Source organism: Pedobacter sp. AC212, from assembly GCF_979258625.1.
On record NZ_OZ409870.1, the window covers coordinates 4,671,390 to 4,729,060 of the forward strand.

Here is a 57,671-nt window from a genome sequence, read left to right on the forward strand (position 1 = left end):
AGGTAATTATTCCAATTGCAATGGTTATCGCCTTCGGCTATTTCATCAGAAGAAAAAAACTAGGCTGGACGATTTTCGGCGTGATGACCATCGGGTTATTTATGCTGATGATTCCAACCCTAAGCTCGGAACTCGGTGGAAACCCAGCGCTAACCAAAATGGGAATTGCACAAACTACAGGCGCAATGGAGGGCAAAGAAGTTCGTTTCGGACCTGCCGCAACTGCCTACTGGAGCACGTTAACTACCGTAATTTCTACAGGTTCGGTTAATGGAATGCATGATAGCACGATGCCGCTAACAGGTTTATGGCAATTGCTAGCCATGATGATTAACGGCTTGTATGGTGGTTGTGGCGTTGGCTTGCTAAACTACTCTATCTATTTAATAATCGCAGTTTTTATTTCAGGATTAATGGTGGGCAGAACGCCGGAATTTTTAGGTCACAAGGTGGAAGCAAGAGAAATCAAAATTGCGGCGATCATCACTTTATTAAGTCCGTTTTTGATCCTGGCTGGCACGGCGATTTCAAGTTACGTGTTTACCAATTATGCTGATGCAGGGTGGGCAACACAGCCGAAAAACTGGTTAAATAATCCAGGCTTCCATGGTTTCTCCGAAATGTTGTACGAGGTTACTTCCGCTAACGCAAACAATGGTTCTGGATTTGAAGGTTTAGGCGATAATAATGTATTCTGGAACCTGCTTACCGGAGTTATTATCTTTCTTGGTCGTTTCTTACCGATTATTGGTCCGGTTGCCATTGCAGGTTTGCTTGGCGCTAAAAAGTTCATTCCTGAATCTGCCGGAACATTAAAAACCGATACAAAAACTTTTGCCTTGATGACGTTCGCCGTGATTTTAGTGCTCAATGCATTGTCTTACTTTCCAGCCCTGGCCTTAGGACCTTTGGCAGAATATTTTTCAATGGTAGGGAAATAGGGAATGGAGAGGATGAGAATAGAAATAAGAGAATGGGAAATAGGCCAAGAGGAAATGGAGAAGAGAATGGAAATAGACATATTGTATATATCATGCATCCAATCGATTTCCTATTCCCTATTATCCATTCCCTACTACCTATTACTCATTCTCTATTCTCAAGCTCACAATTATCCTATCCTTTTCTTAACCATATTAATAAAGCCCAACAACAATTTAAAAATCAAATCTAACTGGATGGAAACTTTATCAAAATCATCAAGTGTAATAAATTCTAGTTCTCTGGATAAGAGTAGCAAAGTATCTAGTTCGCTTGCAGAACCGAGGGCAATGTACAGGAACTGCTGTAGCTCTTTATCCGACCTCCTGGCCGAGCCTTCTGCAATATTTACAGGTATAGAAGTACAAGCTCTGCGTATCTGTGAAGTCAGTCCGAACCTTTCATCCATTGGAAATTTCGAAGTAACTGAGTATAGAGTTTTAACCAAATCAAAACTTTGTTTCCATGCTTCTAAATTCTGGTGTGGTTTCATAAGTGAGGGCGTTAAATTATTTGAATATACAAATATCAAGTTTAAGGTTAACTTATTTTCAACCAATGATTTAAGATTCCCAATCAGTTTCCAATTCCCCATTACCAATTTTCAAATTAATTAAAAATCAAAATGAAACCCAATAATAAATTGTTCGAACCTGCTTTAGTGCAAACTGCATTGAAACAATCTTTCATCAAACTAGATCCCAGATTAATGGTTCGCAACCCAGTGATGTTTACCGTAGAGGTAGGCACACTCGTGATGGCATACGTTACGGTCTATTCTTTTAACCACAGCGGACAAGGCTCCTTTCTATATAATTTTTTCATCTTCCTGGTACTTCTATTAACCGTTTTGTTTGCCAACTTCGCAGAGGCGATTGCCGAAGCAAGAGGAAAAGCGCAGGCCGATAGCTTACGTAAAACACGCGAAGAAACGCCAGCAAAAGTTCTTTTAGCTAACGGAACGATTGAAATTCGTTCATCAAATCAATTAAAAAAAGGAGATGTTTTTGTTTGTGAAACGGGTGACACCATTCCAACCGATGGCGAAATTATAGAAGGCATTGCTACCATTGATGAGTCGGCCATTACCGGAGAATCTGCACCAGTAATTCGTGAATCGGGTGGTGATAAATCTTCAGTAACCGGCGGAACCAAAGTATTATCTGATGAAATAAAAGTTCAGGTAAGTACAGCTCCAGGCGAAAGTTTTTTAGATAAAATGATTGCTTTGGTTGAAGGTGCGTCCCGCCAGAAAACCCCAAATGAAATCGCCTTAACTATTTTATTAGCCAGTTTTACCCTGGTATTTATCATTGTTTGTGTAACGTTAAAACCATTTGCCGATTACGCCAATACACCGATTACCATTGCAGCTTTAATTTCACTTTTCGTTTGCTTAATTCCCACTACTATTGGCGGTCTATTATCAGCCATCGGCATTGCCGGAATGGACAGAGCTTTAAGAGCAAACGTGATTACCAAATCAGGTAAAGCGGTGGAAACGGCTGGCGATATTGATGTTTTATTATTGGATAAAACCGGAACGATCACCATCGGAAATCGCAAAGCAACCCACTTCTACCCTACTGCCGGCATAGTGATTAAAGATTTTACCGATGCCTGTGTTTTAAGTTCGCTTGCAGATGAGACTCCGGAAGGAAAATCAATTATTGAGTTGGCAAACGAGCAGGGCTTTAAAAATTCAGGCACACCAGCAGGTTCAACATTTATTAAGTTCACAGCCGAAACCCGCTCCAGCGGATTAGATACTGCCGACGGAAGAAGGATTAGAAAAGGTGCGTTCGATTCTATTAGAAATATTGTTGAAAAAGCAGGAAATATTTTTCCTTCGGATATTGCAGACCATGTGAAAAGCATCGCAACCAACGGCGGAACGCCATTAGTGGTTTCTGAAAATGAAAAAGCTTTAGGGGTAATCGAATTGCAGGATATCATTAAACCAGGCATTAGCGAACGGTTTGAGCGTTTACGCAAAATGGGTGTTAAAACAGTAATGGTAACGGGCGATAATCCCTTAACTGCTAAATACATTGCCGAAAAAGCCGGTGTAGATGACTTTATTGCTGAGGCAAAACCAGAGGATAAAATGAACTACATTAAAGACGAGCAGGCTTTAGGCAAACTTGTTGCGATGATGGGCGACGGCACAAACGATGCGCCTGCACTTGCCCAGGCAGATGTTGGTGTGGCCATGAACAGCGGAACACAAGCTGCTAAAGAAGCTGGCAACATGGTAGATTTGGATAATGATCCAACCAAATTAATTGAGATTGTAGAAATTGGAAAACAGCTATTAATTACCCGTGGCACGCTAACTACTTTCTCTATCGCAAATGATGTGGCCAAGTATTTCGCTATTGTTCCAGCCTTGTTTATTGCTTCAATTCCTGCCTTGCAAAGTTTAAATATTATGGGCTTGCACACACCAGAAAGTGCGATTATGTCGGCAGTGATTTTCAATGCGATAATCATTCCGATATTAATCCCACTGGCGCTTAAAGGCGTGGCTTACAAGCCAATTGGCGCTACAGCATTGCTCCGCAGAAACTTATTTATCTATGGCATCGGAGGTATTGTCGCTCCGTTTATCGGCATCAAATTAATTGATTTAGTAATTGGCTTATTTGTTTAAAAATAGGGAATAGAGAATTGGAAATAGAGAATAGATTCAGGAAATAATGGCAATTAGCCCATTTACTAATACCTATTTCCAAAAATCCATTCCGCTAAAAAATAAAATCTATTCCCTATTCACTATTACCCATTTCCCAATATCAACAACCACTTATTTCTCTTAAAATTTAAATAAAAATGAAAAAATACATCATACAGTCGCTACGCTTAACCTTAGTTTTAATCGTATTATTATGCATCATCTACCCCTTCAGCATTGCTATAGCTGGAAAACTTGCTGCAGGAAATGGCGGGGGCGAGAAAATTGTAAAAAATGGCAAAACAATCGGCTACGAATTATTGGGCCAATTTTTTACCAAACCCGAATATTTCTGGGGCAGACCATCTGCTGTTAAGTACAATGCTGCAGGCTCGGCCGGCTCAAACAAAGGACCATCTAATCCCGATTATTTAAAAGAAGTTCAATCCAGAATTGATACCCTTTTGAAATATAATCCTGGCTTACAAAAATCAAATATCCCTGCTGATATGGTTACGGCATCGGGCAGTGGTTTAGACCCAAACATCTCCGAGCAAGGTGCAGAAATTCAGATAGCAAGAGTAGCCAAAGCAAGAAATATCACTCAACAAAAGGTGAAGGAATTAGTGGCTATGAATACCCTAAAACCTTTATTTGGATTGTTCGGCCCATCATCAGTAAATGTTTTGAAACTGAATTTGGCATTGGATAACTTGTAATTCGACAAATCGTCATTGCAAGGCACGAAGCAATCCTACAACGAAAATTATCAAGCAGCAAGTGCATTAAGATTGCTTCGTACCTCGCAATGACGACCGCTTTAAAAAATCAGAATCTTAAACGGCGTCCGTCATTTCGACTGGAGCGCAGCGGAACGGAGAAATCTTTGAACCTTTCAACATATTATCCAAAGATTTCTCCACTACGGTCGAAATGACGGCCGATTAAAAAAACCTTGAAATCCACACAATAATAATGAAAAAATTAATCACCCTTATCACAACATTAACAGCATCCCTAACTGCTTTCGCACAAGATGAACCCAAAGTAAAATTCTCCGGTTACCTGGAAACTTACTATAGTTACGATTTTAACAAACCAGCCGACCATAGCAGACCTGCTTTCATTTACTCGCACAACCGGGCCAATGAAGTGAATTTAAACCTAGGTTTTATCAAAGCAGCTTACGAAAGTGGTTCGATCAGGGCGAATTTAGCGCTGATGGCTGGTACCTACACCAATGCGAATTTAGCCGCAGAGCCTGGCGTACTTAAAAATATTTTTGAAGCCAATGCCGGCGTAAAACTTTCCAAAACAGAAAATCTATGGATTGACGCAGGGATATTTTCCTCACACATCGGATTCGAAAGCGCCGTTTCGAAAGACTGTTGGGTTTTAACAAGAAATATTTCTTCAGAAAACACACCTTATTATGAATCTGGAGCTAAAATCACCTATGGAACAAAAGATGGGAAATTAACAGCGACCCTACTCTACCTCAACGGATGGCAAAGAATTACCCGCCAAAATGGAAACAATAAACCTGCAGGTGGTTTGCAGTTAACCTGGAAACCAACGCCAAAAATTACGGTTAATTATAGCAATTACCTCGGAACAGAAGGTGCAGATTCCGTTCGCGTAAACCGTTTCTACCACAATATTTATGGTATCTTCCAGCTCAGCGATAAATTCGGACTAACACTCGGTTTGGATTATGGTACTCAACAGCAATCAAAAGAAAATCACAGCAAAAATGAGGTGTTTTCTCCGGTAGCTATTGCGCAATACAAATTTGCAGAGAGATGGGAAGTAGCCGGTCGGTTTGAATATTACGAAGACAAAAACGGCATTTTCATATCTACGGGAACACCAAATGGATTTAAAACGAAAGGTTATTCTTTAAACGTAGATTATTCGCCAATTCCAAATGCGGTAGTCAGGTTGGAAGGTAAAACTTATGATAGCAATGACAAAATTTTTGCTAGAGAAAACAATTCCGTTAATGCCAATACAACATTAACAGCAAGTATTGCTGTTTCATTTTAAAATATTGCCACGGAAGCACGAAATCACAGAATATTTCGGCGCCAATCTAACGCCTCGACTGTGTATTTACAGACTGAAACGCTAACAAACAAGTAATGGTCTGTGTGGACACAGACCATGGGAAAAGTTAGAGTAGTGCTCATTAGTTGAAGATTCTTCGTTCCTCGGAATGACAAAAAGTAAAATATCAATGCAAGAAAAAGACGATTCCAACGCCTCGGTCTGTGTCTTCACAGACCGAAACGCTAACAAACAAGTAATAGTCTGTGGGGACACAGACCATGAAAAAGTGAAAATAGTGCTCATTAGTTGCAGATTCTTCGTTCCTCAATGACAAAAAACATAACATCAATGCAAGAAAAAGACGATTCGGTTAAACATTTTATCGAACTCATACAAAAATCGAGAAGGGGCAAACTTAAGATTTATATTGGGATGAGTGCTGGTGTGGGCAAAACCTATCGAATGCTGCAGGAAAGCCATGCGCTTTTAAGAAATGGCATCGATGTTTGCATTGGCTATGTGGAAACGCATAGGCGGGTAGAAACGGAAGCCTTGGTGAATGGTTTGCCCCTAATAGCCAGGAAGAAAATTTTTTACCGGGGAAAAGAAATTGAGGAGATGGATTTGCAGGGAATTTTGAATCGGCACCCTGAAATTGTTGTGGTTGATGAACTGGCGCACACCAATGCCGAAGGAAGTAAAAACGGCAAACGCTGGCAAGACGTTTTCGATTTGCTGGAAGCTGGTATCAGCGTGATTTCAGCGGTTAATATTCAGCATCTGGAGAGTATTAACGAAGAAATCGAACGCATCACGGGCATCAACGTAACGGAACGTATTCCCGATAAAATCCTGGAAATTGCTGATGAGATTGTGAATATTGACTTAACGGCTGATGAATTAGTTACGCGTTTAAAAGAAGGCAAAATTTACGACAAAAGTAAAATTGAACAGGCTTTGTCGAATTTTTTTCAATCAGATAAAATTTTGCAGTTGAGAGAGCTGGCCTTAAAGGAAGTAGTTCATCAGGTGGAGCGGAAAATTAAAACCGAAATACCAAAATCTGTTAAGTTGAGGTCGGAAAAGTTTTTAGCCTGCATCTCTTCTAATTCGGAAACTGCTGGTGTGGTTATTCGAAAAACAGCAAGGCTTGCCTCCTACTACCACTCTCCCTGGATGGTGCTTTACGTACAGAGTGATGCAGAAAGTTTCGATAAAATCAAGCTCGATAAACAACGTCATCTCATTAACCATTTTAAACTCGCTACAGAACTAGGGGCCGAAGTGGTGAAAACAAAAAGCAATCAAATTACCCAAACCATTATTAACATGGCGATAGAAAAAGAAATCACCACCATTTGTATTGGAAAGCCACATTTAAATATTTTCCAGGTAATCATGCGAACGGCAATTTTTAATCAGCTGTTGCGTAATTTAGCTGCCAAAGAAATTGATTTGGTTATACTTTCTTAAAAATTTAACCGCGAAGCACACAAAGAAAAGGCGCAAAGAACACAAAGACTAGGACAATTAACTTTGCGCTTCTTTGCGAAAAACTTGGCGAGCTTTGCGGTTAACAAATTAAACCACCATGAAAATTAAAACCAAGCTTCGTCTCGGATTCGGGTTCCTCTTTATAATTGTTTTATCCTTCGGATTAATTGCGTTATTTTTCTTAAACGAGCTTTCAGATAAATCAAAAGTGATCCTGAAAGACAATTACAAATCCTTAAAATATGTTGCTGCAATGCGAACTATTTTGGATGAAGGAGTATTTCCATTATCGACACGACAAGCGCAAATATTTGAAGATAACTTAAAAAACGAGGGCCAAAATATCACCGAGAATGGTGAAAAAGTCGCTTATCAAAACCTGGTTTTAGCTTACAAGAAATTGCAGCAACCTACCGGAAAAATCGATTTGAAAACCTTACGATCTGCACTGCAAAGTATCGAAGAAATAAATATGAAAGCCATCTACGATAAAAATGAACTGGCAAACAAAACGTCGGCCAACGCCAATTTGTATATTTCTATTGCAGCGGGTTTAAGTTTTTTAATTCTATTTACTTTCATTGTTAATTTCCCTGGCTTTGTAGCTAATCCGTTGGCAGAATTTAGCGATGCAATTAAACAAATCAGCAGGAAAAACTACAAGCAACGTTTGCATTTCAATAATCAAGACGAATTTACAGAACTTGCAGATGCGTTTAACGTCATGGTAAAGAAACTGAACGAGTGGGAAAATAGTAACCTCTCCAAAATAAAGTCAGAAAAATCGAGAATTGAAGCCATCATTGCACAAATGCAAGATGCCATTATTGGGTTAAATGAAAAAGGCGAAGTGTTGTTTCTAAATCATTTGGCAGCAAAGCTGATGAGTGTTGATGAGGAAAAAATTATTGGCCAGAACATCACCGAACTGGTTAAAAAAAATGAATTGCTCAAAAGAATTACCCAACCCGAAACGGAGGATAAAACCCTTAAAATATACGCCGATGAAAAGGAATCTTACTTCCTTTTGGAAAACCGCGAAATCGTGATCCCAAATTATGATGAGCAGGATGAAAAAGCGCTGACTGCATCGTCAAAATCTGCAGGAAGTGTTTACGTGTTAAAAAATATTACTCAATTTAAGGAACTTGATGAAGCCAAAACAAATTTCATTGCTACGGTTTCGCATGAGTTGAAAACTCCCCTGTCATCCATTAAAATGAGCTTGAAGCTCCTTAACGATCATCGGGTAGGTTCGGTAAACGAGGAACAAAATCAGCTACTCAACCACATTAAGGAAGATAGTGACCGGCTCCTAAAAATCACTGGTGAATTACTGGATTTATCGCAGGTAGAAACCGGAAATTTGAAGTTAACATTTGCCCTAACCGAGCCAAAGGAAATTGTAAATTATGCTTTAGATGCCGTAAAATTTCAGGCTGAACAGAAACTAATTCAACTCGAACTCAACTGCGCTGAAAATTTACCAAAGGTGAATGCCGATATTCAAAAAACAGCTTGGGTTTTGGTAAACTTTTTATCGAATGCCCTACGTTATAGTTCAGAAAAATCGAAGGTTGTGATTGATGTTTTTCATAGAGATAATTTCGTTCAATTTTCGGTAAAAGACTATGGAAAAGGAATCGAAGAGAAATATCAAAAACGATTATTCGACCGCTATTTCCAGGTACCTACTGATGGGCAAAACAAATCTGGTTCTGGATTGGGCTTAGCCATATCAAAAGATTTTATCGAAGCAGAAGACGGAAAAATATGGGTAGAAAGTGCGCTTGGAGAAGGAAGTAAGTTTAGTTTTGTGTTGCCAAGTGTAGCATCTATTTCTGCAAATAGTTAAGAAAAGAAACGTAAACAATAAGTGGAGCCGAAGGGATTCGAACAGTTGTCCATTGTTATTTGAACACTAAGTTGGCTAAACAATGTAAGGTTCCATTTCTTTATCAATGCTTTTTCTTAACTCCATTAATTTTATAGCGTAGCCATGCATGGCAATTTCCTTTTCAGTTTTCGGCTTAAAGGTAGGAATTTGTTGTGGCTGGCCCTCATCATTTACCGCTACAAAAACAATGATACAGTGTGTGTTTTTAACAAAATCGGCTTTACCCACAGGTTTTGAATAAGCATCTACAGCGATGTGCATACTGGTTTTACCCGTGTAAATAATCCTTGCTTCCATTTTCACCAAATGCCCGATATGTACGGGATGGAAAAATCGGATACCGCCTACGTAAACCGTTACGCAGTAAGATTCACTCCATTGCAAAGCACAGGCAAACGCAGCCTGGTCAATCCACTTCATCATCATACCCCCATGAACTTTGCCGCCATAATTTACATCAGATGGTTCGCTTAAAAATTGTAGTTCGATGTGGTTTTTGGTTCTGGCCATAATGGTGAGTTTGCGTAGATTAAGTTATCAACCGCAAAGTACAAAAAGTGAAAACGCAAAGAAAGAAATTTGGATTTTTTAAATGAAAACTTGAGCATTATTGTTCCGATGCATGCTATTGTGAGGATTAGTCTACTTCATATAAATCAATATAAATGACTTTAAGAAAGGTCGTCATTGCGAGGTACGAAGCAATCCTACAACGGTAGCTATTAAACTTTTCGCTTTAAGATTGCTTCGTACCTCGCAATGACGAAAAGCCTATCATAAATCACACAGAAAATCATAATCTGCGTAAATCATTTTAATTTGCTGGTGTATTTTTCAAAAAATACCATTAAAAAAGTCGTTCCAAATGGAACGACTTGAAATGAAATAAATCACTGAAAAACTTAACGTTCTTCATAGTTGAACTTACTTCGCCATGATGCTGATTGCATAACCACCACCCGGCGCACAATTCAACGTTAATTTCGTTTTATTAGTCATTTCCATTTTACGAATGGTATATGCTTTAGGATTAGTTTCGTAATGCGCATCCTTCGCATCGGCATAAATGGTTGCCGTATATTTTTTACCGGCATCTAAAAAGCTGAAATCTATTTTCGACGTACGGGCAATTTCATCATTGGTGCGACCCACAAACCAATTATTTTTGCCTTTGGCTTTGCGGGCGAAAGTAATGTAATCGCCAGGCTCAGCTTCTAAAACTTTGGTATCATCCCAATCAACCGCCACATCTTTAATAAATTGGAAAGCATCCATGTATTTATTATAAGTTTCAGGCAAATCGGCCGCCATTTGCAGCGGACTATACATGGTAACATAAAGTGCAAGCTGACGGGCAAGTGTGCTGTGAACAAATGAATTATTTTCTGGATTATAAGCACTCACCTTCGTTTCGAAAATGCCAGGTGTGTAATCCATCGGACCACCAATTAACCTCGTAAATGGCAAAATAGTCGTGTGGTCGGCATTGTTCCCACCAAATGCTTCATATTCTGTTCCTCTGGCGGATTCATTACCAATTAAATTAGGGTAAGTACGGGCCAAACCAGTCGGCCGAACCGCTTCATGTGCATTTACCATAATTTTATATTCAGCTGCTTTTTGGATGGCATACAAATAATGATTATTTAACCACTGTCCATAATGATGTTCGCCACGGGGAATCATATTACCCACATAACCACTCTTTACTGCATCGTACCCATTGGCTTTCATAAACCTATAAGCAGTATCAATGTGTCTTTCGTAATTACGAACAGAAGAAGAAGTTTCGTGGTGCATTATCATTTTGATGCCTTTGCTAGCTGCATAGCGATGCAATTCTTTCACATCAAAATCAGGATAAGGCGTTACGAAATCGAAAACATAATCTTTTGTTTTCCCAAACCAATCTTCCCATCCTTCGTTCCAGCCTTCAACCAATACCGCATCCAAGCCATTTTTAGCAGCGAAATCTATGTATTCTTTTACGTGAGCGGTGTTTGCTGCATGTTTACCATTTGGTTTTGTTTTAGCATAATCGGTTACACCCAACTGTACACTAGTTAAATTGTTATAAGCCCAGGTACTTTTTCCAGTGATCATTTCCCACCAAACGCCAACATATTTGGTAGGCTTAATCCATGAAACATCTTTAAATTTTGTAGGTTCGTTAAGGTTGTAGGTTAATTTCGATGTTAAAATATCAGCCGCTTTATCACTTACGATGATGGTTCTCCATGGTGATAAACACGGCGCTTGCATATAACCCTTATCCCCTACCGCATCTGGCGTTAACCAAGATTCCAAAACCATATTTTTATCATCGAGATTCAATGACATTAACGAATAGTTGATTAACGCTGCCTCGTGAATATTGATGTACAGACCGTCTTTGCTTTTCATCATTAAAGGCGTTTGTAAACCGGTTGGCGAAAAAGTAGTTTGAGATGCATTTGGTGTAACCGCAGCCTTCATTTTACTGCGAACTTCTGATAAATTTGAAGTTACCGTAATGTATTCTTGCGTATCATAATCACCCGGCAACCAAAATGCTTTGTGATCTCCTGCTAAGGCAAATTGCGTTTTTTCTTCTTTGATTACGAAATAATCAAGATTCTTTTGCTCCGGAAACTCGTATCTAAATCCTAAACCATCATTAAATAAGCGTAACCGGATGATGATGAAACGATTCGTTTCCTTCTGTGTTAAAGTTATAGCCAGTTCGTTGTAATGATTTACAATTTCTTTCACTTCTCCCCAAACCGGTTTCCAGGTTTCGTTGAAGGTATTGGTCTTAGAATCGGTAATGGTAAAACCATTTAAGAGTGATTTACCGTCTTTTAATTCTAAACCTAGTTTACTGGTTTTGATTACTTCTTTACCTTTATACTTTAAGCTATAGGTTGGTACGCCACCGTCAGTCAATAAAAAATTGGCTACTAAGTTTGCATCAGGCGATTTTAATTCCTGTCCGGAAACGTTCCCGGAAAAAAGAAAAATGCAAATGAATACCAGAAGTTTATAAAGGTTAAGGGATTTGTTGGTTAGATTTTTATTCACTTTATATAATTTAATTTTTGTAATTCTTTTATTTGGCATGGTCATTTCTACCTTTCGTAGAAATTTTTAAAGTTCTCTCCATTCCGCTGCGCTTCAGTCGAGATGAGGTGACGACCGACTTAGGACACATCGCTTAGCCATCTCTTCATGCTGAATTTATTTCAGCGATTTTCTCAACAAGTCGCCATTTTATTAAGGCCCTGAAATGAATTCAGGGTGACGACCGACTCAAGATAATTCGCTTGGACATCTCGTTTTGCTGAATCTACGTTAGTAATTCTCGTATTTATTTTACCGTCATTCTGAACGCAGTGAAGAATCCATAACCGAACAGCACTACATAAAATTAACCCACTAATTTTTGTAACTAAATTTTTTCGGGTTAGCATTCCAGACCATTAGATTCTTCACTGCGTTCAGAATGACAAACGTTTGAAACTAATCCAACAGCAATGTTTCATCGTCATCAGTTAAACTTAACTGAATACTATCGCTACCGGCGATTCCTTCAATTGAGCCACGAATGTGCGTTGCATTTAACAATACTTTTTCAAGTTGCTTTTCTCGTGCTTTCCACAAACGTTCCATGGCATCACGTTCCCTTTGGATGGATAGTTTCATACTCATAAAACCTTCACGAATAGCTTTCCATTGCTCTGAAAATTCAGCTCCGGTGAGGTAATCGTAAAGCATGTGCATTTTATCTCCACGATTTTCCTGCGATTTCATAGCGCTTGATAACCGCAAAATTCCATCACGCAGCACATAAGCCACTGCATTTACTTCTTCGAAAGAGCAAATCCAAACCCCGTCTTTTTGTCCAAAGCAATCCATACCTTTTGGGTAACACTGACTTACAATTACCGCCACATCAACGCCCATGCTTCGCATATCTTTCTTCAGCTTTTCAATCCAGTCGCCACCAAAATCTTTCGTACGCTTGCTCTCATAAATAATTTTTCCGCATTCCTGTCCGAAATTGTTGCGCACCACCTGCACACAATCGGCACCACGAACCCCCTTCCCTACTTCTTCAATCAAATCGAAGGGAAAATTACTCCGCAACAATTCCTCTAAAATCAGTTCTTGGACTTCGCCTTGCAGCTGCATGCTGCCCTGCTCGGCCTTACGCTTCATTTCTTCGGCCAGTTTTTTCTGATCATCGAGTTGTTTCTCCAGCTCTTTTAAGCGGAGCTGATGTTCGGTATCTTTAATGCTATTTTTTTCGGCTTCCTGTTTACGAATTTGCTCTACTAACTCATTGCGTTGCTCCTGCATTTTGCGTTGGAAAGCCAATTCCATCTCCTCTTCCTTAATTTTTAAGCTTTCCTCACGTTTCAAAAACTGAAGTTCCTTGTCCCGTGCCAGTCTTAATTTTTCGGCATTGTCCTTTGCAGAACCTTCCAGCATTTGAAGTTTGGTTTCATAATCTGAAGCAATACTTTTACGCAAATTCTCTTCTAAATCGCCCTTGAGTTTGTTTTTCTCTTCAACCAGCTTTGCATCAAAAGCCTTTTGCTGTAGTTGCTTTTCATTTTCTATTGTGGCAAGTTTACGTTGAAATTCTTCATCTTTTTGTTTGGTAAAAGTGACCATTTTCTCACGCAACTCTTTCTTATAATCTTCGGCCATTGCTTCTTCCATCGGAAAAACATGGGCACAGTTCGGACATTTAATTTCGGTGGCCATAAATAATTTTTCTACTTCATAAAAAACTGAAGCGCTACAAAGATATTAAGACTTTTTAGCATTGTGTGAAACGAGTTTTGCACCGTTACCGTTAAAGCACTTTAGAGCGTACTTCATGACCAACGGTCAATATTTTACTTACCGGGCACTTGGAGGCTATAACTTCAAGCCTTTGTTTCTGATCTTCTGTTAAATTGCCCGTACACGTAATTTCTTCTAAAAAAACATCTTCCGCATTTTCAATGCCCATATTAACTTCCACCTCAATTTTATCTACAGCCCAACCCTTTCTATCTACATACATGCGCAACGTTATGGCCACGCAAGATGCTAGCGAAGCCATTAGTAAACCTTTAGGAGCAAATCCTTTGTGTGTTCCGCCTAATTCTATCGGCTCATCTACGATCACTTCGTGAGATCCGTTTGTTACCGAACATGCATAATGCGCTTTGTTTATCGTTGCTTTTACCATTTAAAATGTATTTGATTTCAAATATTACGTTTTATTTTAAACATAGCGCTATAATTATTAGAAAATGAAGGGTAACCAACTTTTGGCGGTCTGTAGTCCTGCCATTTGCTTTACTTCGTTGTTAACCTCGAAAGGTTAACACTGCGTGCTCGCGTCTCTCAGGTTTATAAACGCTAGCCGGTACCATTAAAATAAACCTGTTCCTGCAATATTATTACGCTATCTCTAATAGGTGATGTAACAAAGGCTAGGTTTTTACCTAGCTGCACAGCTGTTGCCACTTAAACCCGATCTTAGCGAGATGCTCCCGATTTTTTATCGGAGCAGAAGCGAGAGCGGGATGGATGTAAACCAAATGCTGGTGTAATTGCTTTCCAAAACAAAAAATATGAAACATTATTAACTTAGCGTTTGTTGAATTTAAAAGCTCATAATTATGAAATACAGAAAGTTAATCGGAAAATATGTTGCCCACAAATCGACCAATAACGCTCAAGTTGCATTGGCATTGGTGGCTGGCTTAGCTGCAGGGGCAATAGTAAGTATTTTATTTGCACCAGATAGTGGTTCAGGAACAAGAGGTAAAATTGCCAGTGGCGCAAAAAATTTACGCTACGGATTTCAGGATAAATATAACTTGTTAAAGGAAAAGGTTTTTGGTGTAGAAGCAATAGAAAACGATATTGTTGAACATGAAGTGCCGCATTATAAACATACGGTAACCAAAAAACCGAAATCAGACATTAAGGAAATTCTAGAGCATGCGCATGATAATGGGCAGGTTCAGGATGGCCAGGGATAACGCACAATTAGCAAAATAACCTTAATTTTGAGAGGTTATTTTGCTTTATGATATTTATTCTTTCAAAATTATTACTTTTTCTTCTGCAACCCATTATTTGGGTTTTCGCCATATTATTATTTTCAATCTTTACGCGAAAAGAGCGGCGAAAGAAGATACTTTTTATACTGGCAGCCTTACTGTTTTTTGTTTTTTCGAACAGTTTTTTAATCGGAAAAATATACAACGTTTATGAACCCACTTATCCTAAATATCAGACATATGATATAGGGATATTACTAGGTGGTTTTTCTAAATCTACCCAACGTGGCGAACTTGCCGCAAATGAACGTGGAGATCGGCTTATTCAAACTATCTATTTATTTAAAACGGGTGTAATCAAAAAAATCCTGATTAGTGGTGGTTCCGGAAAACTGATTGGCAAAGAATCTATTGAAGCCGATTATGTAGCGAAGTATCTAAAACAGATTGGGATACCAGACTCATCCGTTTTGATTGAGAATAGAAGCAAGAATACGATTGAGAATGCAAAATATAGTGTCGAACTGATCAACAAAAATAAACGGGACGCAACCGTTTTGGTAATCACCAGTGCATGGCACATTCCGCGTTCAAAAATGATTTTTGACAAAGCTTTTAATAAGCAATTGGCTTATTACCCAACAGATTATATCGGCAAGGAAAAATATGATATATCTGACTATTACATGCCTAACGCAGATGCGCTAAGCTATTGGCAATTTATTTTGAAAGAATGGGTTGGATGTGTAGTAGACCGGCTAAGAAGTTAGGCTTGATATTAATATGATATGGATAACTTATCCTTTCAAAATACTGAAGTACCCAAAAAATAATTTAGATAGACAGGTTGCGAACTAAACAATGTAACTTGTATGCCCAAATTACCTTCAACCTTCAACCTTCAACCTTCAACCTTCAACCTTCAACCTTCAACCTTCAACCTTCAACCTTCAACCTTCAACCTTCAACCTTCAACCTTCAACCTTCAACCCTCAACCCTTAACTTTCAACTCTCAACCTTCAACCCTTAACTTTCAATCGCTTTTACAAGCATATCTTTTAACTCCAATAGGTTTTTTTGTGCCACTGAAGAGATAAAAATCGACGGTATCTCTGGCAAATCCTGTTTCATTTCAGCCATAAGTTCTTCATCCAACATATCAGATTTCGTAATGGCCAAAACGTGTGGTTTTTGCATTAATTCAGGATTATAAGATTGAAGCTCACTTTTTAAAATCTCGTATTCTTCTTTGATAGTTCTGCTGGTATCTGCAGGAACCATAAATAACAACACCGAATTACGTTCAATGTGACGCAAGAAACGATATCCTAAACCTTTACCTTTTGAGGCGCCTTCGATAATTCCCGGAATATCGGCCATGACGAAAGATTTGCCTCCGCGATAACTTACAATACCCAAATTAGGAACAATTGTGGTAAACGGATAATCTGCAATTTCTGGTTTAGCAGCCGAAACCACTGACAACAAGGTAGATTTTCCAGCGTTTGGAAACCCAACTAATCCTACATCTGCTAAAACTTTCAGTTCAAGGATATTCCAAACCTCTTTTCCTGGCTCGCCAGGTTGTGCAAAACGTGGAGTTTGCTGTACCGCGTTTTTGAAATGTGCATTTCCTAAACCGCCACGACCGCCAGCAGTTAAAATTTTAGTTTCCCCATCCTTAGTAATTTCAAAAAGAACCTCTCCGGTTTCAGCATCTTTAGCAATTGTTCCCAAAGGCACTTCGAGGATTTCATCCTGACCTTGCTTGCCGAATTTGTGTGAACTTCCGCCGGCACCACCATCCTGGGCAATGATATGCTTACGGTATTTGAGGTGTAATAATGTCCAGATATGAACGCTGCCTTTTACAATGATGTGGCCGCCACGACCACCATCACCGCCATCCGGTCCGCCCATAGAAGTCAAAATATCACGATGTAAATGTGCTGAACCAGCTCCTCCTTTACCAGAACGGCAGCAAATTTTTACATAATCTACGAAATTCGAACCCTGTGACATATTGATTTTAGATTTTAGATTGACGATTTTAGACTAAAAAAATCGATGAACTCTTGTTGTATTATTGTATTTAACGAATCTGATTTACAAAAATCGCTAAAAAACAAACATCCGCAAAAAACAACAACTGTTATTTTTGCGGATGTTAAAATTTATATTTTTATCCTTTAAAATTGATCAATTACTGCGCAAAGATCATTGTATACATTTTCAATTTCTCCAATGCCGTTTACTTTTTTCAACTTTCCTTGTTCTTCATAATAAGGCAAAACATGGATTGTTTTTTCAAAGTATTCTGAGATCCGTTTTTTTAACTTTTCCGCGTCATCATCCGGTCTGCCACTTGTTTTATGACGTTCAGCTATGCGTTTGGTAAGCTCCACCTGATCAACATCTAAAGCAATAACTCCAGCAATCTTGCTTCCTTTACGTTCTAAAAATAAATCGAGTTCTATTGCTTGAGGAACAGTACGAGGAAAACCATCAAATACGAAACCTTTTGCATCAGGATTTTTATCTACTTCTTCTTCAAGCATGGCAATTGTAATTGCATCAGGAACTAACTCTCCATCTGCTAACAATTGACTAACTTTTTTTCCTAATTCTGTTTCACCTTTAACGTGTGCTCTAAAAAGATCGCCTGTTGAAACATGTACCAACTGATATTTTGCAATCAGCTTTTCAGATTGGGTGCCTTTACCCGCCCCTGGAGGGCCAAAGAGAACTAAATTAAGCATTAACGTGGTTTAGGTTGTCTTTAAAATAAACAGTCTTGACAACAAGACATCAACTAATCATGAAAATCGCACAAAGCGCTGCCTTTCAAGGCTGCAAATATATCATTATTAATTTGGATGAGTTTTATAATTGAGAATTTATTTGAAAAACAAGGCAATTTGAAACCTATCTAAATTATTTTGCGAAGAATCTTATGATTTAGGGAATCTTTGCAGAATTTCTAGCAGATTTTTATGCAATTCTCAAAACAAGACTAGTTCATTATAAAAAATTGAACATAAAAAAAGAGGATCTCATTTCGAGATCCTCTTTAAGTGCACTTGTAGGGATTCGAACCCCAAACCTTCTCATCCGTAGTGAGATGCTCTATCCAATTGAGCTACAAATGCAATCTATCTAAAAACTCCCTGCCGCTGCCTGATTTGAGAAAGATTTCTCTACTTCTGGCTTCTTGAAGAGTTTCAAATTCTTCTTTATAAATCAATTCCCAAGGTCTGTCACCCTTCGTCGACCTAGTTGAACCTGCATTATGTTGTAAAAGTCTATTATCAGGGTTTTCTGACATCCCAATATAACGCCTTTTAACTTTTAAACTTCGTAATACATATGCGAAATAACTCACATTTACTCAGTTTAAATATTTCAGGGGTTTTTTAATTGAGCCCTGCCTGCCGGCAGGCAGGTACAAATGCATTTCCGTTTGTTAACGGACTGCAAAGGTAAGATTTGAGATTTAAATTCAAAATAATTTTGAAAAAAAATCTCAAATAAACTTAGCGTTACAGAATATTAAGCTTTCAAAGCATCATCAATCGCCTTAAAATCAGGCAAATCTTTGGCGTCTTCTAAAACTTCAGCATAAGCTATTTTTCCTTCCTCATCTATCACAAAAGCTGCTCTTTTGGAAACGCCTTTTAAACCGAACACAAATTCTGGGTAGATAGCACCAAACGATTCAGATACTTCCTTATTAAAATCAGACAATAACGGGAACTGATAATTTTGCACTTCTTTAAATTTGGCTAAAGAAAATGGAGAATCTACAGAAATTCCTAAAACTTGCGCATCAATTCCTTCGTAGAAACTGAAATTGTCTCTCATTGTACAAAGTTGTTCGGTACACGTACCCGTAAAAGCCATCGGGAAGAAGTGTATGATTACTTTTTTTCCTTTGAATGCAGATAAAGACACTTCCGCTAAATCTGAACTGTATAATTTAAAATCTGGGGCCTGATCGCCTATTTGTAATGACATATATTTATTATTGTTAAATTGTTTAATTGTTTGAATTGCTGGAATAAATTGGCTAACTGATAAATTGCGGTACAAAGTTTCGAAAAGAAAGAGCTTACGGATTTGTCTATTTCCTAATTTCCATCTCCCCCGTTTTTCTATTTTCCATTTCCTATTCCCTACTTTCTAATTTTCATCTGCTCATCCACGATCTTCAAACCTCCCTCAAAACTATGCGGCCGGTAATCCAAGTCGTTTATCGCTTTATCTAATACAAAACCGGTTCTCATTGGTCTCCTCGCCGTTTGGTTTAAGCCGACAGAACTTACTTCTGAAATAACCGATTGATCCAATGCCCAATAATCGGCAACTTTTCGCACTAAATCTGCAATGCTCATGTAATCTTTGCCAGATACATGATAAATTCCTTTGGCTTTTTTTTCAACAGCTAACAAACAAGCCTCCGCCAAATCTTCAGCTAAGGTTGGCATTCGCCATTGATCATTTACAACGTTTATTGGCAAACCTTTCTCCAATGCCCCCTTTGCCCACAATACAATGTTGCTTCTGCTCATATCACTGGTAATGCCATAAACCAAAATCGTTCTTATGACTACCCAATTTGCTGTCGATTTCTTAATTATTTCTTCGGTCAAAACTTTCGATTCGCCATAATAACTCACGGGGTTAACCGGATCAGCTTCTTTATATGGCCCTTCTTCCCCATTAAAAACAAAATCGGTACTTAAATGAATCAATTGGATATTTTTTTCTTCGCATAGCGATAAAAGATTTTGAACCGCTACTACATTTAATTGATAACACAACTCTTTATCCGCTTCGGCGGTATCTACATTGGTCATTGCCGCGGTATGAATGATGGCGTCTGGCTGATATTTATTTATAACTTCTTCAACCTGTTGCGGATTGAGAATATCCATTTCAGTATATTCATAGCCGGCTTTGACTGGATAACGGTTTATACCTTTTGATGTGGCTACTAACCTCACCCTACCCTCTGTCAAAATTTTTTCTGTTAATTTCTGACCTAAAAGTCCATTGCTACCGGTAGTTAAAATTGTTTTCATCGATTGATTTTATACCGCTAAACTACCCATTAAAATCGCCTAAGAAAAATTTGTAATATATATTTAAAATTTACTAATAATAACTTAACTTTGCCAACCGAATTGGAGCCCTTACAAACAGCTTTAATTCATTGACTGTAATAAATTTACTCACAACAGATATGCCTAACTTAGGAAAAATAGCACAAATTATCGGCCCAGTGGTTGACGTTAGCTTTGCTGATGATGCCCATCTACCTAAAATTTTCGATGCGTTAGAGATAACAAAAGAAAATGGACAAAAAATTGTTTTAGAAGTTCAACAGCATTTAGGCGAAGATCGCGTACGTGCAATCTCTATGGATTCTACTGATGGTTTAGTTCGTGGAATGAAGGTACTTGATACTGGTTCAGCGATTAAAATGCCAGTGGGCGATCAAATTAAAGGTCGTTTATTTAACGTAGTAGGTGATGCGATTGACGGTATTACTGCTGTAGATAAAACTGGCGGTCGTCCGATCCATGCTACTCCTCCTAAGTTCGAAGATTTATCAACTGAAACTGAGGTACTTTTCACAGGTATTAAAGTAATCGATTTATTAGAGCCTTATGCAAAAGGTGGTAAAATTGGTTTATTCGGTGGTGCTGGTGTAGGTAAAACGGTATTAATTATGGAGTTGGTAAACAACATCGCTAAAGCTTATGCTGGTTTATCAGTATTCGCAGGTGTTGGTGAGCGTACTCGTGAGGGTAACGATTTACTTCGTGAATTTATAGAATCAGGCGTAATCAACTACGGTGACGATTTCTTACACTCAATGGAAAAAGGTGGATGGGATTTGAAAGCAGTTGATACTGAAAAATTAAAAGAATCTAAAGCAACATTGGTTTTCGGTCAAATGAACGAGCCTCCTGGTGCACGTGCTCGTGTAGCATTATCAGGATTAACAGTTGCAGAATATTTCCGTGATGGTGATGGCGAAGGTGCTGGAAAAGACATCCTTTTCTTCGTTGATAACATCTTCCGTTTCACTCAGGCAGGTTCTGAGGTATCGGCTTTATTAGGCCGTATGCCATCTGCAGTAGGTTACCAACCAACATTGGCAACTGAAATGGGTTTAATGCAAGAGCGTATTACTTCAACTAAACGTGGTTCAATTACATCTGTACAGGCTGTTTATGTACCTGCGGATGATTTAACTGACCCTGCACCGGCAACAACATTTGCCCACTTAGATGCAACTACAGTACTTTCTCGTAAAATTGCTGAGCTTGGTATTTATCCGGCGGTAGATCCATTAGATTCTACTTCACGTATCCTTTCTCCTGCTGTTTTAGGCGATGAGCATTACAACACTGCACAACGCGTTAAAGAAACTTTACAACGTTATAAAGAATTACAAGATATCATCGCGATTTTAGGTATGGACGAATTATCTGAAGAAGATAAATTAGTAGTATCAAGAGCTCGTCGTGTGCAACGTTTCTTATCTCAACCTTTCCACGTAGCTGAGCAATTTACAGGCTTAAAAGGTGTGTTGGTTGATATTAAAGATACCATCAAAGGTTTCAACATGATTATGGATGGTGAAGTTGATGAGTATCCAGAAGCTGCATTTAACTTAGTTGGTAGCATTGAAGATGCTATTGAAAAAGGTAAAAAGTTATTGGCAGAAGCTAATTAGTATATAGTAGTTAGTACTTAGTATACAGATACGGTCTCTAGCCTAAGTACTACCTCAATAATTTATTTAGCGAACTAGTCTAATTACTAGTTACTAAATACTAACTACTAAAGAAATGAATTTAGAAATATTAACTCCAGATAAAAAAGTTTTCGAAGGTGAAGTAACAGCAGTTACCGTTCCGGGTACTTTAGGTTCTTTTCAGATTTTGAAAGACCATGCGGCGATCATCTCAACTTTAGAAGATGGAGAAGTTATTATCAAAGCTGGCAAAGCCGATGAGCAACGTTTTTTCATAAAAGGCGGTGTTGTTGAAGCCATCCACAACAAAATTGTTGTTTTGGCTGAAGGTATTGCTTAAATAAAATTAGTGCTGAATTTATTTTAGCATCATTATAGAAAGCCTTTCCGATTAATTTCGGGAAGGCTTTTTTGTTATAGTTACTGCTTAGAATTTGAACATTTCTCCAACCATAAGTCACATTTAGGAAGAAAATAGTAAATTTTACAATGCAAGCATAACAAACATACCGTATACCGTTTTGATATTCGGTATACCACCAACGGCATTAAATCACTAATTCCGTTTCTATAAAGAATAACATTCTGCTTAAACATAAAATTTAAAAATATTGTTCTTATTTAACTTTTTTCTGATTTCGCTTGCATATTAATGAACCAAAAACTAAATTGGTATTTATAAAGCATCAGAAAATAATGACAATTCAAAACAACAATCTTTTCAAAATCAGCACCGCAAATGCGGGCGGAAATATTGTGTTGTTATTTGTCATTATTCTAAACCTCCTACTCCTAATTTTAGGAAAGAAGACGGGCAGCTTTTAAATAGATTTAAAAAACTAAATATACCTAAAGCGTCCTGATACAAACAGGACGCTTTTTTTAAATAACAAAACGCAGTATTATGAAGTACTACAATTCTAATACGATTATTTATCTTGATGGAAGGTTCGAAAAAGCCGTAGATAGTGGCACCGACCTTTATGGCCAGTCGTTACACTATGGTTATGCGGCGTTCGAAGGTATCAGAGCATATAAAACGCACAATGGAAATCGGATTTTCAAAGCCGCTGCCCATTTTGACCGTTTAGAGCGTTCTTGCCAGCTGGCAAATATTCCTTTCCCATGGGATAAACAAGAATTAATTAAAGAAACCTACAAGCTTCTTTCTTTAAATAAGCTTAAGGATGCCTATATCCGTCCGTTGGTTTTTTGCCATCCAAACATGAAACTGACTGGACCAAGTGGGGTTTCGATACTGATTTGCGCCTGGGATTGGGAAGCTTATTCAGGGAATAAACTTTTAAAGCTCACCATCTCCGATTACGAAAGACCAAACCCGAAATCGACTCCGATGGAGGCTAAGTTAAGTGGAAACTATGTAAACTCTATTTTGGCAACTACTGCGGCCAACATAAAGGGCTATGATGATGCGCTACTGTTAGATATGCATGGATTTGTTGCAGAATCTTCGGGTGCGAACATTTTCTTAGAGAAAGATGGAAAATTATACACTCCATCGTTGGGTAATATTTTACCAGGCATTACCCGGGCAACGGTTAAAGAACTTTGTAGTGTATTAGATATCGAATGCATCGAGAAAAAATTGACCGTTGAAGATTTGAAAAATGCGGATAGCGCCTTCCTATGTGGTACTGCCACCGAAATTGCAGGTATTGCCTCTATTGACGATATCGTTTTCCGCACTCTGTGGAGAGAATCTATCGGTTATACCATACAAAGAGCTTATAAAAACCTTGTGCTAGAAAAAGTAAACTACGAGGTGATTATTTAGTATCAAGTATCTAGACAGATTGCAAAACATTACAACCTTAAAACATTACAACATTACCACCAATTACTAAACAATGAGCGAATTAAACAAGTACAGTAAAACATTTACACAAGACCCAACACAACCTGCTGCACAAGCTATGTTATATGGAATCGGATTAACCGATGCAGATATGGCAAAGGCACAAGTCGGAATTGCTAGTATGGGTTACGATGGCAACACCTGCAACATGCACCTTAACGATCTTGCAAAAGATGTTAAAGCAGGGGTCTGGAAAAATGATTTAGTGGGCTTGGTTTTTAATACCATTGGCGTAAGTGATGGGATGAGTAACGGAACAGATGGGATGCGTTACTCATTGGTTAGTCGCGATGTAATTGCTGACAGTATCGAAACCATTTGCGGTGGACAATATTATGATGGAATTATCTCCATTCCAGGCTGTGACAAAAACATGCCGGGAGCAATCATGGCTATGGCCCGTTTAGATCGTCCATCAATTATGGTTTACGGCGGAACAATTGCTCCAGGACATTATAAAGGCGAAGAATTAAATATAGTTTCAGCATTTGAAGCATTAGGACAAAAAATCTGTGGTAATTTATCTGAAGAAGATTATCAGGGAATTATAAAACATACTTGTCCGGGCGCAGGTGCATGTGGTGGAATGTACACTGCAAACACCATGGCGTCAGCTATCGAAGCGTTAGGTATGAGTTTGCCTTATTCCTCTTCAAACCCGGCAATTAGTCCGGAGAAGAAGCAAGAGTGTTTAGATGCCGGAAAATACATCAAGATATTATTAGAAAAAGATATCAAACCATCTGATATTATGACGAGGAAGGCATTTGAAAATGCCATCCGTTCGATCATTATTTTAGGAGGAAGCACCAATGCAGTACTACATTTTATTGCAATGGGTAAAGCTATCGGAGTTGAAATTACCCAGGATGATTTCCAGAGAATGAGCGATGTAACTCCGGTTTTAGCTGATTTTAAACCAAGTGGAAAATACCTGATGCAAGATTTACACCAATACGGTGGCATTCCTGCAGTATTGAAATTCTTATTGAATGAAGGTTTGTTACATGGCGATTGCTTGACCGTAACTGGAAAAACTATGGCTGAAAACTTGGCTGATGTGAAATCAATTATGGATTATGATCAGAAAATCATTCAGAAACTAAGTGAACCAATCAAACCAACAGGTCACTTACAAATTCTTTATGGAAATTTAGCGGAGAAAGGTTCAGTTGCAAAGATTTCTGGTAAAGAGGGCGAAAAATTTGAAGGTCCGGCACGTGTGTTTGACGGTGAACATGATTTAATTGCTGGTATTTCTAGCGGTCGTGTTCAACCGGGTGATGTAATTGTAATCAAAAACTCTGGCCCAGTTGGTGCTCCAGGTATGCCTGAAATGTTAAAGCCAACTTCAGCCATTATCGGTGCGGGTTTAGGTAAATCGGTTGCTTTAATTACCGATGGTCGCTTTTCTGGTGGAACACACGGCTTTGTAGTAGGTCACATCACGCCAGAATCTTATAAAGGAGGTTTAATTGGTTTGGTTGAAGATAATGATCCGATTTTAATCGACGCCGTTAATAACATTATCAGTCTCCAGGTAAGCGATGAGATTATCGCAGAGCGAAGAAGCAGATATGTGCAACCGGCACTAAAGGTAACAAAAGGCGTGCTTTATAAATATGCTAAAACAGTATCAGATGCAGCAAGTGGTTGTGTAACTGACGAATATTAAATTTTGAGGTCATCCCGACTATAAATCAATATTAAACTTAAAGATATGCAGATTATTAAGAGCATTCAAAGTAGAATTTATATGATTCGGGGTGAAAGAGTAATGTTAGATTTCGATTTAGCTTTGCTTTATGAAGTTGAAACAAAGTTTTGAATCAAGCGGTTAAGCGTAACATACGACGCTTTCCGGAAGATTTTATGTTTCAATTAACAATAGAAGAGTGGGGAAATTTGAGGTTTCAAATTGAAACCTCAAATGAAATTACCCCGTCCTCACAGATTGTGATAATGAACCGGTCACAAATTGTGACCGGTTCCCAAAAACACCGTGGGAACCTACCATACGCTTTTACAGAGCAGGGTGTAGCCATGCTAAGTGGGGTTTTGAGAAGTGAAAGGGCAATTAATATGAACATTGCCATTATGAGAGCATTTGTAGATATTCGCAAAATTTTGCTAAAACAAAGCAATATTAATGAACAGCTACTTGAAATTAAAGAGCGACTTGGAGAGCATGATGTTCAATTAAGCGAACTCTACGATGCAATGGATAACATGCTCGACGAAAAAATTGCTCAATTAAAATGGAAAGATAGGGAGCGGATTGGGTATAAAATTAAAGAATAATAGAACCGTAAAAACATAATTATGGAAACTGCACAAGATACGATACAACAAACCGAGGCGAAAGCAGAAGCTTCAAAAACTTTATTCAAAGGAACAGGTTCGCAGGTTTTGTTGAATGGATTAATTGAAGAAGGCGTAACCACCATCTTCGGCTATCCGGGCGGCGCTATCATGCCAATTTACGATGCACTTTACGATTACGCAGACAAATTAGAACATATTTTGGTTCGCCATGAGCAAGGTGGCATTCATGCGGCTCAAGGTTTCGCCAGAAGCAGTGGAAAAGTAGGCGTATGCTTCGCGACGAGCGGTCCGGGTGCTACAAACTTAGTTACTGGTTTGGCTGATGCGCAAATTGATAGTACACCTTTGGTTTGTATCACTGGGCAGGTTTTTGCACATTTATTGGGAACCGATGCTTTTCAGGAAACGGATGTGATTAATATTACAACCCCCGTTACTAAATGGAATTATCAGGTTACCGATGCTAAAGAGATCCCGGAGGTTTTGGCTAAAGCATTTTATATCGCAAAAAGTGGCAGACCAGGACCAGTTTTAATTGACATTACTAAGAACGCACAATTACAGGTTGAGGAATTTCCTGAATATGTAAAATGTAATCATATCCGTTCTTATCGCCCAAAACCAAAAGTTAGGGTTGAATATATTGAGCAAGCGGCAGCATTAATCAATGCAGCAAAAAAACCATTTGTATTATTCGGACAGGGCGTTATTTTAGGCAAAGCGGAAGCAGAGTTCAAAGTGTTTCTTGAGAAATCTGGCATCCCAGCTGCCTGGACAATCATGGGTGATGGCGCAATTCCAACTTCACACCCATTAAATGTGGGTATGCTTGGGATGCATGGCAATTACGGTCCGAATGTTTTGACTAATGAATGTGATGTATTAATCGCGATTGGAATGCGTTTCGATGACCGCGTAACTGGCCGTTTAGACAAATATGCCAAACAGGCAAAGGTAATTCATTTCGATATCGACCCTGCTGAAATTGATAAAAATGTAAAGGCAGAAGTAGGTGTTTGGGGCGATTGTAAAGAAACCCTACCCCTATTAACCAATCTTGTTAATGAAAGCAAACACGAAGAATGGTTAGCGAAATTCAAAGATTATAATCAGCAAGAAATAGACCAGGTCATTACGCCAGAGCTTCATCCAACAAGTGATGAAATGACTATGGGCGAAGTATTGCGTAATATCAATGAAATCTGCGGCGGCGATGCTATAATCGTAACCGATGTTGGTCAACACCAAATGGTTGCCTGCCGTTATGCCAAATTTAATAATACCCGCAGCAACATCACTTCTGGTGGTTTGGGTACCATGGGCTTCGGCTTGCCGGCCGCAATTGGTGCAAAATATGGTGCGCCAGATAAAACGGTTATCGCAATTATCGGTGATGGAGGTTTCCAAATGACACCACAGGAACTGGGAACCATTATGCAGTTTGGTGCGGCAGTAAAAATTTTGATTTTGAATAATCGCTTTTTAGGAATGGTTCGCCAATGGCAACAATTATTCCACGATAAACGATACTCTTTTGTAAACATTACCAGTCCTGATTTTGTGGCCCTGGCTAAAGCATATTACATCGAGGCCGATAAAGTTGATGAACGTGCCAACTTAAGAAAAGCTTTGGAAACGATGATCAATCACGAAGGTTCTTACCTTTTAGAAGTGATGGTTGGAAGAGAAAATAACGTTTTCCCAATGGTTCCACAAGGAATGAGCGTAAGTGAAATTAGGTTGAAATAGTTAAGATAAAAGAACAACGAGCAAGGAATAAAGATAAAAAAAGGCATGATGTCTTTTATCCTTGTTCCTTTATCCTTAATCCAATAAACATGAGTACTGAAAATACAATACAACATACAATAGATAAAGCTGATATCGACGGGAAGCAAGAGTACACCATCACCGTGTATGCTGAAAATCGCATTGGTTTATTAAACAGGATTGCGATTATTTTCTCGAAAAGAAAAATTAATATCGAAAGTTTAAATAGTTCTGCTTCCGAAATCGATGGTATCCACCGTTTCAACATCGTCATTACCGAAAGTTATGAAGTGGTGCGGAAACTTGCCCGTCAAATTGAAAAGCAAATTGAAGTTCTGAAAGTCTATTTCAATACCAATGAAGAAATTATCTGGCAGGAACTAGCCCTGTACAAGGTTTCTACAGATGAAATTGCGGAAAAAGTAACCGTAGAACGTTTGCTTAGACAATATGGCGCAAGTGCCGTGGTAATCCGTAAAGATTATACCGTTTTTGCCGTAACTGGCCACAGAGAAGAAACCGATGCGCTAGTGAAAGCACTTGAGCCTTACGAACTGATTGAGTTTGTACGTTCTGCAAGGGTTGCGATTATTAAAGATAGCGCTGGTTTCCACGAGAAACTGAAAGAATTTGAGGCCTTTGAACCCGGGGAAGAACTGGTAGAAAATGAGTTTTTAGATAAAGGCGAGAAGATATTTACAATGTAAATGAATACGACGTTAGAAGTTGTAAGTTATAAGTTCAGCACGTAAACCGTATAACTTAAAACCTAAAACAATAGAAAAAATGAACGAAATATTTGATTTTATAAATACGTCACGCAAAGCCTTTATTCAGTTAATAGATGGCTTAACGATTGAGCAATTGAATGAAATCCCTGAAGGTTACAACAACAATATCATTTGGAATTTCGGGCACATTGTAGTGAGCACACAAACCCTTTGCTATGTACGTAGCGGTATTTTGGCAGATACAAGCTCGGTAAAGTTTAACGAATTCTACAAGAAAGACACTCGGCCAACATACACTGTAACGATGGAAGAAGTTGAGGAATTAAAAGCTTTAGCACTTGATAGCGTTGAAAAGATAAAAGAAGATTATGCGAATGGCGTTTTTGCAAACATCACGCCTTTTTCAACTTCCACCTATGGAGCAGAGATGAAAAGCATAGAAGAAGTGCTGGTTACCACTATAGGACACGATAATGTGCATTACGGATATGCCTGGGCACTGAAGAAAGCGTAGAAAGGGTTTAGGGTTAGCGAAAAGACGAAAGCTAACACACTCGTCATTGCGAGGAACGAAGCAATCTTAATGCGATAGTTTAAAACCTAGCGATAGTTATAGGATGGCTTCGTTCCTCGCAATGACGACCGCACATAACATATCGGTCAATTATTCCGAAAAGAAAAACTGTTTCGTGAAACCACGGACTTGACAATAATATTATTAGAAAATAGAACCATAAAATAAATAACAAAAACGATGTCAAATTATTTTAACACATTACCTCTAAGAGAAAAATTGAACCAACTGGGTGTTTGCGATTTCATGGATAGCAACGAGTTTTTAGATGGCGTTAGCGCTTTGAAAGGCAAAAAGCTGGTGATTGTTGGCTGCGGTGCTCAAGGCTTAAATCAAGGTTTAAATTTAAGAGATAGTGGTTTAGATGTAAGCTACACATTGCGCAAAGAGGCGATTGAAGGCAAAAGAGATTCATGGAAAAATGCCACCGAAAACAACTTCAAAGTGGGTACTTACGAGGAGTTAATTCCAACTGCCGATGTGGTAATTAACCTTACACCAGATAAACAACACACTGCCGTTGTAAACGCAATTATGCCTTTAATGAAGGAAGGTGCAACGTTATCTTACTCGCACGGTTTCAACATTGTGGAAGAAGGCATGCAAATCCGTAAAGATTTAACGGTTATTATGGTGGCACCAAAATGCCCAGGTAGCGAGGTTAGAGCAGAATATGTTCGTGGTTTCGGTGTACCAACTTTAATTGCTGTACATCCAGAAAACGATCCTCAAGGTAAAGGGTTAGCACAGGCTAAAGCGTATTGCGTAGGCACTGGCGGGCACAGAGCTGGTGTTTTAAAATCATCTTTCGTGGCTGAGGTTAAATCTGATTTAATGGGCGAGCAAACCATCCTTTGTGGTTTATTGCAAACTGGCTCTATCCTATCTTTCGATAAAATGGTAGAGAAAGGAATCGATGCTTGTTATGCATCCAAATTGGTTCAATATGGTGTTGAGGTAATTACTGAGGCTCTAAAGCAAGGAGGTATTACTGCAATGATGGACAGATTAAGCAATGTTGCTAAAATCAAGGCTTTCGAAATTTCCGAAGAATTGAAAGACATTATGCGTCCTTTATTCCAAAAGCACCAGGATGATATTATGAGTGGTGAGTTTAGCCGCACGATGATGGAAGATTGGGCTGCTGGTGATAAAAATTTGTTGAAATGGAGAGCTGAAACTGGTGAAACGGCTTTCGAAAAAACGCCTGCTGGCGATGTTAAAATCGGTGAGCAAGAATACTTCGACAATTATTTATTAATGGTTGCTTTCGTTCGTGCAGGTGTTGAATTGGCTTTCGAAACAATGGTGCAAGCAGGGATTAAACCAGAAAGTGCTTACTACGAAAGCTTACACGAAACACCTCTTATTGCTAACACCATTGCTCGTAAGAAATTATTTGAAATGAACCGTGTAATTTCTGATACTGCTGAATATGGTTGTTATTTATTCGACCAGGCTTGTAAACCACTATTAGCCGATTTCATGAAAAAAGTGGATACTGATTTAGTGGGTAAAAACTTTAACGACGGTAAAGATGGTGCTGTAGATAATCGAAAATTAATTGATGTTAACGAGGCTATCCGCTCGCATGAGGTAGAACAAATTGGTGCTACTTTGCGTAAAGCGATGACTGCTATGAAAGCGATTAAAACGGCATAACCCCCAACCCCCTGAAGGGGGTTTTAAATACAAAACCAAACCTCGCAGGTTTTAAAAACCTGCGAGGTTTAAAAAAGATTAACAAGATGTCAAAAACATTAGTAGAAAAAATTTGGGATGCACACGTTGTAAAAAGCGAAGAGGGATTTCCTGATATTTTATACATTGATACACACTTAATACACGAGGTAACTTCTCCGCAGGCTTTTGATGGTCTGCGCAAAAGAGGTTTGCCTGTCTTACGTCCGAAACAAACGGTGGCAACTGCCGACCATAACGTGCCAACTTTAAACCAGTTACAGCCAATTAAAGAAGAGCTTTCTCGATACCAGGTAGATATGCTGACCAAAAATTGTGCAGAATTTGGGATTGAATTGTATGGCTTAGGTCATCCTTTTCAAGGCATTGTCCACGTAATCGGGCCTGAATTGGGTATTACCTTACCAGGAAAAACGATGGTTTGTGGAGATAGTCACACCTCAACACATGGTGCTTTTGGCGCAATTGCTTTCGGTATCGGAACCTCGCAAGTGGAGCAGGTTTTTGCAACGCAATGTTTATTGCAATCAAAACCTAAAACCATGAAAATTGAGGTTAACGGCGAATTAGGAAAAGGTGTTGGTGCAAAAGACATTATCCTTTACATCATCTCTCAAATTTCTGCAGCTGGTGGCACGGGTTATTTCATTGAGTATGCGGGTTCTGCAATTGAAGCTTTAAGTATGGAAGCCCGAATGACGATCTGCAACATGAGCATAGAAATGGGTGCCAGAGGTGGATTAATTGCACCAGATCAAACTACTTTCGATTATATTAAAGGAAGAGAATTTGCGCCAGCTGGCGAAGAGTGGGATAAAGCTTTGGCTTATTGGAAAACTTTATATAGCGATGCTGATGCGAAATTCGATAGTGTATTAACTTTCGATGCAGCAGATATTGCGCCAATGATTACCTACGGAACCAATCCGGGAATGGGAATGGGAATTCAAGAACATATCCCTGCAACCAATGCTCAACCTGAGAAAGAAAAACTTTCTTATCAAAAGGCGTTAGATTACATGGGTTTTGATGATGATGCGTCGTTAATTGGAAAACCTGTTGATTATGTTTTCATTGGAAGTTGTACCAACTCTCGTATAGAAGATTTACGCGAAGTAGCTGATTTTGTAAAGGATAAACGCAAAGCGGATAACGTAACGGTTTGGATTGTTCCGGGCTCTAAACAAGTAGAGCAACAGGCTAAAAACGAAGGATTAGACAAAATTTTCGAAGCAGCAGGTTTCCAATTACGTGAACCAGGTTGCAGTGCTTGTTTAGGGATGAATGAAGATAAAATTCCAGCTGGAAAATATTGCGTTTCTACATCGAACAGAAATTTTGAAGGTAGACAAGGACAGAATGCCAGAACGTTACTGGCCAGTCCGCTAACAGCTGCTGCCGCTGCCGTAACCGGCGTGATCACGGATGTTAGAGAAATGCTTGAACCGGTAGAAGGTGGCCTAACCTAGTCGTCATTGCGAGGCACGAAGCAATCTATTTTACATGAGAGATTGCTTCGTACCTCGCAATGACGAAAAGTTAAGAAAATATGATTTTAGAAGTTGCGATATTAAATGTAAAAGCTGGCTTATCAGCCGATTTTGAAAATGCTTTCAACGAAGCTCAAAAAATCATTTCCTCCATGGAAGGTTACATTTCGCATCAACTAAAAAAGTGTTTGGAAGAAACTGACAAATATATTTTGCTGGTAAACTGGGCAACATTAAAAGCACATACCGAAGGTTTTAGAGGTTCTGCAGAATACCAAGACTGGAAAAAGCTACTGCATCATTTTTATGATCCTTTTCCAACTGTTGAACATTATGTTGAGGTGAGATAGCTTAAATGTAAATGATTTACGGTAAAGCAAATAACCCATAACCAAAGACAAACAAAAATGGAAACATTACAAGAGATACAGAACCAATTTAATGCAGTATCCGAAAAATACGATAGGCAAAGGCGTTTCCTTATACCTTGTTTTGATGATTTTTATGGTACCGCTTTATCGCTGTCTGAAAATGTTTCAGGAATTAAGAACATCTTGGATATTGGTGCAGGAACAGGATTGATGAGTGCATTCTTTCATGAGAAATACCCAAAGGCGAAAATCACTTTGGTTGATATTTCTAAAGAGATGCTTAAAAAAGCTGAGGAGCGTTTCGAGAGAAATAAAAACATTAGTTTTTTAAATGCCGATTTCTCCACTATGGATTTACCAGAAAATCATTATGAACTAGTAGTTTCAGGACTGGCAATACACCATTTACCAAATGAATTGAAACAACAGTTGTTCAGCAAAATTGCAAAAACACTCAAACCTGGAGGTTGGTTTATCAACGCTGATCAGGTTTTAGGCGCAACTGAAATAGCAGAAAAAGTATATACTGAAAATTGGAAAAGTCATGTGGAGCAAAGTCCTAACTTAACGGATGAAGAGAAACAAAGTGCATTTGAGCGAATTAAGATTGATATTATGGCGCCTTTAAAACCGCAGTTAGAATGGCTTGAAAAAGCGGGGTTACAAAATGCAAATTGCTATTATCAGTATTACAATTTTGTAGTATTTGCTGCAAATAAATAAAAAAAAGGCGATATAACGGTTCTTGAAACCTGAAACTCGCAACTTGATACTTGTACAATGAAAAAATTCACAAAATTAACATCGGCAGTAGTGCCTTTAAACATAGAGAACATTGATACCGACCAGATTATTCCGGCGAGGTTTCTAAAAGCGACCACCCGTGATGGTTTTGGCGAAAACCTGTTTCGCGACTGGCGTTATGAGAACGATAATCAACCTAAAGCTGATTTTGTGCTGAATGATCCAACTTATAGCGGTCAGGTTTTAGTGGCCGGAAAAAACTTTGGTTGTGGTAGCAGTCGTGAGCATGCGGCCTGGGCTATTCAGGATGCAGGTTTCGATGTCGTAATCAGTAGTTTCTTTGCCGATATTTTCAAAGGCAATGCACTAAACAACGGCCTGTTACCTATTCAGGTTAGCGAAGAATTTCTAGCTCAGATTTTCGCAGCAGTGGATACAAATGCAAAATCTCCTTTGGAAGTTGATTTAGAAAACCAAACGGTTACGATTGTAGAAACAGGCGCTACTGAAAAGTTTGAGATTAACGCATATAAAAAATCTTGCCTGATTAATGGTTATGATGACATAGATTTCATTTTAGCCCAAAAAGATTTGATTGAGGAATTTGAAAAAAATTAATATCGAAAAGATTAAAGCAAAAAGCTAAGACAATCGTCATTGCGAGTAACGAAGCAATCCAACAACTATTGCTAGGTTCTTTAAACCATCGCATTAAGATTGCTTCTTGCCTCGCAATGACGACAGTAAAAATCAGTGTAATCAATCAATCTGTGTCATCAAACCGCAGGAATTAATAACCATGAAAGAAAGTATAGTCAACATTCAAAACCTAACCTTAAAACACCAACAAAAATCGGTGTTAAAGGATTTGAACTGGACTATTTATCGTGGTGAAAACTGGGCATTAGGTGGCACGAGTGGAAGCGGAAAAACCTCATTAGCTAAAATTATCTCAGGCTTGTTAAGTGCAGCTGGCGAGGTAAAAATTAATTTCAATAACAATAGCAATTTACCAGCAGAGGTTTTATTTGTAGAAAGCTGGTATCAGTTTAAAAACCTGGAAGGCGTCGCTAACTTCTATTATCAACAGCGCTATACCAGTCAGCAGGCTAAAGATACCTTAACTGTTCATGCAGAATTAGTTGATTTCGGCAAAGAGAACCATCTACATTTTGATCACGTAGAACCGATTTTAGAAGCACTACACTTTACAACATTTGCCAGTTCTCAATTGATTGAGTTATCAAGTGGGGAGCATAAAAAAGTGCAACTGGTTAAAGCTTTATGGTTGAAGCCGCAATTATTAATTATCGACCAACCTTATACAGGCCTGGATGCCGCATCTCGTAAAAACCTTAACCTTTTATTAGACGAAGTTTCAACGGATGGTGTTCAATTGATTTTAATTTCCAACGATTCGGAGTTACCAAGCGCTATTAATCGTTTTGCGGAAATAGTAAATGGTCAAATTTCAGTTTCTGATTCAAAACCTATAACATCAGTTTTTGAAGAAAAACATACAAGAGAAATTCCAGATTTTCTTAAGGAATCACCTATATATTCTTCGAAAAATATTGTGAAAATGGTTGATGTTAACATTAGCTATGGCGAAAAACAGGTTTTAAAAAACATCAATTGGGAAGTTAATGCTGGCGAAAAATGGTTACTGCAAGGCCATAACGGATCTGGCAAATCAACTTTATTGAGTCTTATAAACGGTGATCATCCGCAATCATATGCCAACGAACTTTATTTGTTTGGTAACCGACGGGGAAGTGGCGAAAGCATTTGGGACATTAAACAACATATCGGTTTAATCTCCCCTGAGTTTCATTGGTATTTTGATGCTAGCTCAACCGTTTGGCAAAGTATTGCTTCCGGTTTTTATGATACCGTTGGCTTATTTCAGCAATTACCCTACTCAAAAATTGAGCAGGTAAATGAACTGATCGCATATTTTGGGCTAAGCGAAAATAAGAACGAGCTATTAGGCTCGCTTCCATTAGGAAAGCAACGCTTGGTTTTGCTGGCAAGAACCATCATCAAAAATCCCGAATTATTGATTCTGGATGAACCATGTCAGGGTTTAGACCAGCAGCAAACAAAACTTTTTAATCAATTTATTGATGAGTTGTGCAATAACGGCATGACGATGATTTACGTTGGCCACTTTGAATCGCAGCTGCCAACCTGCATAGAAAAGAGAATATTATTAGAAAACGGCGAAGTAAAAATCGTCGAAAGTTTAAACACCAAAATTCGTCATGATGAGGTACGAAGCAACCTTTTGCACCGTACTATCTAACTGAGATTGCTTCGTACCTCGCAATGACGGCAATATACAATACAATGAAGAAGAACATTTTAGTAATACCTGGAGACGGTATTGGACCCGAAGTTACCACGTGGGGAAAAGCAGCATTAGAAAAAATTGCTGAAATCTTTGGACATGAATTTGTGTTCGATGAGGCTTTAATGGGACATGCGGCGATTGAAGTTACTGGTGAACCACTGCCAGATGAAACTTTAGAAAAAGCCAGAAAAAGCGATGCCATCCTGTTTGGAGCCATCGGCCATGCCAAATATGATAACGACCCAAGCCTAAAAGTAAGGCCAGAACAAGGTTTGTTAAAAATCCGTAAGGAACTTGGGTTATTTGCAAACCTCCGCCCAATATTACTATTTGACGAACTTCTTCAGGCATCGAGCATTAAACCTGAAATTTTAAGAGGAACTGATATATTATTCTTCCGTGAACTAACTGGCGACGTCTATTTCGGTGAAAAATCTCGTTCGGAGGATAGAAATACCGCTTCTGATTTAATGATTTATCACCGTTACGAAGTGGAGCGTATTGCACATAAAGCTTATCAGGCTGCGCAACAACGCAAAAAAAGATTATGCTCGGTCGATAAGGCGAACGTATTAGAGAGTTCCCGTTTATGGCGTGAAACTGTTCAGGAAATTGCAAAACAATATCCTGATGTGGAAACGGAGCACATGTTTATCGATAACGCGGCGATGCAGTTAATTAAAAACCCGAAAAAATTTGATGTGGTACTAACAGCAAATTTATTTGGCGATATCTTAACGGATGAAGCTTCTCAAATTGCAGGCTCGATGGGTATGCTAGCCTCTGCATCTGTTGGCGAAAGCACTGGTTTCTTCGAGCCGATTCACGGTTCGGCACACGATATTACCGGAAAAGATTTGGCAAATCCACTGGCTTCCATCCTATCGGCAGCGCTAATGCTCGAAATTGGTTTCGGACTAAAAGAAGAAGCCAAATTATTGGTCGATACTGTTGACGAAGTCTTGAAAGAAGGTTTCAGAACACATGATATTGCCGACCAAACCACCAACCGATTTAAAGTTTTAGGCACCGCCGAGATGGGTAAATTGGTATTAAAATTCTTATCACAAAAATCAACTACAATCCCCCAAGCATAATGATACACGATCCCAATAAAGTATATATTTTCGACACCACCTTACGTGATGGAGAACAGGTTCCAGGTTGCCAGTTAGATACCAACCAAAAAATTGAAATCGCTAAAGCTTTGGAATTACTTGGCGTTGATGTAATTGAGGCAGGTTTTCCGATATCCAGTCCTGGCGATTTTCAGAGCGTTGTAGAATTATCAAAAGCAATAAAAAACCCAACCATTTGTGCGCTAACACGTGCTATAAAAGGGGATATTGATGTTGCGGCAGAGTCTTTACAGTATGCAAAATATCCACGCATTCATACCGGAATTGGTTCTTCTGATATGCACATTAAATACAAATTTAATAGCACCCGCGAGAAGATTTTAGAAAGAGCAGTTGAGGCTGTAAAATATGCTAAGAAATTTGTGGAGGATGTAGAATTTTATGCAGAAGATGCCGGAAGAGCAGATAATGAATTCTTGGCTCAAATGATTGAGGCAGTAATTGCCGCTGGTGCAACGGTTGTAAACATACCAGATACGAATGGCTATTGCATGCCTGATCAATACGGTTCTAAAATCCTTTACCTTAAAGAAAACGTAAAAAATATCGACCAGGCTATTATCTCTGTACATTGCCATAACGATTTAGGTTTGGCAACAGCAAACAGTATTGCAGGTGTAGTAAACGGTGCCCGTCAAATTGAATGTACCATTAACGGTATCGGTGAGAGAGCGGGAAACACTGCATTGGAAGAAGTTTCAATGATTTTAAAAACCCATAGTTTGGGTTTACATACAGGCATCAACAGCAAACATTTCACCGAAATTAGTGGCATGGTAAGCCGAATGATGCACATGCCTGTTCAGCCAAATAAGGCAATTGTTGGTAAAAATGCCTTTGCACACAGTTCTGGTATTCATCAGGATGGATTTTTAAAACATCGTGAAAACTATGAAATTATCAATCCCGAAGATGTAGGCTTAAACAGCGCTGACATTATATTAACTGCAAGAAGCGGTCGCCATGCGTTAAAGCACCATTTAGAACGCTTAGATTACGACATTGATAAAATTAACATTGATGATGTTTACGAGCGTTTTTTAGTTTTAGCCGATGAAAAGAAAGACATTACCGATGACGATTTACTTTTTTTAATGAGTGATGGAGAAACACCTTCATACCTTAACGGTTATAAATTGAACTTGCTTCAAGTAGTTTGTGGGGATTTGGTAAACCCAACGGCTACGATTAAGCTGCAATACAACAACGAAGAGAAAGAAGCGAAGGCAGAAGGAAATGGACCTGTAGATGCCACTATTAATGCAATTTCAAGCTTAATTGATAAAGACATTACGCTTAAAGAATTTACGATACAAGCCATGCATGGTGGAAGCGACGACGTGAGTAAAGTGAATATGAAAGTAGATTACAATGGCAAATCCTTCGTAGGCTTTGGTTTTAGCACGGATATTGTAAAAGCTTCGGCAAATGCATATTTAGACGCAATAAACAAGTTTTTGTAAACAAGCTGAAAGGTTAAGCTGAAAACATAAATAGAATGGTCATTGCGAGGCTCGAAGCAATCTTAAAGCGAGAGGAATATTCTTGAGTATTAAGATTGCTTCGTCCCTCGCAATAATAAATAGAGAAAAGAAAATGATTAAATAATTTTGAGGGAAGCTCCCCTTCTTATTTTCAAGGAGGGGTCGGGGGTGGTTTTTGACTTCCTTTTACAAATCAATTCCCTAAAAAATTGCAACGCCTGCCGGACAGCCAAAAACGGAAGCGCTACAACAACCGAAAAAGCACTGAACCTGCTTTTGAAAAAATTAGCAAGATATATACACAATACTAAAAGCCCCTTTAGGGGTTTGGGGTTAAAAAATGAACGACACCATAAAAAATACTTTTGATTTTGAAAGTGCATACCATACCTTAAAAGGTGTGGTAAAACGCACTCCTCTCGAGCTAAACGAAGGTTTATCTTTAAGATACAATGCCAACATTTACCTTAAAAGAGAAGATTTACAAATTGTACGTTCTTATAAATTGCGTGGTGCTTATAACAAAATCAGCACTTTAAATGCCGATGCCTTGCAAAACGGCATTGTTTGTGCAAGCGCCGGAAACCATGCACAAGGGGTTGCTTATTCCTGCAAAAAACTGGGTATCAAAGGCGTAATTTTTATGCCCGAGATAACGCCAAAGCAAAAAATCAAACAGGTAAATATGTTTGGTGGCGATAACATTGAAATTGTTTTGGTAGGCGATACTTTTGATGATTGCCTAAAAGAAGCTTTAGCTTATTGCGACGAAAAATCATCAACCTTCATTCCTCCTTTTGATGATGAAAAAGTAATTGAAGGGCAAGCAACCGTTGCTATGGAAATCTTTCAGGATTTACCTGAGCTTGATGCCATTGTAGTTCCGGTTGGTGGAGGTGGTTTAGCTTCTGGCGTAAGCGCCTATTTACAGACTGTAAAGCCCGATGTTAAAATTTTCGGTGTAGAACCCATGGGTGCCCCTTCGTTAAGTGAGGCGCTTAAAAATGGTGGTCCAATAACCGTTGAAAACATAGAGCGTTTTGTTGATGGTGCAGCAGTAAAGCGAATGGGCTGGATTACCTACAACTATTGCAAAGAGTTATTGAGCTCCACTTATTTAATCCCCGAAGGGCAAATTTGTACCACCATTTTAAAACTTTATAATGAAGATGCAATTGTGGTAGAGCCTGCGGGGGCGCTTTCGGTAGCAGCGCTGGAGCAAGTGAAAGATCAGATTGTAGGAAAAAAAATCGTTTGTGTAATTAGCGGCGGCAATAACGATATCGAACGCATGCAGGAGATCAAAGAAAAATCTTTACTGTTTGAGGGCTTGAAACATTATTTCATCGTTCGTTTCCCACAGCGTCCGGGTGCTTTAAAATTGTTTGTAAACGAGGTTTTAGGTCCACATGATGATATCACCCGTTTTGAATTTATCAAAAAAACAAATAAAGAAAACGGACCAGCTTTAGTGGGTATAGAATTAACCGACAAAGACGATTATGCAAGTTTATTGCAACGTATGAAAGATTTCAAATTTGAGATTATAGAATTAAACCAGGATCAAACTTTATTTGAGTATTTGGTTTAAAAGATTAACTGCTCTGAAAGATAATTTTTTAGAGCAGTTACATTATGATTCTTTTACCAAAATTTCTTTGGCCATAATCATCGGAACACTGATACATTTCTTCTCCATGTAGTTCATCACCCGTTCTAAAACCTCACGAGAAGCTTCATCCATCTGGCTGATTTCATCGGCAAACACACCATTTAAAGCTGTATTTTTAATTTCCTTAATCTTCCTTGGCACTTCTTGCATAGCCAGCTCAATGCGGCGTTGCTTTAAAACAGTAAAAAATTCGGTGATGTTGTTGTTAATGATATCTTCCGCATGAACCAATTCGTTGTAACGTTCCTGGATATTTTTGCGGGCAACCTCTTTTAAAGATTCAACCTCAATGTAATGAACAAGGTTATTATGTATTACTGCAGGCGCAACATCATTCGGGATCGCTAAATCAACGATCACCTTTTTGCCAGTATCGCCATTCAGCAACTTAGCATAAAGTTCTTCGTCAATAATAGCTTCTGTAGAGCCTGTACAAGTAATAATCACATCAAAACCTTCGGTAAAATCTTCTAAATCGCTTAAAGGATAAGCTTTGCCGTTTAGCTCCGCAGCCAAAGTTTCAGCTTTAGAAAGCGTACGGTTAAAAATAGAAAAGTTAGAATATTTATGTTTGTTAAGGTATTTGGCAATATTCTGATTGGTTTCGCCAGCGCCAATAATCAGCACCCTCGAATTGCCACACATATTTAATTCTTTAAGCTTACGATAAGCCAAAGAAACAACCGAAACAGGGTTTTTTGAAATATTAGTATGGGTATAAACCTCTTTAGCCGTCTTCACCACCCTATCCATAATCATACGCATGTAGTCGCCTGTAAAACCTGCATCACGGCAGTTTTCATAAGCTTTACGTATTTGAGCAAGAATTTCCTTTTCGCCAACAACCAAACTCTCTAAAGAGCAAGATGTTCTTAACAAATGATTAAAAGCTTCTTCGTTCTCGTAAACCGTTACGTTATCCAGAAAACGCTCCATAAATTCTGGAGGTAAGCCCATATCCAAAACGGTTAAAAACCGGGTAACAAATTCCTTGTCAGTTTTCTCTTTAGTAAGAAAAACAAACTCTACACGATTACATGTACCAATGTAAAATATTTCACTAACCGGAAGTTCTGTTTGAATATTCTTCAACCTGCTATCTAAACTTTGATCACAAATAACCAATTTCCCTAAAGATTTTAGGTCGATGTGGTGATGCGTAAAAGCTATTACTTTTAAATATTCCAAGTGCTTCCGTTATTAACTATTATCGGGAAACAAAAGTAACACGGTTAGCGGTTGCGAACGTCATTAATCTGTAATTTACATCAATTTAGAACGGTTTTAAATAGGCGCATTCTGTTGACAAAATCTTCAAATCGCTTTTAGAAAAGCAAGAACAGTGTTTCATTTTAATGTTCGTCCTGCTTTCCCTGCAAGCACAATGAAAAATTGTGGCTTTTCTTTCAATCAGGTTTAGATCACTCAGGTCGCTGCTCAACAATAAAAACCAACCTATCCCGCCAGGATCTTTCCGTTGAAAACAGGGATGGTACGCCCTTATAATTGATACTCGGATTAAAATACAACAAAATTATAATTTGTAGGTTTATAAATTGTACCAATACCTTAAACGATGATTATGCAAAATGAGTTTAGCCTTAGTGGTTCAGATGGAAAATTAATTATCGGCGACATTACTTTCGACGATAAAAACCCCAATACGCCTATCATACTTTTTGTTCATGGCTTTAAAGGTTTTAAAGACTGGGGTGCCCATAATCTTGTTGCCCGCTATTTTGCAGCAAACGGTTATCGCTATATTAAATTTAATCTATCACATAGCGGCGTAACAACTGATCAGCCAAAAGATGTTACCGACCTGGAAACCTTCGCCAGCAACACTTTTTCGAAGGAGCTATTTGATGTTAATGCCTTGCTGGATTACATTGAGAAAGCGTATGGAAAGGAAACGGGAGTAAATATGATTGGGCATAGCAGAGGCGGCGGACTGGCGATTATCGAGGCAGCAAACGATTTAAGAATACAAAAGCTAATTACCTGGAGTGCGATTTCAAGTTTTGATAGTTTATGGAAAAAAGAGCAGGAAGCCGAATGGAAAAAAACAGGTAAAATCTATGTGGTTAACACCAGGACTAAAGAGCAAATGCCACTAAATGTTACTTTGCTCGAAGATTTTGAAGAACATGCTGAAACTTTCAATATTATCGATGCAGCGAAACGCGTCAACATTCCGTGGTTAATTGTTCAGGGCGATGATGATGTGAATGTTCCATTTGAGAATGCACAAAAGTTGGCTGATGCGAATCCGAACAGCAGGTTGGTGAAGATTGAAGGAGCTAACCACGTTTATGGCGCTTCTCATCCTTATGAGAATGAAACTCTACCTCCGCTTTTATTTAAAGTTTGCGAGAAGGTTCTAACATTTTTGGGGGAATAACAAGGCTCGCTGTCATTCTGAGTTTACGAAGAATCTGCAGGCGATGAAAAGCAATGATCAATTATCCTACACCTAAAAAATGGAATTCTGTATTTTAGGGCAGAGTCAATAGCTCAGGGATTCTTCACTATGTTCAGAATGACAGCAGCAATTTTAATCATTCCCTCTTCCTACAAAACCTCGCATGTCGCTTCCACTCGGGCTTTGAAAAATTTCCAAATCGAAATAAGGAACTGCAGCAAGTAAATGGTCAAAAATATCTGCAGCAACTTCTTCAAACTTCTTCAGTCCTTTTTCTTTCGAAAACACATAAATTTCGATAGGTAAACCATTCTCTGTGGCCTGTAATTGCCTAACCATGAAGGTTAAGTCAGTATTGATGTGTGGATTACTCTCCAAATATTTCTCTGCATAAACCCTAAAGGTTCCTATGTTTGTCATGTGCCGGCCGTTGACCAGATTATTCGGATTTACAGTGTTCTCCGCGTTGAAAGTTTCGATTTGTAACTGCGTTTCTCTCAAATAATCTTTTAGGAAATCGATGCTTTTTAAACGGCCAATCAACTCATCATCGCAAAATTTAATGCTCGAAATTTTAATGTTGATGTGTCTCTTAATTCTCCGTCCTTCGCTCTCTTCCATAGCCCGCCAGTTCTTGAAAGATTCACTTACAATGGCATAACTTGGAACTATCGTTACGGTTTTATCCCAATTTCTAACTTTTATAGTCGTTAAGTTAATTTCGGTTACTTCGCCATCGGCACCGTATTTTTCGACGGTAATCCAATCGCCCACCCGTACTAAATCGATGGCGCTCATTTGCACAGAGGCCACAAAACCTAAAATCGGATCGCGGAAAACCAAAATAAAAACAGCTGTTACTGCACCAAAACCTCCGAAAATATACAATGGAGACTGGTTTAAAATAATCGATAAGATCAGTACAAACCCTACGATATAGAAAACAATTTTTGCTACCTGCTTATAACTTCTAATCGGTTTATCAGCATATTTTTTGGAGGCTTCCATAATGGAAACCAATGCATTCAAGAAAGCATTTACCGCGAACATTACCGCAAGTACAATGTATATTTTAGCGAAAATTGAGGCGTAGAACAACCAAACCTTAAAATCGACAAAAACAAAAGGAACAGCGTTATAAATAATGTAGGCGCCAAAAATTAGTGCAAAAGCCCTAAATACTCTAAATTCGAAAAGTGCACTCTGCCAGTTAGACTTTGTTTTGGCGCTTTTCACAACAGCAATAAAGGCCTGCCGAGTTAAAAATATAGTGATAAAAAGGAATAGCGTAACACCAACTAACCCGATGAAGAAATAAGAATAAATTAACTCGCCACCAGTTAATCCTCTGCTGGAAAGCCAGTTTCTAAGTTCACCAAAAATAATTTGAAATTCAGGGATGCGCATAGCGGTAATTTAGGGGTTTATTGATTATATTTTTAGGATCGCTTTAGTAATGATCTGTGAGGACACAGACCATGGATTTGCGGATGGTATATACTTTAATCCCTCGGTCTGTGTGCTCAAAGATCGACTTAATACAACGTAATACAGACCATGGGTTGAGTTGTAGATTGCATATAAAAAATAGCCTACCTAAATTCCTATTAACTCCCTGGTAGAATTAATAAGTAAAATTAGGCCAATGAATACTAAGATAATTCCAAAAACTGTGTAAAACTTTGGATTACCAATCTCTTTTGACTGAATACTGTTTTTCAAAAAATTACAAGGTTCAGAAGTCGAATGAACTGAGGGTGAATCTTTATCAAACCAAACAGATATACTATCCTCAAAAGCTCCTATAGGAGCTGTGCGATTTAGCTTGTATGTAGCTCCATTTGCCAAATAACTATATTCTAAATTATATGTGTACTTTATATTTTTGTTTTCAATTGAATCTGTTAAATATCCTTTCGTCATGATTCCTCTTTCACAAAGATTTTTGTACTTCTTTATTTCACTTTTATCAATCATCTCATCGGTATCTATCCCCAATTTAAAACCGAAATACATCAATAATAGTCCTGCAAAAATTTTTATGACATTCTTCATTATAATTTGGTTAACTATTAATTTGAGTTATAGCTTAATAACTTGGATAAAATAGTAAAACCAATTAACAAATCAGCATTATTTGTCTTATGATGAAGTGATTTTAAACCTTCTATACTTCGGTCTGTGTCCTCATAGACAGAAATTGAATGGATTATAATGATCTCTTAGGACACAGACCATGAGACCTAAAACATTTTTAAACCTTCTCTATCCAATTTCCGTCGCCTTTGATAATATCGATCAATTCATCTAAAGCAAAGGCTGTATTTACATTTTTCTTAACTACTTCTTGTCCACGATACAAGGTGATTTTATCAGGACCCGTTCCTACATAACCATAATCGGCATCAGCCATTTCACCGGGACCATTCACAATGCAACCCATGATCCCAATTTTTAAACCTTTTAAATGGTCAGTACGTGATCGGATTAATTGAGTGGTTTCCTGTAAATCGAAAAGTGTTCTTCCACAACTCGGACAAGAAATATATTCAGTTTTACTAATTCTTGTTCTGGTTGCCTGCAAAATGCCAAAACTGGTCGCATTCAACAAGGCTAAATTTTGTCTTGCGGCGTCAATCCAGATTCCATCGCCAAACCCATCGGTAAATAAAGCGCCTAAATCAGTGGCGGCATACAATTGCAAATTATCTGCATCCAAATCTTTGTGAGTTCTCTTAATAATTACCGGAATCTGTAGATTCTTTTCCTGTAGCGCAACAAAGAAAGCTCGTTGTTCGGCCATACCGTGTTGAGCAGAAGTATTTAATATAAAAACGACATTTACCAATTGATGTAACGATAGATGATTAAACTGCGTTGCGTCAATCTCCACAAAATTTAAATGCTCATCCTTAATAGTGGAGGTATTAAATTCATCTAAAGAAAATACAGGGTGGCAATTATGTTTGTCTTTTAAAGCCAACCATGTTTTATGGTTATAAATTTGTTTTAAGTTGCCGGGAAACGAAAATGAGGGCAAGTTATCTCCCAAAAAAACCAAATCACAAGCTTGATCTGTTAAGTTGTACTTATCTAATCCTGCGCTATAGTTATAGCCCACAGCATTTAAAAAATAAGGATCTTTTAAATTTTCTTGCGACACATCGATCATGACTACCGGATGGTTGTGACCACCAATATGTTGTACGGGTTCAGTAACTCTGCGAGAATAGGCATAGGGTGAATAAGTCTGTAGTCTAAAGTCCGAAGTCCGAAGTCTAGATGCGTCATCAATCTCTCTACTTCCGACTTCCGACTTCCGACTTCTTAAAGCATATCGATCTGCCAATGCTTTAGCAACTGGCGCTTCAAATTCAGGATCTTCGGTTAATGAAACGCGGATGGTATCACCTAAACCATCTTCTAGTAAAGTTCCAATTCCTACAGCTGATTTAATGCGACCGTCTTCGCCATCGCCCGCTTCGGTAACACCTAGGTGTAACGGATATTTCATCCCTTCTTTCACCATGGTTTCAACCAACAAACGGTAGGCCTGAACCATTACCTGTGTGTTGCTGGCTTTCATGGAAATAACCAGGTTATAGTAATTTTCCGCTTCGCACATGCGGATGAACTCCATCGCAGATTCTACCATTCCTCGTGGCGTATCGCCATAATGGCTCATAATCCGATCAGATAGCGAACCATGATTGGTACCAATACGCATTGCTGTTCCGTACTCTTTGCAGATTTTTATTAACGGAATGAATTTTTTGTTGATTCTTTCCAGCTCTGCGGTATAAGCATCTTGAGTATACTCTAGATTTTCAAATTTCTTTTTATCGGCGTAATTACCAGGGTTTACACGCACCTTTTCCACAATTCTTGCCGCCATTTCTGCAGCATTCGGCGTGAAATGGATATCAGCAATTAGCGGAACATCATATCCACGGAAACGCAACTCTTTTTTGATATTGGCTAAGTTTTCGGCCTCTTTTATACTTGGAGCGGTAATTCGAACATATTCACAGCCAGATTCTACCATGCGTATGGTTTGTTCAACCGTTCCGATGGTATCCATGGTGTCAGTAGTGGTCATAGATTGTATTCGAATGGGGTTGTGACCACCCAAAGCGATGTCACCGATTTTTACTTCGCGAGTTAAAAACCTCGAATAAGTGGTTAAACTGTTACAATAACCGCCTTCTAAATCATGCTTTACCGATAAATTTTCCATGTGATTGCAAAGATATAGATAGAAATTTGAATGAGAGAATTTTGAAGGAGAGAATGACTTTTATTCTATATCAGCCTATCTTTAATCACCAGCGCATCGGCTGCAATATCATGCCAGCACTGGTTTTTCTTATTGAGGAAGCTGTACAAATAACCAAAAAAAACTGGCACTACGGAAAGGATTTTGGAGAAATTTCTTGCTAAAGATCTACCAAATGAAATCCGTGATCCCTCGAGATCAGTTACTTTAATGTTGAGTAACTTTTTTCCTATTGTAGCTTGTGAAGCAGAAGATTCGGCAACACTCCCATAAATAAGCTTGATGACAAAAATTGATGGGAATGGAATCAAAAATGCCATTATGCGGGCATCTTTCCCTTCGATAAAAACAAAGCTAACTAAAATGATAACCGAGTAAAATCCAAAGATGATGAAATGGTCAATCACCGAAGCCAACAATCGCTGATCGAAAGCGGCAAAATATTGAGGTGCTGTCTTTTGATACTTAAAACCCAAAAGCTCACGCAATTCTTCCATCGCGTGAGCTTCTTTATAGTCATCCATTCCTGGTTTGCGAATGAATGTATTGGGTGTAATATCTAAATTTTTAAGTTCAGCTAAACTATATGGGCCTTGAGGTTTTCCATTAATTACAACTGTGTATTCCATAAGCCCCTCCCAACCCTCCCCAGAAGCGAGGGCTTTGTATGATTAATATCTTATTTACGAACATCCAGCTCTTCGCTTTATTCTTTGAGCTTTCTAGTACCTTGACACTTCAAAGCTACTTAATCCGCCGTCTAAATTGATAAAAATCTTTTTGGTTGATGTTTTATAGTTTGAGGTTTCATAAACGCCATCGCTTAGTTTTTCAAAACCTTCAAAATCTTTTGCAGATAAGCCTGTTTTTGTTTTAATGCGACAACCAGAATTGGTTGGCACTTTAATTTTCACATCAGCCACTCCCGATTTTACAATCACATCAGTAATGGGAAGTAAGTCGCCGAATTTAATATCCAGCGCTGCTGCACCACCATCAAAGCGGAAAGTACGAACTTTGTAATCAGCGAAATCGAAATTGGCTTCACCAGCACCAAGCTTCATTAGAATATCCCAATTGGCAGCTTTGTTCAATTTAAAATCTACATCGTTACCATTTTCGCCAAATTTCCATTTGCTTTTCCTATCATCCATGCTAAAAGTAAGCACAGTTGCCGAATCGGTAATTAATTTCTTCAACGAAAAGTTACCATGGCTTTTTTTAACCTGGGCATTAATCAGTTCAGAAGTTTCGCCGTCCAGGTTGAATGAAATTCCTCCACCGGAAATATTTAAAACGGTTTTCTTAGCATTTTCCGCTTCAACAAAAGGCTCCGCCAATTTCAAGCTATTAAATGCTGTATCGGTATGGTCACTTTCATCATCGTTGTCATTGTCGCTGTCATCGATATTAATATCGATATCTTTCTTAAACTTATGGCCCCACCAACCACTTTGACTAGGTTCTTGTTGGCCTTTATAAAATAAAAATGCTAATGCCACAACTAAAACTCCAACCGAAATGATGCTACCGGTTTGCGAATTGTTTCTGTTGAATAATATGTTTAAACCAGCAATGATTAAAAACACTGGCCAAAAGCCCCAAATGCTACGCCAGTAAAAATCGATAACACCAAAGTTTTCTAGTAGAAGTACACCACCAATAAAAAGCAGTAAAATACCCCAAATTAATCTATCTATTTTCATCATGTTTATGCTTGAGGGTGAGTAGTTGATGTAGAATTGTTGTCGTTTTTCGGTTCCTCTTCTACCACTGTAGTTTCAGTAAAATCGGCAGCCTTTTTTTCTTCCTCCTGGGCTTGTTGATTTTCGAATGTTGCCCATTCATTTTTTCTTTTTGATTTCGCAATAATGCCAATTCCTAAAGCGATAAAAATAAGCGGCCACATAAACTTGAAGAAGTTGCGAATGGTAAACCATTCGGGAATAAAATCAAGCTCCCGCATCAAAAATATGCAACCAATTACCAAAAGGAGTAAACCAGCCACGGTTCTTCCAGCATCGTTCGGCTTGCTCATTTTACCAAAGTCTGGCTGCGTTTCAAATGGTTTTTTCTCCGTTTCGTTTATCGGTTGAGACCAGTTTGTATTTCCAGTATTGGTAGTTCCTCCAAAAGGATTTGCATTTCCAAATGGCGGTGTATTTGGATTATTTTTGTTAAAATAATCATTAAATTTTGTGAATTTTAACGATGGGTCATTGTTAACCGGCACGATAATCCACATTACGACATAAGCAATTAAGCCGGCTCCAGCCATAAATATGGTTGATAGCACAAATAATAGCCTCACTATGGTAACCTCTACTTGCATGTAATCTGCAAGTCCAGAAGCTACACCGGCAATCATCTTATCGTGTTCGTTTCTAAAAAGCTTCTTTTCCATAACGCTGTTCATTTTGTGTGTGTTTAAAAATTCAGCGGAGTAATCAAAACCTCATCAACATTTACCCCTTTACTTAAGTTTAAAATGGTAAATAACGTTTCTGCAATATCTTCGGGTTGTACAAATTTTTCATCCGGAATAGTTGTTCCCGCCCAGGATGAGGTTTTTGTTGAACCCGGCAAAAAAGCAGTTACTTTAACGTTCTGAGGACCTAACTCTTGCCGCAATACATTGTTAAGACTTAACATCGCTGCTTTTGTTACACTATAACTTCCACCATTTTCTACAGGGGCTTTACTTGCTACCGAACAAATATTGAATATATGCCCACGTTGAGCTGTACGCATTTTTTTTCCAAAAAATTTACTCATATAATAAGCCGCGTTCACATTAAGGGCTTGTTGTTTTTCGAAAGCTTCATCGTCTTCATCCAACATACTTCCAGGTAAAAAAGCACCAACATTATTAACCAATACATCTGCGAAACCAAAATCGTTTTCTACATCATTTAAAAATTGATAAACTGCATCTTTATCTGCGCAGTCTACTGCGTATATTAAAACTGTTCTCCCAATGAGAAATAATTCATCTCTTAATGCTTTAAGTTCTTCCAAACCCCGAGCTACCAGCGCCAAATGATAACCTTCTTTCCAGAGTTTAATTGCAATTGCTCTACCAATTCCTTTTGTTGCTCCTGTTATTACCGCTTTCATAGTCATTAATTAATTTTTGTTGACAAAAAACCATATTTATATTCTAAACCACGAATATTTTCGCAATTATCAAAGCGCTCCAACTTTTTTATCGTTTCTTTGTAGTAATATAAAATGATCATTTAAATTAAGCAATACATACGGAATGAATTTTACCAATTTCGGCAGATACATCCTGCTACTCAAGTCTGTATTCAGAAAGCCGGAAAAACTGAAAATATATCTCAAAGAAATCGCTAAACAAATGGATTATGTTGGCGTGGGTTCTTTGGGTTTAATTGCCATCATTTCTACGTTTATTGGCGCTGTAATGACTTTACAAATTGCTTTCCAGTTGGTAAGTGATTTTATTCCTAAAACCATTATCGGTTCGGTAAACCGAGATTCGAGTATTTTAGAGTTGAGCCCAACCATTAGCGCTATTGTTTTAGCAGGTAAAATAGGTTCGGCCATCTCATCAGAAATTGGTTCGATGCGTGTTACTGAACAAATTGACGCCTTAGAAATTATGGGCATTAACGCACCTGGTTACCTCATTCTTCCAAAAATTATATCTGGAATAACAATGGTTCCCATGTTGGTTATCATTTCTATGTTTTTAAGTATTTCTGGTGGTTACATAGGTGGATCAATTTCCGGAGCAGTTACCCCATCCGAATATATCCAAGGGATTACAACAGATTTTAATCCTTACACTATCGTTGTGGCATTAGTTAAGGCTTTTGTTTTTGGCTTCATCATTACCTCGGTACCGGCTTATGAAGGTTTCTATGTTCGTGGTGGTGCTTTAGAGGTTTCACAGGCAAGTACAAGAGCGGTTGTTATTAGCTGTATTTCTATTCTTGTTTGCGATTATTTGGTTACTCAACTGTTATTGTAATGATTGAAGTTAAAGATATATACAAATCATTCTCTGGGAACGACGTTTTAAAAGGCATTTCAGGAAAATTTGAAGAAGGAGTAACCAATTTAATTATTGGAGGCTCTGGATCTGGAAAAACAACGCTCTTGAAATGTATGGTTGGCTTGCACCAGCCAGATTCGGGTTCTGTTTTATACGATGGGCGTGATTTTACGCCAATGACTTACGAGCAACGTATTGAAGTTCGGAAAGAAATTGGCATGCTTTTCCAGGGATCGGCTTTATTTGATAGTATGACGGTAGAGGATAACATCATGTTTCCTTTAAACATGTTTACTGATCAAACTCGCAAAGAAAAGATAGAGCGTGTAAATTTCTGTTTAGAACGCGTAAACCTGGCAGGTAAAAACAAGCTTTTCCCTGCAGAGCTTTCTGGCGGGATGAAAAAGCGTGTGGGTATTGCCCGGGCTATTTCGATGAACCCGAAATACTTATTTTGTGATGAGCCAAACTCGGGTTTAGATCCGAAAACATCTATCGTTATTGATGAATTAATCCAAGAACTTACTGAGGAATTTAAAACCACAACGATCGTGGTTACTCACGATATGAACTCGGTGATGGGTATTGGCGATTACATCTTATTTTTACACGAAGGAAAGAAATTTTGGGAAGGCAGCAATAAGGAAATTGCCCATACAGAAATTAAAGAACTTAATGATTTCGTTTTCGCAAGTCGCTTCATGAAAGCCGCAAAAGACAAGTTTTAAGAAAATTCTTATATTTGGCTATGACTACGGCTACACAAAATATCATTAAAAAATTAGAAACCTTACCAGAAGGCATGGTAAATGAGGTAGAAGATTTTATTGATTTTTTGAAAGCTAAGCACGCTAAAAACTTCTTCAAACCATCTGAAGAGAATAATAATGTGGTTGAAGAACCAAAAAGTTTATATGGAGCAGCGAAGGGAACTATTCTTTATATATCTGATGATTTTAACAAACCGTTGGATGAATTTAAAGATTACATGTAATGCGTTTCCTGCTTGATACTCATATATTCTTATTCTTTATAAATGGAGAATCCTCAATAAGTGAAGAGATCATTGAAATTCTAAATGATAAACAGACAGAAAAGTTTATCAGCATTGTGAGTATTTGGGAAATTACAATTAAGATGAATATTGGAAAACTTAGGCTCAAAGATGATCTAAAATCCATTTACATTTTACTAGACAATTTTGATATAAAGATACTTCAACTAAATAAAATAAACTTCGAAGTATATTTATCCTTACCATTTATTCACAAAGATCCTTTTGATAGAATGATCATTTCGCAAGCTGTAGCAGATGATTTAACACTGATAACTGATGACCAATACATCAGAAGTTATCCAAATTTAAAGTTATTTTAATACATGATACAATTATTAGCCCCAACCCATTGGAAAGATTATGAACTGATTGATTGCGGGGATTTTGAAAAATTAGAACGTTTTGGTACTGCAATTTTGATTCGTCCGGAACCTCAGGCGGTTTGGAAAAAAACGTTATCAGAGCAAGAGTGGAAAAAAACAGCTAACATTACTTTTAGAGGTCGCTCAGCAACTTCAGGAGAATGGGTCAAGAAAAACCAATCGATTCCAGACCGTTGGCATGTTGAATACAAAAACAACGAAGTTGCCATTAAACTACGTTTAGGCTTAACTTCATTTAAACATGTTGGTGTTTTCCCAGAGCAGGCTGTAAACTGGGATTTTATCTCATCATCCATCAAAAAATTTAAAACACCGCAGCCTAAGGTATTAAACCTTTTCGCTTATACAGGTGCAGCATCACTTATTGCAAACGCAGCAGGTGCAGAAACCACTCACGTTGATTCTATTAAACAAGTGGTTACTTGGGCAAATGAAAACCAGGAACTTTCTGGATTAAAAAACACCCGCTGGATGGTGGAGGATGCTTTAAAATTCGTTAAAAAAGAACTTAAAAGAGGAAAAAAATACAATGGAATCATCCTCGATCCACCAGCTTACGGTCATGGACCAAATGGCGAAAAATGGAAGTTGGAAGATCATATTCAAGAAATGATGCAAGATGTTGTTCAGCTTTTAGATGAGAAAGAACATTTTTTAATTTTGAATACTTATTCTTTAGGATTTTCTTCCGTAATTGTAGAGAATTTAATTCGCACCTCATTCCCTAGCGTTAAAAATTTAGAAACCGGAGAATTATATTTACAAGCTTCAGCAGGCGTTAAATTACCCTTAGGTGTATTTGGCAAATTCTGCAATGTGTAAATGTTAATTACTTTATTTTAAACTACCGGTTTTCCATCCTACTTTCATGCAAAACAGATTCGGAAAAACTGTCTACACCTTAATACTATAATAAATATCTATGAAACTTCCTCAATTAGCAGGTACTTTAATGCTCGGGCTTGCTACAGTAACCTTATTTGCTAACTGCACAGCAGATGGCAAAAATGGCGGCGGCAATGGCTCAAGTGCCGACACTTCTAAAAAGAAAACAGATTCAACAGTAAATGTCATGAAACCTGTTGATAGAAAACTATATGACTCTTTAGATAAAAAATTGGCTAACGGTGATACCACAGGCAGATGGCCCGTTAAAAACCAACCTACACCACTAGCTGGAGCAATATTGCCATTTAAACGTATTGTGGTTTATTATGGTAACCTGCACTCAAAAAAAATGGGTGCTTTAGGCGAATATGCTCCTAAAGAGATGTGGCAACGCTTAAACACCGAAGTAAAAAAATGGGAGAAAGCAGATCCAACTACTCCAGTTCAGCCAGGTTTACATTACATCGCAGCAGTAGCTAGCGGTACGCCAGGTAAAGATGGAAAATACATCAACCGCATGGGTAATAAACAGATTGATTCGGTTTTGAAAATTTCAAAGATGCAACCCAATACGATCGTATTTTTGGATCTTCAGGTGGCGTTAAGTACCATTAAGGCAGAATTACCTCACATCGAGAAATATTTACAATTACCCTACGTACACTTAGGTATCGATCCTGAATTCTCCATGAAAGATGGATCACTTCCAGGTAAAAAGATAGGTACCTATGATGCAGCTGATATCAACTATGTAACAGGTTACTTAGCAGATTTGGTTAAAAAATATAACCTGCCTCCAAAAGTTTTTGTATTGCACCGTTTCACCAAAAAAATGGTAACCAACTCTAAAAACATTAAATTGCGCCCAGAGGTACAGGTTGTAATGCATATGGATGGTTGGGGCGAACCAGAGTTGAAAAAAGGTACATACAGACATTTTATTCAAAGCGAACCGGTTCAGTTTACAGGTTTCAAATTATTCTATAAAAATGATTTAAAGAAAGCACCTAACAGATTGATGACGCCAGAGGAATTGCTAAAACTTACACCAAAACCAATTTACATCCAGTATCAATAATATTTTAAGCCCGCAGCCAAATGTTGCGGGCTTTTGTTTTTTTAAATCATCTAATTGCGCTCTTCATGAAATCCATCTTAATTATTACTGCATTTCTACTTTCTTCATTGGCCAGCTTTTCGCAAAAACTTAAATCTGCCAAATCATTAACCGCTGCATTCTCTACAGCTGCAAAAAGCGGAAAGCCGGTATTCCTGATCATTAATACTCCTACTATTGATCATTTGAAAAAACTACCTGAGAATGCCAAAGTAGATTTCACATCTGCTTTAGATGACAAAGAGGTCATATCAAAAGTCGAAGAAAACTTTGTAGTATTTAACACTACGATGGTTGATACCAGCGTGCGGTCTATCATGCGTTCGGGCAATATCAAACAATTTCCTGCGTATATCTTTCTTCGGTCGAACAGGGAAATATTCTTTAGTGAATCTGCAAACTCTACAGATAAAAACAGATATTTTTCATTGATTGAAAGGGCAAAAGCTGCTTTTAAAGAAAAGTCAATTTCAGACTTGGAGAAAGATGCTCAACAGAAGGGAGACGCTGTAACATTAAAAAAGTTAATTGATGCCCGCAAGAAAATTGGCATTACGAACAACGCAGACTTAATAGAGCAATATGTTGGTAATTTGAAAATCAGTGATTTTAACAATTATGATAATGTTGTTTATATTCTAGAGGCCGGACCCTATGCAGATGGCACCGCATACAGGCTTGCCTATACAAACCGAAAGCTTGTAGATAGCATATACAAAACAGAACCACAATATAAACGGGTAGCATTTAACAATGCAATTATATCAAATACGATGATTGCGGCGGCGAAAGATAAGAATCTGAACAAAGCGATGGCAGGTGCAAATTTTGCCCGGTCAACTTGGTCTAGAGATTACCGTGGAGCCGATAGGTCGTATAATAATCAAATGCTCTGGTATTACAGTACAGTAAAGGATACTGCTTCATATCTTAGAACGGCGGCATATTTCTACGACAATCATTACATGAATATCGGTGCAGATAGCATCAAAAAAATTGAACAGCGAAACCATACAGTTAATTCAAAAAATCAATCTCTTCAATTGGGTGCAAAGAAGATGGTTTCAAAAGAGAAAATGGATAGTCTAATGAAACTTCCCGGCATTAAAACGGTGACTTCATCTATTGTATCTATAAGTTCTTCAGGTAATAACTACGCAAATGAACTCAACAATGCAGCCTGGAAGTTTTACGAAATTGGAACTAAGAATATCAATTATTTAACCAAGGCCATGCTTTGGAGTCGGCGTTCAATAGAATTAAATCCAATTTCGGGATATTACGATACGTTAGCTCATATTTTATATCGAATTGGTTACTTCGAAGAAGCAATCAAAACGCAAGAAACAGCTATCGAGAAAGCTAAGAAGGAGCAGATATCAACTACTAACTTTGAACTAGAGCTGAAGAAAATTAAAGCAAGAACATTATAATCAATTGCTAATCTACAAAAGTTAACAACGCATGTTGGCTAGCTGTATGGATGTCTCGCCAAACTCTATTGATTTCGCTTTCTTTCTTTGCAGCTTCTAATCCGCAATACGGAAATAAGGTGTCACTCGCTCGTCGGCAAGCATGAGCGAGTTTCCTACTAGTTAAACTTACTTCTGCAAGTAAATTTTCTTCAATTTTTCCTAAGGTAATCAATTGGCTCCAGGATTGATCGAAGGCATTATAGAATCGGCTGCGTAAATCTGCAATCTCTTCTTTACATTTTTGCAATTCTGATTGGAAGAACAAAATTTGTTGTTCATTGTATCTCTTCAACCCCGATCGTGATTTAAAAGCTTCTTCTACAAGTGCTATAAAATGTTTTGCCATACCTAAGCTATTTACAGCCAAAGTAGTTTCTGCAAGCTGTAGAAAAGGATAGTCAAAACCTTCATCAGCCACTTCGATATTACTATTAATGGTAAAAGTTCTATTGGTTGGTACTACCAAATCTTTTACCTCAAAGGCATGGCTTCCGGTAGCAATTAACCCAAAGTAAGACCATCCTGCTAAAATTTCTACCTCATCCCGCTTAAGAATAAATGATTTAATAACCGGGTTTCCGTTCTCATCCAGAATATCGCTTTCATCTGGATTTTTTAGTACACAATTGGCGGTAAATATAGTAGCATGCAAAGCACCGCTTGCATATTTCCAGTGGCCGTTTACCAGATAACCATTATTCGTTTTAACCGCCATACCACCAACTGCACCGCTTCCAGCAAAACAAACTTCTCGGTCTGCAAATATTTCCGAAGCCAGTTCAGGATTTAGAAAACCCGCGAACCATGCTGCTCCGGCACACAAAGTGATGGTCCAGCCTAAGCTTCCATCGGCTTCGGCAAGTTCTTCCTCTAATCTTAATATTTCGGGCAGCTTTTTACCTGCACCACCATAAATCTCGGGCACAAAAAGTTTAAACCAATTTTCCTGATAGGCAAGTTCTAAAATCGACGGGTGCAGCTCGCCCATTTCTTCAGATGGTGCCGCGAATGCCTTTACCTTTTCCTGCCAGGTTTGTGTTAATGTATTTTCCATGGGATTCCGATTTAATATAGGGTTGATGAGTTAAATGGTTCGAAGGCTTCTTTTGCCTATAATCTTCTTCCAATCGATAAAACCGAAAATGGCAACTACAAACAAGAAAATAGTTAAACAAGCCATTAAAGGCAACTTTTTATGAAACAGGAGCGGGATAGCTACAACGTTCGACACATTTAGAAAAATCCAGTTTTCAATTTTACGTTTGGCCAAAAGCCACATTCCTGCCCAGGCTGTGCTTGATACAAATGCATCGAGAAGTGGTACATCTGAATCGGTATGGTTGCGCAGTACAAAATAGAAAACAAAAAAGCCAACTACCGAAATCATAACCGCAATGAGTAACTCATTGTTAGTGCTCCAGGCCACTTGGTTTGCCCCTTCAACTTTGCGTTTCTTCCAGATAATCCAACCGTAAACGCTCATGATTAAATAGTAAATACTAAGGCACATTTCGGCATATAGCTTTACATTTAAAAGCAGATACATGGATAGTAAGATAGAAACAATACCTGTAGGATAAAGCCAAATGTTGTTTTTCTTTGCCAGCAACACTTCAGAAACGCCAAAGCCTACGGCCAGCCATTCGATTAACGAGGTATGTAAAATTTGCTCCTGAAAAAGCCTGAACCACTCTTGAAAATTCATTAACAATAATTTGATGTCTTCCGACTAATAAAAAATAATTGAAAACTGCTTTCAGGGCGAAACAGTAAGATAATTTAACCTCTTCCCTCCGTCGGCATTATCCGAATCAGGTGCATTTAAGTTGAAAGTTTAGTGTTCAAAGTTGAAAGTTCTTCAAACTTTTCACTCTTGACTTTTCGCTTAAAATGGGT

The 57,671-nt window shown here is 38.3% G+C and carries 52 protein-coding genes, 1 tRNA gene and 1 pseudogene (1 of these 54 only partly in view); 33 read left to right on the plus strand and 21 right to left on the minus strand.

Annotated features, from left to right (window positions below; translation table 11 throughout):
• A protein-coding gene (gene kdpA, locus ACZZZC_RS20015) for a potassium-transporting ATPase subunit KdpA (RefSeq protein WP_463488033.1) crosses the window boundary here: on the plus strand, positions 1–941 show its 3' portion. 781 nt of this gene lie to the left of the window's left edge; the window shows 941 of its 1,722 coding nt (coding positions 782–1,722); the start codon falls outside the window, past its left edge; it ends in the stop codon at positions 939–941.
• A 170-nt stretch (positions 942–1,111) separates the two neighbouring features.
• On the opposite strand, the gene ACZZZC_RS20020 is transcribed toward kdpA, so the two are convergent.
• Entirely contained in the window at positions 1,112–1,474 is a 363-nt protein-coding gene (locus ACZZZC_RS20020) for a four helix bundle protein (protein ID WP_463483743.1), read from the minus strand.
• Positions 1,475–1,606: 132 nt separating this feature from the next.
• On the opposite strand from ACZZZC_RS20020, the gene kdpB reads away from it, so the two are divergent.
• From kdpB to ACZZZC_RS20045, 5 genes are all read left to right on the plus strand, one after another.
• Complete coding sequence (gene kdpB / locus ACZZZC_RS20025) at positions 1,607–3,634, plus strand: potassium-transporting ATPase subunit KdpB (RefSeq protein WP_463488034.1); 2,028 nt, start codon at positions 1,607–1,609, stop codon at positions 3,632–3,634.
• Between the two features lie 179 nt (positions 3,635–3,813).
• Positions 3,814–4,374 (plus strand): potassium-transporting ATPase subunit KdpC, encoded by a 561-nt coding sequence (gene kdpC, locus ACZZZC_RS20030; RefSeq protein ID WP_463488035.1) that lies wholly within the window; start codon positions 3,814–3,816, stop codon positions 4,372–4,374.
• Between the two features lie 256 nt (positions 4,375–4,630).
• On the plus strand, positions 4,631–5,701 hold the full coding sequence (locus tag ACZZZC_RS20035) for a porin (RefSeq protein WP_463488036.1): 1,071 nt from the start codon (positions 4,631–4,633) through the stop codon (positions 5,699–5,701).
• A 351-nt stretch (positions 5,702–6,052) separates the two neighbouring features.
• A complete protein-coding gene (locus ACZZZC_RS20040; RefSeq protein ID WP_463488037.1) occupies positions 6,053–7,177 on the plus strand; it encodes a sensor protein KdpD in 1,125 nt (374 codons plus the stop codon).
• A gap of 118 nt (positions 7,178–7,295) precedes the next feature.
• Positions 7,296–9,053: a HAMP domain-containing sensor histidine kinase gene (locus ACZZZC_RS20045; RefSeq protein ID WP_463488038.1), complete on the plus strand. Its 1,758-nt coding sequence runs from the start codon at positions 7,296–7,298 to the stop codon at positions 9,051–9,053.
• 75 nt (positions 9,054–9,128) lie between these two features.
• Here the strand turns inward: ACZZZC_RS20045 and ACZZZC_RS20050 are convergent, their stop codons facing one another.
• The 4 genes from ACZZZC_RS20050 to ACZZZC_RS20065 form a co-directional block, all read right to left on the minus strand.
• Positions 9,129–9,605, minus strand: coding sequence for an acyl-CoA thioesterase (locus tag ACZZZC_RS20050; RefSeq protein WP_463483749.1), 477 nt, complete (start codon positions 9,603–9,605; stop codon positions 9,129–9,131).
• A gap of 414 nt (positions 9,606–10,019) precedes the next feature.
• Positions 10,020–12,155 (minus strand): glycoside hydrolase family 97 protein, encoded by a 2,136-nt coding sequence (locus ACZZZC_RS20055; protein WP_463483750.1) that lies wholly within the window; start codon positions 12,153–12,155, stop codon positions 10,020–10,022.
• Between the two features lie 438 nt (positions 12,156–12,593).
• Positions 12,594–13,844 (minus strand): DUF2130 domain-containing protein, encoded by a 1,251-nt coding sequence (locus ACZZZC_RS20060; RefSeq protein ID WP_463488039.1) that lies wholly within the window; start codon positions 13,842–13,844, stop codon positions 12,594–12,596.
• A gap of 91 nt (positions 13,845–13,935) precedes the next feature.
• Complete coding sequence (locus ACZZZC_RS20065; protein WP_463488040.1) at positions 13,936–14,316, minus strand: OsmC family protein; 381 nt, start codon at positions 14,314–14,316, stop codon at positions 13,936–13,938.
• A 436-nt stretch (positions 14,317–14,752) separates the two neighbouring features.
• Here ACZZZC_RS20065 and ACZZZC_RS20070 point away from each other — a divergent pair, with 436 nt between their 5' ends.
• Both ACZZZC_RS20070 and ACZZZC_RS20075 read left to right on the plus strand, forming a co-directional pair.
• On the plus strand, positions 14,753–15,118 hold the full coding sequence (locus ACZZZC_RS20070; RefSeq protein WP_463483754.1) for a YtxH domain-containing protein: 366 nt from the start codon (positions 14,753–14,755) through the stop codon (positions 15,116–15,118).
• 47 nt (positions 15,119–15,165) lie between these two features.
• Positions 15,166–15,909, plus strand: coding sequence for a YdcF family protein (locus ACZZZC_RS20075; protein WP_463488041.1), 744 nt, complete (start codon positions 15,166–15,168; stop codon positions 15,907–15,909).
• A 257-nt stretch (positions 15,910–16,166) separates the two neighbouring features.
• Here ACZZZC_RS20075 and obgE read toward each other — a convergent pair whose 3' ends face one another.
• From obgE to ACZZZC_RS20105, 6 genes are all read right to left on the minus strand, one after another.
• Positions 16,167–17,162, minus strand: coding sequence for a GTPase ObgE (gene obgE / locus ACZZZC_RS20080; protein WP_463488042.1), 996 nt, complete (start codon positions 17,160–17,162; stop codon positions 16,167–16,169).
• 167 nt (positions 17,163–17,329) lie between these two features.
• Entirely contained in the window at positions 17,330–17,899 is a 570-nt protein-coding gene (locus ACZZZC_RS20085) for an adenylate kinase (protein WP_056851595.1), read from the minus strand.
• A 316-nt stretch (positions 17,900–18,215) separates the two neighbouring features.
• Positions 18,216–18,289 (minus strand) — tRNA-Arg (locus tag ACZZZC_RS20090).
• Entirely contained in the window at positions 18,280–18,522 is a 243-nt protein-coding gene (locus ACZZZC_RS20095) for a GIY-YIG nuclease family protein (protein ID WP_463483757.1), read from the minus strand. The genes ACZZZC_RS20090 and ACZZZC_RS20095 overlap by 10 nt, the downstream gene beginning before the upstream one ends.
• 167 nt (positions 18,523–18,689) lie before the next feature.
• Entirely contained in the window at positions 18,690–19,154 is a 465-nt protein-coding gene (locus ACZZZC_RS20100) for a redoxin domain-containing protein (protein ID WP_463483758.1), read from the minus strand.
• A 158-nt stretch (positions 19,155–19,312) separates the two neighbouring features.
• On the minus strand, positions 19,313–20,221 hold the full coding sequence (locus tag ACZZZC_RS20105; protein WP_463488043.1) for an SDR family oxidoreductase: 909 nt from the start codon (positions 20,219–20,221) through the stop codon (positions 19,313–19,315).
• A gap of 161 nt (positions 20,222–20,382) precedes the next feature.
• Here ACZZZC_RS20105 and atpD point away from each other — a divergent pair, with 161 nt between their 5' ends.
• The 17 genes and pseudogenes from atpD (at position 20,383) to ilvA (ending at position 40,055) form a co-directional block, all read left to right on the plus strand.
• Entirely contained in the window at positions 20,383–21,885 is a 1,503-nt protein-coding gene (gene atpD / locus ACZZZC_RS20110; protein ID WP_463486283.1) for a F0F1 ATP synthase subunit beta, read from the plus strand.
• Between the two features lie 115 nt (positions 21,886–22,000).
• Positions 22,001–22,246: an ATP synthase F1 subunit epsilon gene (gene atpC / locus ACZZZC_RS20115; RefSeq protein WP_231425138.1), complete on the plus strand. Its 246-nt coding sequence runs from the start codon at positions 22,001–22,003 to the stop codon at positions 22,244–22,246.
• Between the two features lie 564 nt (positions 22,247–22,810).
• A complete protein-coding gene (locus ACZZZC_RS20120) occupies positions 22,811–23,701 on the plus strand; it encodes an aminotransferase class IV (RefSeq protein ID WP_463488044.1) in 891 nt (296 codons plus the stop codon).
• 73 nt (positions 23,702–23,774) lie between these two features.
• On the plus strand, positions 23,775–25,457 hold the full coding sequence (gene ilvD, locus ACZZZC_RS20125) for a dihydroxy-acid dehydratase (protein ID WP_463483761.1): 1,683 nt from the start codon (positions 23,775–23,777) through the stop codon (positions 25,455–25,457).
• Between the two features lie 102 nt (positions 25,458–25,559).
• Positions 25,560–26,083 (plus strand): annotated as a pseudogene (locus tag ACZZZC_RS20130) (ORF6N domain-containing protein).
• Positions 26,084–26,104: 21 nt separating this feature from the next.
• On the plus strand, positions 26,105–27,856 hold the full coding sequence (gene ilvB / locus ACZZZC_RS20135; RefSeq protein ID WP_463483763.1) for a biosynthetic-type acetolactate synthase large subunit: 1,752 nt from the start codon (positions 26,105–26,107) through the stop codon (positions 27,854–27,856).
• An 89-nt stretch (positions 27,857–27,945) separates the two neighbouring features.
• Positions 27,946–28,584, plus strand: coding sequence for an acetolactate synthase small subunit (ilvN, locus tag ACZZZC_RS20140; RefSeq protein WP_056851585.1), 639 nt, complete (start codon positions 27,946–27,948; stop codon positions 28,582–28,584).
• Between the two features lie 79 nt (positions 28,585–28,663).
• Positions 28,664–29,122: a DinB family protein gene (locus tag ACZZZC_RS20145; RefSeq protein ID WP_463483764.1), complete on the plus strand. Its 459-nt coding sequence runs from the start codon at positions 28,664–28,666 to the stop codon at positions 29,120–29,122.
• Between the two features lie 240 nt (positions 29,123–29,362).
• On the plus strand, positions 29,363–30,844 hold the full coding sequence (gene ilvC, locus ACZZZC_RS20150) for a ketol-acid reductoisomerase (protein ID WP_463483765.1): 1,482 nt from the start codon (positions 29,363–29,365) through the stop codon (positions 30,842–30,844).
• A gap of 86 nt (positions 30,845–30,930) precedes the next feature.
• On the plus strand, positions 30,931–32,352 hold the full coding sequence (leuC, locus tag ACZZZC_RS20155) for a 3-isopropylmalate dehydratase large subunit (protein WP_463483766.1): 1,422 nt from the start codon (positions 30,931–30,933) through the stop codon (positions 32,350–32,352).
• An 80-nt stretch (positions 32,353–32,432) separates the two neighbouring features.
• Positions 32,433–32,723: an antibiotic biosynthesis monooxygenase family protein gene (locus ACZZZC_RS20160; RefSeq protein WP_463483767.1), complete on the plus strand. Its 291-nt coding sequence runs from the start codon at positions 32,433–32,435 to the stop codon at positions 32,721–32,723.
• 57 nt (positions 32,724–32,780) lie between these two features.
• Entirely contained in the window at positions 32,781–33,467 is a 687-nt protein-coding gene (locus ACZZZC_RS20165; protein ID WP_463483768.1) for a class I SAM-dependent methyltransferase, read from the plus strand.
• Between the two features lie 57 nt (positions 33,468–33,524).
• The gene (gene leuD, locus ACZZZC_RS20170) at positions 33,525–34,106 is read left to right on the plus strand and encodes a 3-isopropylmalate dehydratase small subunit (RefSeq protein WP_463483769.1); all 582 of its coding nucleotides are present in this window, start codon (positions 33,525–33,527) and stop codon (positions 34,104–34,106) included.
• 181 nt (positions 34,107–34,287) lie between these two features.
• Positions 34,288–35,793 (plus strand): ATP-binding cassette domain-containing protein, encoded by a 1,506-nt coding sequence (locus ACZZZC_RS20175; RefSeq protein WP_463483770.1) that lies wholly within the window; start codon positions 34,288–34,290, stop codon positions 35,791–35,793.
• Between the two features lie 44 nt (positions 35,794–35,837).
• Positions 35,838–36,938 carry a 3-isopropylmalate dehydrogenase gene (leuB, locus tag ACZZZC_RS20180; protein ID WP_463483771.1) on the plus strand — a complete coding sequence of 367 codons (1,101 nt, stop codon included), beginning with the start codon at positions 35,838–35,840 and terminating at the stop codon, positions 36,936–36,938.
• Positions 36,938–38,443 carry a 2-isopropylmalate synthase gene (locus tag ACZZZC_RS20185; RefSeq protein WP_265798113.1) on the plus strand — a complete coding sequence of 502 codons (1,506 nt, stop codon included), beginning with the start codon at positions 36,938–36,940 and terminating at the stop codon, positions 38,441–38,443. The genes leuB and ACZZZC_RS20185 overlap by 1 nt, the downstream gene beginning before the upstream one ends.
• Before the next feature lie 361 nt (positions 38,444–38,804).
• The gene (gene ilvA, locus ACZZZC_RS20190) at positions 38,805–40,055 is read left to right on the plus strand and encodes a threonine ammonia-lyase IlvA (RefSeq protein ID WP_463483772.1); all 1,251 of its coding nucleotides are present in this window, start codon (positions 38,805–38,807) and stop codon (positions 40,053–40,055) included.
• 42 nt (positions 40,056–40,097) lie between these two features.
• Here ilvA and hemA read toward each other — a convergent pair whose 3' ends face one another.
• Positions 40,098–41,324: a glutamyl-tRNA reductase gene (gene hemA / locus ACZZZC_RS20195; RefSeq protein WP_463483773.1), complete on the minus strand. Its 1,227-nt coding sequence runs from the start codon at positions 41,322–41,324 to the stop codon at positions 40,098–40,100.
• 394 nt (positions 41,325–41,718) lie between these two features.
• On the opposite strand from hemA, the gene ACZZZC_RS20200 reads away from it, so the two are divergent.
• Positions 41,719–42,537 carry an alpha/beta hydrolase family protein gene (locus ACZZZC_RS20200; protein ID WP_463488045.1) on the plus strand — a complete coding sequence of 273 codons (819 nt, stop codon included), beginning with the start codon at positions 41,719–41,721 and terminating at the stop codon, positions 42,535–42,537.
• Between the two features lie 153 nt (positions 42,538–42,690).
• Here ACZZZC_RS20200 and ACZZZC_RS20205 read toward each other — a convergent pair whose 3' ends face one another.
• From ACZZZC_RS20205 to ACZZZC_RS20235, 7 genes are all read right to left on the minus strand, one after another.
• Positions 42,691–43,965, minus strand: coding sequence for a mechanosensitive ion channel family protein (locus ACZZZC_RS20205; RefSeq protein WP_463483775.1), 1,275 nt, complete (start codon positions 43,963–43,965; stop codon positions 42,691–42,693).
• Positions 43,966–44,154: 189 nt separating this feature from the next.
• Positions 44,155–44,613: a hypothetical protein gene (locus tag ACZZZC_RS20210; RefSeq protein ID WP_463483776.1), complete on the minus strand. Its 459-nt coding sequence runs from the start codon at positions 44,611–44,613 to the stop codon at positions 44,155–44,157.
• A gap of 199 nt (positions 44,614–44,812) precedes the next feature.
• Positions 44,813–46,795 carry a (E)-4-hydroxy-3-methylbut-2-enyl-diphosphate synthase gene (ispG, locus tag ACZZZC_RS20215; RefSeq protein ID WP_463483777.1) on the minus strand — a complete coding sequence of 661 codons (1,983 nt, stop codon included), beginning with the start codon at positions 46,793–46,795 and terminating at the stop codon, positions 44,813–44,815.
• A 65-nt stretch (positions 46,796–46,860) separates the two neighbouring features.
• Positions 46,861–47,463, minus strand: coding sequence for an RDD family protein (locus tag ACZZZC_RS20220; RefSeq protein ID WP_463483778.1), 603 nt, complete (start codon positions 47,461–47,463; stop codon positions 46,861–46,863).
• Positions 47,464–47,556: 93 nt separating this feature from the next.
• A complete protein-coding gene (locus ACZZZC_RS20225) occupies positions 47,557–48,543 on the minus strand; it encodes a LiaF transmembrane domain-containing protein (RefSeq protein WP_463483779.1) in 987 nt (328 codons plus the stop codon).
• A 2-nt stretch (positions 48,544–48,545) separates the two neighbouring features.
• The gene (locus ACZZZC_RS20230; protein WP_463483780.1) at positions 48,546–49,238 is read right to left on the minus strand and encodes a PspC domain-containing protein; all 693 of its coding nucleotides are present in this window, start codon (positions 49,236–49,238) and stop codon (positions 48,546–48,548) included.
• 23 nt (positions 49,239–49,261) lie between these two features.
• Complete coding sequence (locus ACZZZC_RS20235) at positions 49,262–49,951, minus strand: SDR family oxidoreductase (protein WP_463483781.1); 690 nt, start codon at positions 49,949–49,951, stop codon at positions 49,262–49,264.
• Between the two features lie 145 nt (positions 49,952–50,096).
• Here ACZZZC_RS20235 and ACZZZC_RS20240 point away from each other — a divergent pair, with 145 nt between their 5' ends.
• The 7 genes from ACZZZC_RS20240 (at position 50,097) to ACZZZC_RS20270 (ending at position 55,733) form a co-directional block, all read left to right on the plus strand.
• Positions 50,097–50,831: an MlaE family ABC transporter permease gene (locus ACZZZC_RS20240; protein ID WP_056851567.1), complete on the plus strand. Its 735-nt coding sequence runs from the start codon at positions 50,097–50,099 to the stop codon at positions 50,829–50,831.
• Complete coding sequence (locus tag ACZZZC_RS20245; protein WP_056851566.1) at positions 50,831–51,583, plus strand: ABC transporter ATP-binding protein; 753 nt, start codon at positions 50,831–50,833, stop codon at positions 51,581–51,583. The genes ACZZZC_RS20240 and ACZZZC_RS20245 overlap by 1 nt, the downstream gene beginning before the upstream one ends.
• A gap of 20 nt (positions 51,584–51,603) precedes the next feature.
• On the plus strand, positions 51,604–51,849 hold the full coding sequence (gene vapB / locus ACZZZC_RS20250) for a type II toxin-antitoxin system VapB family antitoxin (RefSeq protein ID WP_056851565.1): 246 nt from the start codon (positions 51,604–51,606) through the stop codon (positions 51,847–51,849).
• Positions 51,849–52,232: a type II toxin-antitoxin system VapC family toxin gene (locus ACZZZC_RS20255; RefSeq protein ID WP_056851564.1), complete on the plus strand. Its 384-nt coding sequence runs from the start codon at positions 51,849–51,851 to the stop codon at positions 52,230–52,232. Before vapB ends, ACZZZC_RS20255 begins: the two co-directional genes overlap by 1 nt.
• Positions 52,233–52,235: 3 nt before the next feature.
• On the plus strand, positions 52,236–53,117 hold the full coding sequence (locus ACZZZC_RS20260) for a class I SAM-dependent methyltransferase (RefSeq protein WP_463488046.1): 882 nt from the start codon (positions 52,236–52,238) through the stop codon (positions 53,115–53,117).
• 100 nt (positions 53,118–53,217) lie between these two features.
• On the plus strand, positions 53,218–54,261 hold the full coding sequence (locus ACZZZC_RS20265) for a hypothetical protein (RefSeq protein WP_463483783.1): 1,044 nt from the start codon (positions 53,218–53,220) through the stop codon (positions 54,259–54,261).
• A 65-nt stretch (positions 54,262–54,326) separates the two neighbouring features.
• Positions 54,327–55,733 carry a hypothetical protein gene (locus ACZZZC_RS20270; RefSeq protein ID WP_463483784.1) on the plus strand — a complete coding sequence of 469 codons (1,407 nt, stop codon included), beginning with the start codon at positions 54,327–54,329 and terminating at the stop codon, positions 55,731–55,733.
• 7 nt (positions 55,734–55,740) lie between these two features.
• Here ACZZZC_RS20270 and ACZZZC_RS20275 read toward each other — a convergent pair whose 3' ends face one another.
• Positions 55,741–56,829: an acyl-CoA dehydrogenase family protein gene (locus ACZZZC_RS20275; protein WP_463483785.1), complete on the minus strand. Its 1,089-nt coding sequence runs from the start codon at positions 56,827–56,829 to the stop codon at positions 55,741–55,743.
• A 30-nt stretch (positions 56,830–56,859) separates the two neighbouring features.
• On the minus strand, positions 56,860–57,480 hold the full coding sequence (pnuC, locus tag ACZZZC_RS20280) for a nicotinamide riboside transporter PnuC (RefSeq protein WP_463483786.1): 621 nt from the start codon (positions 57,478–57,480) through the stop codon (positions 56,860–56,862).
• Positions 57,481–57,671: the final 191 nt, after the last annotated feature.

What these genes read in the sequence shown, in the direction of transcription:
- ACZZZC_RS20220 (WP_463483778.1), bottom strand. Translation starts at nt 47,463, where the DNA reads ATGGAATACACAGTTGTAATTAATGGAAAACCTCAAGGCCCATATAGT.
- ACZZZC_RS20035 (WP_463488036.1), top strand. Translation starts at nt 4,631, where the DNA reads ATGAAAAAATTAATCACCCTTATCACAACATTAACAGCATCCCTAACT.
- ACZZZC_RS20175 (WP_463483770.1), top strand. Translation starts at nt 34,288, where the DNA reads ATGAAAGAAAGTATAGTCAACATTCAAAACCTAACCTTAAAACACCAA.
- ilvB (WP_463483763.1), top strand. Translation starts at nt 26,105, where the DNA reads ATGGAAACTGCACAAGATACGATACAACAAACCGAGGCGAAAGCAGAA.
- ACZZZC_RS20205 (WP_463483775.1), bottom strand. Translation starts at nt 43,965, where the DNA reads ATGCGCATCCCTGAATTTCAAATTATTTTTGGTGAACTTAGAAACTGG.
- atpC (WP_231425138.1), top strand. Translation starts at nt 22,001, where the DNA reads ATGAATTTAGAAATATTAACTCCAGATAAAAAAGTTTTCGAAGGTGAA.
- ACZZZC_RS20245 (WP_056851566.1), top strand. Translation starts at nt 50,831, where the DNA reads ATGATTGAAGTTAAAGATATATACAAATCATTCTCTGGGAACGACGTT.
- kdpC (WP_463488035.1), top strand. Translation starts at nt 3,814, where the DNA reads ATGAAAAAATACATCATACAGTCGCTACGCTTAACCTTAGTTTTAATC.
- ACZZZC_RS20200 (WP_463488045.1), top strand. Translation starts at nt 41,719, where the DNA reads ATGCAAAATGAGTTTAGCCTTAGTGGTTCAGATGGAAAATTAATTATC.
- ACZZZC_RS20050 (WP_463483749.1), bottom strand. Translation starts at nt 9,605, where the DNA reads ATGGCCAGAACCAAAAACCACATCGAACTACAATTTTTAAGCGAACCA.
- ACZZZC_RS20085 (WP_056851595.1), bottom strand. Translation starts at nt 17,899, where the DNA reads ATGCTTAATTTAGTTCTCTTTGGCCCTCCAGGGGCGGGTAAAGGCACC.
- ilvD (WP_463483761.1), top strand. Translation starts at nt 23,775, where the DNA reads ATGAGCGAATTAAACAAGTACAGTAAAACATTTACACAAGACCCAACA.
- pnuC (WP_463483786.1), bottom strand. Translation starts at nt 57,480, where the DNA reads ATGAATTTTCAAGAGTGGTTCAGGCTTTTTCAGGAGCAAATTTTACAT.
- ACZZZC_RS20275 (WP_463483785.1), bottom strand. Translation starts at nt 56,829, where the DNA reads ATGGAAAATACATTAACACAAACCTGGCAGGAAAAGGTAAAGGCATTC.
- leuC (WP_463483766.1), top strand. Translation starts at nt 30,931, where the DNA reads ATGTCAAAAACATTAGTAGAAAAAATTTGGGATGCACACGTTGTAAAA.
- ACZZZC_RS20160 (WP_463483767.1), top strand. Translation starts at nt 32,433, where the DNA reads ATGATTTTAGAAGTTGCGATATTAAATGTAAAAGCTGGCTTATCAGCC.
- ACZZZC_RS20260 (WP_463488046.1), top strand. Translation starts at nt 52,236, where the DNA reads ATGATACAATTATTAGCCCCAACCCATTGGAAAGATTATGAACTGATT.
- atpD (WP_463486283.1), top strand. Translation starts at nt 20,383, where the DNA reads ATGCCTAACTTAGGAAAAATAGCACAAATTATCGGCCCAGTGGTTGAC.
- ilvC (WP_463483765.1), top strand. Translation starts at nt 29,363, where the DNA reads ATGTCAAATTATTTTAACACATTACCTCTAAGAGAAAAATTGAACCAA.
- ACZZZC_RS20185 (WP_265798113.1), top strand. Translation starts at nt 36,938, where the DNA reads ATGATACACGATCCCAATAAAGTATATATTTTCGACACCACCTTACGT.
- ACZZZC_RS20020 (WP_463483743.1), bottom strand. Translation starts at nt 1,474, where the DNA reads ATGAAACCACACCAGAATTTAGAAGCATGGAAACAAAGTTTTGATTTG.
- ACZZZC_RS20165 (WP_463483768.1), top strand. Translation starts at nt 32,781, where the DNA reads ATGGAAACATTACAAGAGATACAGAACCAATTTAATGCAGTATCCGAA.
- obgE (WP_463488042.1), bottom strand. Translation starts at nt 17,162, where the DNA reads ATGTCACAGGGTTCGAATTTCGTAGATTATGTAAAAATTTGCTGCCGT.
- leuD (WP_463483769.1), top strand. Translation starts at nt 33,525, where the DNA reads ATGAAAAAATTCACAAAATTAACATCGGCAGTAGTGCCTTTAAACATA.
- ACZZZC_RS20145 (WP_463483764.1), top strand. Translation starts at nt 28,664, where the DNA reads ATGAACGAAATATTTGATTTTATAAATACGTCACGCAAAGCCTTTATT.
- ACZZZC_RS20255 (WP_056851564.1), top strand. Translation starts at nt 51,849, where the DNA reads ATGCGTTTCCTGCTTGATACTCATATATTCTTATTCTTTATAAATGGA.
- ACZZZC_RS20065 (WP_463488040.1), bottom strand. Translation starts at nt 14,316, where the DNA reads ATGGTAAAAGCAACGATAAACAAAGCGCATTATGCATGTTCGGTAACA.
- ACZZZC_RS20075 (WP_463488041.1), top strand. Translation starts at nt 15,166, where the DNA reads ATGATATTTATTCTTTCAAAATTATTACTTTTTCTTCTGCAACCCATT.
- ACZZZC_RS20235 (WP_463483781.1), bottom strand. Translation starts at nt 49,951, where the DNA reads ATGAAAGCGGTAATAACAGGAGCAACAAAAGGAATTGGTAGAGCAATT.
- ACZZZC_RS20210 (WP_463483776.1), bottom strand. Translation starts at nt 44,613, where the DNA reads ATGAAGAATGTCATAAAAATTTTTGCAGGACTATTATTGATGTATTTC.
- ACZZZC_RS20120 (WP_463488044.1), top strand. Translation starts at nt 22,811, where the DNA reads ATGAAGTACTACAATTCTAATACGATTATTTATCTTGATGGAAGGTTC.
- ACZZZC_RS20070 (WP_463483754.1), top strand. Translation starts at nt 14,753, where the DNA reads ATGAAATACAGAAAGTTAATCGGAAAATATGTTGCCCACAAATCGACC.
- ACZZZC_RS20060 (WP_463488039.1), bottom strand. Translation starts at nt 13,844, where the DNA reads ATGGCCACCGAAATTAAATGTCCGAACTGTGCCCATGTTTTTCCGATG.
- ilvA (WP_463483772.1), top strand. Translation starts at nt 38,805, where the DNA reads ATGAACGACACCATAAAAAATACTTTTGATTTTGAAAGTGCATACCAT.
- ilvN (WP_056851585.1), top strand. Translation starts at nt 27,946, where the DNA reads ATGAGTACTGAAAATACAATACAACATACAATAGATAAAGCTGATATC.
- ACZZZC_RS20265 (WP_463483783.1), top strand. Translation starts at nt 53,218, where the DNA reads ATGAAACTTCCTCAATTAGCAGGTACTTTAATGCTCGGGCTTGCTACA.
- ACZZZC_RS20270 (WP_463483784.1), top strand. Translation starts at nt 54,327, where the DNA reads ATGAAATCCATCTTAATTATTACTGCATTTCTACTTTCTTCATTGGCC.
- ACZZZC_RS20105 (WP_463488043.1), bottom strand. Translation starts at nt 20,221, where the DNA reads ATGAAAACAATTTTAACTACCGGTAGCAATGGACTTTTAGGTCAGAAA.
- ACZZZC_RS20240 (WP_056851567.1), top strand. Translation starts at nt 50,097, where the DNA reads ATGAATTTTACCAATTTCGGCAGATACATCCTGCTACTCAAGTCTGTA.
- ACZZZC_RS20040 (WP_463488037.1), top strand. Translation starts at nt 6,053, where the DNA reads ATGCAAGAAAAAGACGATTCGGTTAAACATTTTATCGAACTCATACAA.
- ACZZZC_RS20100 (WP_463483758.1), bottom strand. Translation starts at nt 19,154, where the DNA reads ATGTCATTACAAATAGGCGATCAGGCCCCAGATTTTAAATTATACAGT.
- vapB (WP_056851565.1), top strand. Translation starts at nt 51,604, where the DNA reads ATGACTACGGCTACACAAAATATCATTAAAAAATTAGAAACCTTACCA.
- ACZZZC_RS20230 (WP_463483780.1), bottom strand. Translation starts at nt 49,238, where the DNA reads ATGGAAAAGAAGCTTTTTAGAAACGAACACGATAAGATGATTGCCGGT.
- leuB (WP_463483771.1), top strand. Translation starts at nt 35,838, where the DNA reads ATGAAGAAGAACATTTTAGTAATACCTGGAGACGGTATTGGACCCGAA.
- ispG (WP_463483777.1), bottom strand. Translation starts at nt 46,795, where the DNA reads ATGGAAAATTTATCGGTAAAGCATGATTTAGAAGGCGGTTATTGTAAC.
- ACZZZC_RS20225 (WP_463483779.1), bottom strand. Translation starts at nt 48,543, where the DNA reads ATGATGAAAATAGATAGATTAATTTGGGGTATTTTACTGCTTTTTATT.
- ACZZZC_RS20045 (WP_463488038.1), top strand. Translation starts at nt 7,296, where the DNA reads ATGAAAATTAAAACCAAGCTTCGTCTCGGATTCGGGTTCCTCTTTATA.
- kdpB (WP_463488034.1), top strand. Translation starts at nt 1,607, where the DNA reads ATGAAACCCAATAATAAATTGTTCGAACCTGCTTTAGTGCAAACTGCA.